This is a genomic window from Nostocoides sp. (assembly GCF_037045025.1).
In the GTDB taxonomy this organism is placed as follows: Bacteria; Actinomycetota; Actinomycetes; order Actinomycetales; family Dermatophilaceae; genus Nostocoides_A.
Window position 1 is genome coordinate 1 of record NZ_JBAOHM010000014.1, and the last position, 56,297, is coordinate 56,297.

The window sequence follows — 56,297 nt, forward strand, 5'->3', positions numbered from 1 at the left end:
CTGCTCGGGTGTGCACTCCACGACAACTCCTCTGAAGCAAGGGGAATACCTGACCGCGGCACGGTCAGGGACAACCCTTACGACGATGCCGCCTGCCCGGGCCAGGCGTCAGGGGCAACTCGTGTTGCCGCCCCGCCCCGGCCAGACCGGCGGCCACCCCGGCGCCAACAGCCGACCACCGGAACAGGCGACGGCGACCTGCCAGCCCGTCACCGGGCCGAGCACCCCATCCCGGCCGAACCGGCCCGTGACCGCCTCGCTCGCCGCGGCCAGGGCAGCCAACAGGTCCCGCCACCGACACCCCTGCGCTTGGGGCACCACCCAGTCCACCCCGGCCAGGGCCGCGACCTGCAGCAACCACGACCGGACCGGGTCAAGCCGGGAGCCCATCACCCGCAGCCAGCCTCGGACCGTCGCCCCCGGCACCCCCAACGCCTGCCCGATCGGCCGGTGTCCCAACCCCCTCGCGCGAGCGGTCAGCGCGGCACCGACCACCCCGGCCGCGTACCCCCGCCGCAACAACAGCGTCACCGGCAACAGCACGTGCGTCAGCAAACACCCCGGACAGCGAGCCCGCCGCGGACGCACCACCGCCTCGATGCCATGCACCCGCCGCGGCCGCGCCCACCCCCACGGGCGCAGCTCTCCAGAACACCCCGGACAACCGATCTGTCCGGACACCAACCGCGACTCGACCCGAGCCTGATCACCTTCTACTGTGAGCACCGATGCCTCCGCGCATCCGGCACGGCCCTCCCGCGACGTCTTCCACGACACCTCACGCGCGAGGGCCGTGAACGTCCAATACCCCACCCATCTTGCCCGAGCCCGGCACAGTGATGGCGCCGAGGACCACGAACACCACACTCAAACCAATGCGACCGCCCGTCGGCAACCTCGATGACAGATCACGGCCCCCACGTCGTCACCCAGAGCGACGGTCAACAGACGTCGAGGGTGGCACGATATGACAGCACGCGGGGTCCTGGGTCGAGACGGGGACTTTGTCGAAACCGACTCTGGCCCCATGGACCCCGCGTGGCACATCCGACACGCCATCACCCCAGGTCACACGCGTCACACCCAGCGGTCAACCCCGGCCTGGTGAGAAAACCTCAGTCTTGCTTCGCAACGCCTTCGTCACAGCGGAGTTGGAGCCGGGCGCAATTGGACGGCGCTATCGCGCATTGTTCACGCACCGGAGGAGCTGTCCCTCGAGGCCACTTTGGAGCGGTGCGAAACCGATCTTCCCCGTGGTTGGCTGACGGCTACGCGATCCAACCTTCCAGCGATCCGTGCGCGGACCGCACTGAGGTTCTCGACTGAATTGGACGGGCTCCACCAACAACTGCTAGACATTTCGCAGCGGGTCGATACTGACATCGCCGCGATTCTCCAGGAGCACCTCCCCGGGTGGATGCGCTCGATTCCGACGACGGCGGCCACGCTCGAGCGCTGCACCCCGTTCTACACGATCTTCGTTGCCGAACGCCTAGCGAAGAACGGTCACGCAGTGCCACCCGACAGAGTGCCTCGGCAGATCGTTCTCCATGACATCGTCGTTCATGAGCAAGGACGAGGTCTTGGGTCAGCACTGCTCCAGCACCTCTGTGCCTACGCGGACGCCACCGGTTGCGAGATCGTGGGAGTGCTGGAGCCCGGACCTGGGAAACCCAGTGAGGACGCGCCCTGATCACGCTGGCCGCCGGAGCCGAGCCGGACCCCACGCCCGAGGAGCTGGCCGCGCCCCTGCGGCCGTGGCGGACCATGCTCGAGGTGGCGGGCGGCGACGGCATCCGACTAACGGCTGCGGGCTGGATGGAACCGGCTGCGTGCGAGCGGCTTTGGCACGAAGGCGGCCTGGGGTGGGACTTCGGCAAGGGCAACCGCGAGCAGAACACTCCCGAGCTGACGATCCTGCGGGAGGAGTGCACCCGCGCAGGCCTGATCCGGCGCCACAAGGGCCGCCTGGTGCTCGCGCGGCCCGGCCGGCACGCGGCCACTAACCCGCACGCCCTCGCGCGCGCCGTTGCGTCGGGGCTGACCAAGGCCAAGGAGCCCGTCGACCAGGCCGTCCGCGTGCTGACGCTGCTTCTGGTGGCCGCCCGGTGGCGGCCCGGCACGCTGCATCCGGTCGCGGATAACCCGTTGCCCGACCGGTTCGCCCTGGGTGACGAGGTCGCGCGGCTGCTCGCCGGGGCCGGTTGGGAGGTGTCGGGCCCGGGCGAGCTTCGGTATGCCGTCGGCCACGCGGATACGGTGCTGACCCTGCTCGCGGCGGGCTACCCCGACCTGCATCGGGGCGCGTTGCCCGACGCCGGCGCCGTCCGCGCGCTCGCCCGGATGGCCATCTTCGGCACGTAGCTCGGCCGGGGTCCTACCTCACCACCGGTCAGGTGAGAGAAATCGACGCTATGACGTCGCTAGCTCTCACCTGACGGCCCTCCTTTGTCCCAAGGGCCGACGCCCTGTTCCACGCGCTGTCCGACCGGACTCGGCGCGACATCCTGCGCCGAGTCCTCGCCGGTGAGCACTCGGTCTCGACCCTGGCCGCAAAGTACGACATGAGTTTTGCGGCGGTGCAGAAGCACGTCGCCGTCCTTGAGCGGGCGGGCCTGCTGACCAAGCGCCGCCAGGGCCGAGAGCAGCTGGCCGCCGGAGATGTCGAGGCGGTCCGGTCGGTCGCGTCGATGCTCACCGACTTCGAATCGATCTGGCGTGGCCGAATCGATGCCATGGACGCGCTCCCCGCGCAGCCACCCACTACGGACATGGAGTAGTGCAATGCCCGTCACCAACGTCATCACCGATGTCGAGGCCCGAACCCTGACGATCGAAGCCCGCCTCGAGGCGAGCGTCGAGCGCGTGTGGCAGATCTACGCCGACCCCCGCCAGCTCGAGCGCATCTGGGGCCCGCCGGACTACCCCGCGACCTTCGTCGACCACTCTCTCACCAGCGGAGGCCGCGCCACCTTCTGCATGACCGGCGCCACGGGCGAGAAGTTCTGCGGGGTCTGGGAGATCACCGACGTCGACGAGCCGCACTCCTTCACCTTCGACGACTACTTCGCCGACGAAGCTTTCCGCAAGATGACGGACAAACCCGTCGGGCACAACACCATCACACTGATCCCCGATGGCAACGCCACCATCCTGCGGGCGATCGTCACCTACGACACGGCCGAAGCCCTGCAGGAGGTTCTCGACATGGGCGTCGTCGAGGGTGGCACCGACGCCATGAACCAGATCGACGGGCTGCTGGCCGCCTGATCCGGCACGTCTGGGCCTCCGAAGCGTCTCGGCTCGTGCGGATTCTGGTCAGGTGAGAGAAATCGACGCTATGACGTCGCTAGCTCTCACTTGACGGCCCCCCTTTGTCCCTAGGGTGGCGATGTGAGCGAGCCGAGCATGCCGCGCTATCGCAGCGCCCCGGCGAAGGTGCGCGACCATACCGCCTGGCATCGCGCCATCGGCCCGTTGCTGGACACAGCGTTCTTCGCCGTCTCCTGGGTATGCATCGTCCTGCTCGCGATCATCTTGCTGCGCCAGGGGTTTGCCTGGTCCTGGCGCCTGGTCTACCTGGTCGTGTTCTGGCTGGTGCTGACCTATCTCGCACTGCCGCGCTTCCACCGGCTGATGACGGCGCTCTACGTCCCGGACTACTTCATCGGGCGCACCCGCACCGGCGACGGGCTCCTCGGCGACCCGGTCAACCTGGCGATGACCGGTCCGGAGGAGCGGGTGCACGCGGCGATGGAGCGGGCCGGCTGGACGCGCGCCGATCCGGTGGACCTGACCAGCTCGTGGCGGATCGTCGTCTCCTCGGTCACCCGCCGCAGCTATCCGGAAGCGCCGGTCAGCCCGCTGTTCCTGTTTGGGCGGATGCAGGCCTTCGCCTACCAGCAGGAGGTCGAGGGCAACCCGGCGCAGCGCCACCACGTGCGCTTCTGGCCGACGCCCGCCGGCTGGCTGCTGCCCGGCGGGCACCGCGTCGACTGGCTGGCCGCCGGGACATATGACCGCGCCGTCGGGCTGTCGGCCTTCACCTGGCAGATCACCCACAAGATCGATCGCGATATCGACATCGAGCGCGACTACATCATCGACACGATTCGGTATGCCGATCCGGCCGTCGCCGTCGAGCGGATCGTCGACTTCTCCACCGGCTATCACACCCGCAACGGCGGCGGGGACACGATCGAGACCGACGGCGACCTGCCCGTCCTCGCGCTGGCGGGCAGCCACTCGGCGGAGCGCAGCGACTCGGCGGCGCGCCGCGAGTCGGTGAGGCGCAGCGAGTCGGTGGGGCGCAGCGAGTCGGTGGGGCGCAGCGAGTCGGTGGCCGCGCGGCATACGACACCCGCCGCGGCGGCCCCCGAAGCCGGCTCCGGGGTGGAGGTTCCGACCGACGCCGCCCGCGTTCGGCCGCCGTCCGTGGGCATCGGCATACTGCTGATCCTTGTCTCGTTCGTCGTCGACTTCGCGTTCTATCTGCCGTGGCTTTTCGGCAGCGGCGTCTCACACGTGGGGTGGCGGATCGTCGCCAAGCTGCTGGTCTATGTGTGTCTGGGCCTGCTCGCGTGGTGGACGTATGCCGGGCGGTCCGGCGCGCGGCTCGGCCTGCTGGCGCTGCTCACCCTCACCGTCTTCGGCCAGCTCGTGGGCTGGCTGCCCGACGAGCGGGACGCGGTCTCCTTCGGCGCCCTGCTCGTCATCAGCCTGAACGCCCTGGCCATCTTCATCCTCTCCGGCCCGGCCGTGCGCCACTGGACGGCCCGGGGAAAGCACTAGCCCGCGACCGGACGGGTGAGGGAGCATCGGGGGTGCAAATCGGCAGGGGTGATGAGGGAGAGACGACGTGGACCCGACCAGTGAGCCGACGTGGACCTGACCATTGCGCCGGGACCGGGCGTCCGCGACGGGCTGGTCATCGCCCAGGACGAGCTGGTCGAGCGGTTCTCGCGTTCCTCCGGCCCGGGCGGGCAGGGCGTCAACACGGCCGACAGCCGGGTCGAGCTGGAGTTCGACGTGCTCGCCAGCCCCTCGCTGACGCCGATCCAGCGGGAGCGCATCATTGCCGCGCTTGGCGGGCGGTTGGTCTCCGGACGGCTGATCATCGCGGCCTCGGAATTCCGTTCCCAGCGCCGCAATCGCGTCGCCGCCCGCGAGCGGATGGCCGTGCTGCTGCGCGCCGCGATGGCCCCGCCCGCGCCGCCGCGGCGACGAACGAAGCCCACCCGGGCAGCTCAGCAGCGTCGGCTCGACGCCAAGCAGCGCCGCGGCCGGATCAAAGCGAATCGCTCACGGCCGCAAGCGGAATAGACGCGATGCGGCTTGCCGATCCGCAGCACCGACAGCCGTGGCCGGCCCCTGCCGTGGTCCGCTGCCGTGGGTCATCGCCGATCGGTATGCCGCAGCTCAGCCGGGCGGCTCGCGCCACCACGGGACGGCAGCGCGCTCCGGTGCCGGCGGCGCGTCCGCCTGGGCCGCCGTGGCAAGGAGGCGCTCGAGCAACTGGGTCAGATCGCTGACGTCTTTGGCGCTCCAGTCGGCCAGTTGCCGGCGCAAGGAGAGCGCGACCTGATCGGCGGCGACCGCCACGTCCGCCCGGCCGGAGGCGGTCGGCTCCACGGTGTAGGTCCGGGCGTCCCGCTGGTCGGGCACGATGGCGATCTGTCCCGCGCGCCTTAGGGCCTGGATTCGCCGGGTGACCGCGGCCGGGGAGACCGCCAAGTGTTCCGCCAAAGCGGTTGGCCGCAGCGGCCCGATTTCGGCGAGCAGGGTGAGCGTGCGCGCGGCGAGCGGATCGGGCATCCGGCTGGCGATCCGCGTCGATACCAGATGCGCCGTCGCGGACAGGGCCTCGGCGAGACGCCAGTACATCTCTCGCTCGGCCCCCGTTGGTTTACTCACGAAAGTATATTATAACGGTCGTCATGATCTTCGGACTCATCTTCCGGTTCGTTCGTGACCTGCTCCGCAACCGCGGCGTGCCCGTGCCGGACGTCGGCATGCGGCGCCAGATGCCCGTCATGCAGCTGACCGGGCGGCTCACTGATGACCTGGCCGCGCGGGCCAGTGCGCATGTCGACCGCCGCACGACTGGGGCCGCGAATCCGTAACATCGGCCGGAGACCGTCCGGGAGTGGCAGGTTCCGCTAGGCACGGGCATACGCAACCGAATGGCGAACTGGCCAGTTCGAGACGCGAGCTTGCTAGGTTGACGCATGCCGCTGACCAACCCCTGGCTTGCTGACGGGAACCCCAACGTCGACCTGCCTCGCGACCACCTCGAGGATCGCATCCTCAACCTGCTCAGCAGCCAGAACGTGGCCGTCGTCGCGACCGTCAACCGTGACGGCAGCCCTTCGGCGACACCGGTGCGCCATTCGAGTGTCGGCTTCGAGATCTGCTATTCGAGCTGGAACGCCTCGGTGAAGTCGCGAAACCTCCGCCGTGACCCGCGGGTCTCAGCCGGCGTGGTCGCCCCGCTCGTGGGACCGGCCAGCAGTCGCGGAGCCCAGCTCTTTGGCACCGCCCGCACCCTCGAGCCCGACGACCCCCGCGCCCAGGCATACTGGCAAGTTTTCCGCTGGCAATCGGACCACGTCGAGCAGGGGCGATCCCTCGACGACCCGCCCGCCGACCCGCTCACCGTCATCACGCCGACCCGAATCCTCTACACCGAGCACTGGCTGCGACGATCGGGCTACCGGGCCCGGCAGACGTGGACGCCAGCCGACCTCACGTGAGCTCGGCCGGTGCCTGAGGAACCTGGGAGTGTCGTATGACGCAGCGCTCGTTCGTAGTGAAGATGAGCGGCCGCCATGCCGCGACCGCCGGGCCCGATGATGGGCTCGCCCCGAAAGGAGACCCCGCATGCCGCAGTACCTAATCGCATTCAACGACGAGTGGGTGCCACCGCACACGCCGGAGCAACTGCACGCCAAGGCCATCGCCAGCTACGCGGTGATCGATGAGATGCGCGCGGCCGGCGTCTTCGTCTATGGCAACGGCGCCCTCGACGCCACCACCGTCGTGTGCAGCGTCGAATCCCGCGACGGGAAGCCGATTTTCACCGATGGCCCGTATGCCGAGACCAAGGAGCATCTCGGCGGGTTCGCCGTCGTGGACGTGGCGGATGACGAGGCCGCGCGCTACTGGGCCGGCCGCCTCACCGTGGCCCTGGACTGGCCACAGGAGGTCCACCGGTTTCCCCCCGGCGAGCGTCCCCAACCCGAGGCCTCGACGACCTGACCACAGGAGGCCGCGGGGGTGACCTGCAGAGGGTGCGCTATACCTCACCCTTTGCAGGTCGGGTCACCCGGCCTGACCACAAGAGGCGGAGGGGTGACCTGCAGGAGGTGCGCTATACCTCACCCTTTGCAGGTCGGGTCACCCGGCGGGCGGCGAGTTCACCCTTTCCGTTGGCGGACTCGTCGCCGCCCGGCCTGTGGATAACTCGCTTCTCCGGTGGCGAGATGGGCGCCCGTGATCCACGCTGGATGGCAACACGGTGGAGACCTCGACGCAGGGCGGGAGTTCGCATGGCTGTTTTGTCCGTATGCCGCCACCCCCGGCGCGCCCCGCTCGCCGCCGCCGCGGTCATCGTCGGCTTGCTGGCCGGGTGCATCGGGGGCGACGATCCTGCACCGACCAGCGCAACCTCGTCCGCGCCGTCCGCCAGCACATCGGCGTCGCCACCTCCCAGAAATTCGACCACAACGAGCACGGCTGACTACGTCCCGACTAAGCCTGATTTCCCAGCAGCAGCCAAGAAGCACACCGACGCCGGCGCAGTGGCCTTCGTCAGGTACTACCTCAATGTCCTCGACTACGCGTGGAGCGCTCCCAATCCGGACATCTTGGATGGCCTTGCCACCCAGGACTGCGAACTCTGCGCAAAACTGGTTCAGACCGCGACGGATTCAACAAAAGGGGGAGAGAAGTCAACTGGGCCGGTCCTTTCCGTGGGGAAGGTGTTTGTCGTGAGCAGCACGCCCGACCTCACCCATCTGGCCTGCGATCTAAACCTCCATCCCGTGAGCTACCTAGATCGAGCGGGAAAGGTCGTTTATAAAGAGACAGCCAAGACTCTCAGATGGGCAGCACAGGTCGTCTGGCAGGATGGATGGAAGGTTCGGGCAATTGGCGAACGTTAACCGCTGGCCCTTCGTTGCCGTTCTTTCGGTTGCCGGTACGCTGGCTTTTCCATGCGCCGCACAAGCGGGTTGTGGTCCGAAGGACCTCGAGTGTCAGGGGAATCAGGCTGGCATTATCCTCACGGCCACCAGCATGGTGCAACTACCACTGAGCGCCGGTCCGGGAGGTTCTGGCGGCGCCGCCTACGAGTACGATTCCTCGACCATGTGTGGAGGCGTGAACGTTTCCGATCCCGGCCACGATGAACTATGCACGCTTTCCTTGACCTACTGCCCGAACCCAAAGGACGCGTACGGCGACGGACCTGCTGTCTACGTGTTTCGACGGCAAGCCAATCCGGTGACGGATTGGCAAGTCGTCGGACACACGTGCTGGCCCGAACTGATTCCCGGCCCCAGGACGCCGACGATGGCGATGGTCGAGAACGCCTTCCACCGCACGCCGTTCGCCCAGCCAGGAGTGCACATCCAGCCCGAGGGCAACCGCACGCTGGTGACCCTGCCGACCTACTTCGCGCTCGAATGGAGCGAGCAGGGCTACCAACCCGAGGAGATCGACACGCTCAACCCGGCGCAGTGGTACGGCCTGACCGTCCGGGTCAAACCGATCTTCCGGAGCGTGACCTACGACTTCGGCGACGGCACCAGCCACGGACCTACCACCGACCTCGGCGGCCCTTACCCGACCGGAAATGTCACCAAGACCTACGAAAGCGGCGGGGTCTACGACATCGTCATCCGGGCCGTGCTCACCGGCCAGGTCTCGCTCAACGGTTCGGAGTGGATCGACATCCCCGGGCAGGCCGATCTGACCGGCCCGGTCACCCCACTGACCGTACTGACCGCCACCAACCGGCTCTACGCCACCCCGAACGGGTAGACCGCCCCCACCCGGACGCTCCTCTGATAACCCGGTGGAGGCGGGCGCCTTTAACAGCGACTGACCCTGTCAGACGTAGCTGACGTCCAGCCGGGCGAAGCGCAGGAAGAGGGTGGGGAGCACCGAGCAGGCATGCACCTCGACCGTGCGGCCAGCGAGGGCCTCAATGACTTCGCCGACGACGAGGGTGGCCACACGGGCGCCGAGGCAATAGTGGGCGCCGACACCGAAGTAGGGCAGGCGCGCGGTCTCGCCACGCTCGATTTTGGCCAACGACGCCGCGCCGAGGTGCAGCACCAGCCGCTCGCCGGAGCGCACGCGCACCCCGTCGACGACCATCTCCTCCGCGGCAAACCGGGAGGTGAACCGGAACGGGCTGGCCAGGCCAAGGGTCGTCGCTACCTGGGCGTTCGTGGTCTCGACCTCGTCCAGCGCACCGGCGGCCAACACAAGCGGCACGGCGGCCACTGCGGCGATCAACGGGTCAAGAAGTCCGGTGATCACCTGGGCAAAGGAGCCGAGCACGACGTCCGGCGGGAGGGTCCCGGCACGCAGGGCGGCGGCATAGGGCCCGACCAGGCCGGCTTCCGTCGACGCAGCAAACCCGCCGCCGGCCGATTCGGCCAGAGGCGGGGTCGAAGCGGGTGCCCCAGCCGCAGCCGGCACAGCCACATCCGACACCCCCGACCCAGCCGCAGCTGGCCCACCCGCAGGCGACCCACCCGGACCACCCTCGACCGCGACGCCGAGCAACAGCGCGGCGACTTCGTCTCGTGCGGCGAGCAACCGCCGTCGGCGCGAGCGGGTGCTGCCGACGACCGCTAGCTCGTCCAGCACCACATGCGCAAACCCCTCCAACCCGGTCAGCTGCGCGCCATCGACCCCGGCCCACCGCGCCAGGACCAGACGCACGATCGCCCGGGCCTCGCCCCCGGCCCAGTCGTGGACCGAGGCCCCCGGCCGCAACGCCGACGCGACGATCGACGCCACCTCCGGACGGGACAGCCGCGCCAACGCGGCATCGACCGCCGACTTCGCCAGCGTCCGGCCCGCGGCGTGAACGGCGTCGTCGCTGAACATCGGCCAAGCAGCATAGAACGCCGCCGCCTCCCGCTCCTGCCGGCCGGCCCACCACCGTGGGCCCGGGCGGGCCGCATGCAACCGCCGGTCGGTGAGCAGCGAGTCGACCAGAGCGGGGTCGGTGACGAGGACGGTGCCGTCGATGCGGCATACGGGCGAGAGGTCGGGCCCGAAGCGGGAGGGGCCGGTCAGCTCGGCCACGCCCGACACCGCGGCAGTCGGGGCCGGGCAGAGCGCGGTCACGCCGCCTCCCCTTCGACGACGCCGCCGTCGACAACCGGGACCAGCCGGCTCAGGCGGGGCGCTTCCAACAGCGCGCGGGCGGCGAGCATGAACAGCCCCGACAACGCCGAGGCCCCCACCACCAGTCCGTATGCCGCCCGCGGCCCTACTCGTTCGGCCACCGACGCGGCGGTCACCACGCTCGCCGGGCCGATGAACGTCTCGAGGAACTGGATCGCGGTCATCGACTTGCCAAGATGCTCCTTGGGCACCTGGGTGTGCATCGTCGTCGTCCGCCCGACCGTCCAATAGACGCCGCCGGCGCAGACGACATAGATCCCCGCGGCGACCGCGCCCCAATGCGGGACGAAGAACAGCAGCGCGCCGAGGGTCATCACCGCCGAGCCGCGCAGCATGATCGTCCGCGGCGCGGTCGTGGCCTGCCGGTGCGCGACCAGCGAGCCGGTGAACAGCCCGAACGCCGCCGCCGAACTCACCAGCCCGACGACGGTCGAACTCGCGTGATAGACCGTGGAGACCGTATAGAGCGACAGCGTGCCCAGCGGCGCATACACACAGCCGACGCACACCACGGTCGCGACGAACCAGCCGAACCCCTGCATCCGCAGCAGATAGCCGTAGCCCGCGCGCAGCGACGCAGCCAGCGAACTCGCCCCCGCCCGCGCCGGGGCCGACCGCGGCACGGGGAGGCGGGTGACGACATACGCCATGACAAGGAAGGACGCCGCGTCCACGGTCAACAACAGCTCGGGCGGGATCGTCGTTGCCAGCACGCCGCCGACCGCCGGGCCGATAATCGCCGCCGACGTCCACGCGGTCGACAGGGCCGCGTTGAAGGCGGGGGTGTCCTCGCCATACATCTCGGGGATCGCGACAAACGTCGCCGTCCGGGCAAACATGTCGAGCGAGCCGCGGACATAGGCAACCGCGACCAACAACACCAGGCTGTGTATGCCGAGCAGCATCGCCACCGGGATCACGGCCACCACCAGCGCCTGCCCGAGATAGCCGAGCAGCATCATCCGCCGCGGCGGCTGCCGGTCGACGATGCCACCGACAACAAGTCCCGGGAGAGCCTTGGGCACCTGCTGGGCGATCGCGATCGTCGCCATCTGGGCCAGCGAACCGGTCGAGAGCAGCACGATCAGCGGCAGCGCGATGTCAAAGACACCGCCGCCGAGACAGTTGGCCCACACCCCGGTCAGATGGGTACGCGCGACCCGGTTGTGCCGCAAGGGAGTCGGCCGCGAGGGCACATGTCGCAGCGGCGTGGGCTGCGAGGGCGTGGGTTGCACGGGCGGGGGTTGCGAGGGCGTGGGCCGCGCTGGCGAACTCATCCGCGCCTCCTTCTCAGCTCGGTCAGCAGGATCTGGGCATCGCTCGGGCCGTCGGTCTCGGCCAGCGCGGCGATGCTGGCAAAGAGCGGCCAGAACGGGATGTCCAGGGCCCACCACACGGTGGTGTGGAACAAGATCGCCAACCCGGCGGCAATCGGGCGGGTCTTGGCCGGGAGAATCAGCGCGGCCGGCAGCGCGGCGAGTTCGGCGAGCGGGACCAGGCGAGTGACCGCGGTCAACGCCCGCGTGTTGCCGCCGGCTGGGCGCGCCGCCGGGCGGCCGAGATGACCGAGGAAGGCGTGCAGCGCATCGCCGCGGATCAGCCAGGCCCGGCGGCCGTGGATCAGTTTCGAGGCACCCGCTTGGCTGTATGCCGCGAACAGCAGCGTGCGGCATACGGCACCGACGAGTTGGGTCTGGTGGGCGCCCTCGCGCCGGTCGGCGGCGGTCAGCCAGACCAGCGGTTCGAGGAAGGTGTCGTATTGCCAGCGCCCGGGCAGCCCCTTGGCGCCGATGAACCGGCTCGCGGTGAACAAGGCCGGGCCGAACGCCCAGCCGCGCCCAAGGGCGCGCCGCGGCATCGCCCGCGCGAGCAGGCCGGCGCTCGCGGCCAGGTCGAGCGCCCGGAGTGCGGCGTTGATCCGCCGGGGAGTGGCCGGCCGCCACCCGTCACCGACCACCGCCGCCCACGCGTCGGTATAGGCATCGGGGCGCGGCTTGGTCAGCAGCGCGGCGATCGCGACGCCCGCAACCCGCAGGCCTCGCGATCTCGACCGGCGCCGATTGACGCCGGGCGGGTCAGCCGGGGCATCCGGGCGAGCAGGTGTGTTCGAACGCAAACGTTTCACGGCTTCCTCCCGTGGCTCGGTGCTCGCGGACCCGCACCCGGATACCCCGCACCGGCCGTGCGGTCGCGGCCGGGGCCCGGATCTCATCGAACGCGCGCCAGCGCCGGTGGTTGAGCCGGTCGATGACCCGGTGGGCGAAGCGGACCTGCTCCTCGGGTTCGCCGGCGACGACGAGATGGGCAAAGACCTGATTGGCCCGAAAGAACGGCACCGGGTATGCCGCCGCCGCCGGATGCCCCGCGTCCCACCCCTGCGGGGTGAGCAGGTCGACGAGCAGTTGGTCGCCATTGCGCTCCAAGGCGTCGTTGAACATGTTGTAGGAGCACACCGGCCACAGGTTGCGATTGGCCACGGTCGCGATCGCCCCCGCGATGAGCTGGGCGCCTGCGGCGGCGAGCGCGAGGCTCAGGCCGCGGGCGCGGCTCACCCGAGGTCCGGGGCTCAGGCCGCGCGCGGGGCGCATGCGAGGCAATCGGGGGCGGCGGCATACGACTCGAAGGAGGACTCGAAGGTGAGCGAGTCGAGGACCAGACGGCGCCCGGCGGTGCGCGGGCGCAGCCCCATCAGCAGGCGCAGCACATCCGAGACCGCCGCCGAGGCGACCATCGCGTTGAGCGGGCCGAAGCTGGGCGCCTGATAGGCGGCGTTGAGGTTGACGATGTCGGCGATGCGGCCGTCGACGCGGGCCTGGGCGGCGCCGACGCCGTCGGAGGCGGCAGCGCAGGCGAGGCAGGGACCGTCGCCGGGCAGGATCATCGGGCCGACGAGGCCGCGGGTGTCCTGATAGCCGGCGCAGGTGAACGGTGTCATCGTGCGCAGGCTGGCCTGGTTGGCCCAGTCGGCGATCAGCTGCGGAGTATCCGCCGAGACGATCACGACGTCGACATCGGCAAACAGCCGCATCAGGCTCTCGACGCCGTCCGCGCGGCCGGTGTCGGCGACAACCTGGGCGGCGGAGTTCTTCGCGAGCAGGTGTTCGCGGGCGGCCTCGACCTTGAGGCGGCCGAAGTCGGCCTCGTCGAAGAGGAACTGCCGGGTCATATTGCTCGGCTCGACGATGTCGCCGTCGAACAGGCGCAGATAGCCGACGCCGGCGGCGATCAGCTGGGTGGCGACATTGGTGCCGATCCCGCCGACCCCGACCAGGCCGACCCGGCTGGTGGCCAGCACGTCGCTGCGGCTGGCGCTGCCCTCGTGAGCGAGCGCGTAGTAGAGGTCGTGGCGGCTGTAGCGCGCGCTCCGGTCGACCCGCTCGGTGGTTAGGATCGCGCTCCCGATCAGTTCGGCCACGAGGTCCTGGGCGTCCTCGGCGGATAGGCCCAGGTCGCGGGCGTGGGCCTGTAGCTCGGCCGGCGTGCGCAGCTCGCTGGCATGGGCGAGCAGCGGGGCGAGATAGCCGGGGGCGTCCTCGATGAGGATCCCGTAGGGCGGGGTCAGGCCGACGTAGATGTCTGGGCCGTCGGCGATGACCGGCAGGCCCTGGCGCAGGCAGTAGCGATCCACGAGGACTTCCTGTCGAAGGAGGGGACAAACCTGGGCTGCCGGCGGGAAGGCCCGAGGTGGGTCCTCCCCGCCGGCACGGGCGCGAGTGGTGAGCGCCCGTTCGGCAGCTGCATGGCCGGCGTCAGTTGAACATGACGTTGACCTTGGAGCGGCTGGAGATGAGCTTCTTGAGCTTCAGCATGATGGCCTCCTCTCGGGGGTCTCGTGCGGGCAACAACGTGGGAGAAGACCCTCTGCCCGACACCGTCGAGACCCCCTATGTCCCCCTGGCAGCCCCCTCGCAGGACCGGTCCGCGCCGAGGTGTTGACCCTCCGGCTACCGGAGGGTGCACGCTGACTGCAAGGAGGTTGTCCAGTGAGCACCTACGTCGGGATCGGCGAGTTCGCCAAGCTGACGCACCTGAGCGTCAAGACCCTGCACCACTACCACGCGGTCGGCCTGCTCGAGCCGAGCGCGGTGGACTCGCACACGGCATACCGGCGCTATGGCCTCGACCAGGTCGGCGCGGCGCACCTCATCCGCCGGCTGCGCGACCTGGAGATGCCGATCCCCGAGGTCGCGGCCGTGCTCGCCGCCGACGCCGCCGAGCGCGACGACCTGCTGCGGGCCCACCTCGGCCGCCTCCAGCAGCGGCTCGAACGCACCACCGCCGCGGTCGCCTCCCTGCGGGACATGCTCGGCGGCGGGCTCGCCCCCGAGGTCGGCTATCGCACGCTGGCGCGACAAGCCGTCCTCGCGATCCGCGCCACCGTGCGCCGGGAGGACATCGAGGGCTGGTGCGGCGAGAGCTTCGGCCGGTTGGGCGCCCTTGCCGCCGGTATGCCGCGGCCCACCACGATCACGCACCAAGGCCCAGGGTCGCAGCCAGCCACGAGCGCGCAGCCAGAGACGAGCGCCCTCGGCGCCACCTACGCCGAGGAGTTCTTCACTGCCGGCGCGGGCGAGGTGCTCGCCTTCCTGCCGGTCGCCGAGTCCGCGCGCGCGGTCCCCGGGTTCGAGCGGTGCGAGCTGGACGGTGGGCGCTTCGCTATCGCCTGCCACGCGGGCGCGTTCGAGAACATCGACCGCACCTATGGCCGGCTCGGCTCCCACGTGGCCGAGCACGACGAGGGCCGCGCCGGCCCGATCCGGGAGATCTATCGCGTCGGCCCCGGCGACGCCGACGACCCCGCGCTCTTCCGCACCGACATCTGTTGGCCGGTGCGCCCACCCACCGGCTCGTAGCCCCAGACCGCCCGCCGCACGACCTCCCGCCCCACGCCAGCCCACCTCGAGAAGGAGAACACCATGCCCCTCACCATCGGCGCCATCGCCGTCGACTGCAACGACGCCGCCGCGCTCGCCGGCTTCTATTCCCACCTGCTCGAGGTCCCCGTCGACGACGGCGCGAGCCGCTTCTTCGCTTCGATCGGCCGCAGCAACGAAGCCGAGCCGCGGCACGGCACGATCCTCTTCCTCGCCGTCCCCGACAAGACGCCGGGCAAGAACGCCCTCCACCTCGACCTGATCACCTCCGGGCCGCGTGAGGAGCAGGTCGCCCGGGCGGTCGAGTTGGGCGCCGAGAAGGTCCGCGACGTCGAGAAATGGGGGTTCGCCTGGACCACCTTGCGCGACCCCGAAGGCAACCTCTTCGACATCGCCGCGCACGAGTGACCCGCGCACGGGGTGACCCACGCACCAGTGACCGCCGGGCGACTCCCCGCCCGGAGGTGACCGCAGGGACGGGCACCCGGACCTGGCAGGGTGAACCACCATGCGGGTTTGGTATGTCGCCTACGGCTCCAACCTGCTGCGCGAGCGCTTCCTGCTCTACGTGGCCGGCGGCATACCGGCTGGGGCGCGACGGGCGATGCCCGGCTGCCGCGACACCGCGCCCCCGCAGGGCGACCAGCCGCTCCAGGTGCGCGGCCAGATCCGGTTCGCGTGGGAGTCGCCCACCTGGGGCGGGGGCATCGCCTTCCTCGACCCTGGGACGGACGGCCACGCGCTCGCCCGCGCCTATCTGGTGACTGCCGACCAGTTCGTCGACATCGCCACCCAGGAGATGCACCGCCAGCCCGGCGAGGACGACATCGACCTGCGCCCCGTGCTGCAAAAGGGCCGGCACGCCTACGGGCCGGGACGATACGAGACCCTCCATCTGCTCGGCCGCCTCGACGGGGCGCCGCTGCTCACCTTCTCCGCCGACGAGCCGCGCGAGCTGCCGCTCAACGCCCCCGGCCCGGCCTATCTGCGCATCCTCGCCGCCGGGCTGCACGAGGCCCACGGCCTGACGCCACGCGAGGTCGCCGCATACCTGCTCACCCGACCCAGCGTCAGCGCGGGCTGGACCAAACCCGCGCTGATCGACCTGATCGCCGAACCAGGGCCGCGATCAGCGGTGGTGGCCGCGTGCGGACCAGCCGGCCACCCGCCACTACCCTGACGGGATGCTGGATCTCGCCCGGCTGAGCGCCGCCCTCCCCTCCGGCGCGGTGCTCACCGACCCGGCCTCGACGGTGGCTTACGCGCACGACGAGGCCGAGTGGGCGGCATACGGGCTGCCGGCGCCGGCACCGGCCTGTCCGGCGCCGCCAACGCGAGTGCCGGCTGCATCGTGCTCACCTTCGAGCGAATGACCCGGATCGTCGAGGTCGCGCCGGCCGAGAAGTGGGTGCGCGTCCAGCCCGGCGTCGTCGGCGACGACCTGCGGGCGGTGCTGGCCGAGCAGGGGCTGTGGTATCCGCCCGATCCGGCATCCTCGCCGTGGCCGACGATCGGCGGCAACATCGCGACCAACGCCGGCGGCATGTGCTGCGTGAAATACGGCGTGACCGGCGACTATGTCCGGGAGTTGGAGGTGGTGACCGGCACCGGTGAGATCGTCCGGGTCGGTCGGCGGACGGCCAAGGGCGTGGCGGGATATGACCTCGCCTCGCTGATCGTCGGCTCCGAGGGCACGCTCGCCGTCGTCACCGAGGCCGTGCTGCGGCTGCGGCCGCTGCCCCACCCGCCGCTGACGATCGCCGGCCACTTCGACTCGCTCATCGACGCCGGCCGGGCGGTGACCGCAGTCGCCGAGTCGGGGGTCATCCCCTCGGTCTTGGAGCTCGTTGACGAACACTGCCTGCGCGCCGTCGATGACTGGAAGCACCTGGGCCTCTCGCTGGAGGCTCGCGCGATCCTCATCGGCCGCACCGACGCGCCGGGCGAACTCGGTGCACACGAGGCGCGGGTGCTGTCGGAGTGCTTCGCGGCGGGTGGGGCGAGCTTTGTCGCGGTGAGCAGCGATGCGCTGGAGTCCGAGGCGCTGTATGCCGCTCGCCGCCTCGCCTATCCCGCGCTGGAGCGCCTCGGCCCGGTGCTCACCGAGGATGTGTGTGTGCCGCTGCTCGTCGTGCCGGACGTGCTGGCGCTGATCGGCGACATCGGGCGCCGCCACGACGTGCTGATCGCCAACGTCGCGCACGCCGGCGACGGCAACCTGCACCCCTTGATCATCACCCCGCCCGGCGACGATGCCGCGCGGGTCCGGGCGCAGCGGGCCTTCGACGACATCATCGCCGCAGCGCTTGCTGCCGGTGGCACCGTGACCGGCGAACACGGCGTGGGGCTGCTCAAGCTCCCCGGGCTCGCGGCGGAGCTGTCCCCCGCCGTGGTCGACCTGCACCACGCGGTCAAGGACGCCCTCGACCCGCACGGCATACTCAACCCGGGCAAGGCGATCCCGCCGCGCGGGTGAGCGCTAGCCACCCACAACCGACAGCTGCAGACCGGACGCGCCCTAGACTCGGCCCTCGGTGAGCAACCCATCAAGGGCCCGATAGCCCTCGTCGACGCCGGTCTCCATCCCCGACGCGAGCCAGCCGTCTCGGGCCTCGAAGGAGTCGCACAGCGACTTCGCGTGCAGCCGGGTGAGGCCGTCGCCGAGGTCCTCGAAGGTCATCGTCTCCAGGGCGACACCCTCCGGCATACCCTCGAAGGTGAAGGTCTGCACGATGCGCTCGTCGCTGATCTCGTGGAAGCAGCCGTGGAAGCCGAGCTCGACGTCGTCGGTGGTGTCGACATAGCGCCAGCTGCCGCCGGAGCGGGCGTCCCAGTAGTCGACTGCCATCGTCCGCTTGGCCGGCCCCATCCACAGCGGGACGATCTCGGGGTCGGTGTGGGCCCGGATCAGCTGCGCGGGCGTTGCCCGGAAGTCGCGGGTGATGTGGATCGCCGGCACGGTCGGGTCGGCCGCGATCGTGGCCGCGCGGGGGTCGGTGTTGAGCTGGGTCATGACGTCTCCTTCAGGTCGGTCGTCGCGGGCGGCAGCAGGTTGCCGTCCGCGTCCATCTGGGCCAGCACGGCATCGAGGCGCTGATAGCGCTCCTCCGCCTGGCGCTGGTATCTCTCGATCCACTTGGTCATCAGGTCGAACACCCCGTCCTCGAGATGCACCGAACGTCGTTGGGCATCGGGCCGTTTGCTGACCACGCCGGCGTTCTCCAGCACCTTCAGGTGCTTCGAGACCGCCTGGGTGCTCATCTGGTATGGCGCAGCCAGCTCCCCAACCGTCGCATCCCCGACCGCGAGCCGGGCCACGAGATCGCGCCGGGTCGGGTCGGCGAGCGCGCCGAAGATCAGGGTCAGCCGGTCGGTCATTCGCTCCTCCTCAACCAAGTGGTTGATCAGTAGTCAAGCAGACATCACCATGGTTGTCAACTAGTTGGTTGAGAAAGCTGCCGGTCGGGTGGGAAACGCGCTTGACCCCACGCCTTAGCGCACGTTGGTCAAGCTCCCCATAGGCAGCAAGCTGCGGCCCATCGAGCAAGTTCTGCTAGACCCTATGGGGGTTGGCGAGTGTTCCGGGTGTTCGGTCTCGGCAAGGTTCCATTCGCCGGCGCGGGTGATTGTCTGCCATCGCTTGTCGGTGTCAACGTCGTTCATGCTCGCTGCGCTGCGCGTGCTCCACGTTGACTCCTCTGGCGCGTTGGCAGGTTTGGCCCGGGTCCGGTGAGTGGATGATCTTGTGGGGGTTGTGGCCGGAGCCTCGCGTATGCCACAACTCGGGGATCACCTGGCCAGAAGGGCTGGCTGGTGGCCGATGGATAGGAGGCTCCGGTGTTTACTGAGCGTACAAGTCTTGGGTTGGATGTCCACGCCCGGTCGGTGCGGGCGGCCGCGATCGACACGAGGACCGGTGAGGTGATCGAGCGGGTGGTCTCGCCGCGGACCGTGGATGTGGTCGGGTTCGTCACGGATCTGACGCGGCAGCATGGTCCGGTGCTGGTGACCTATGAGGCGGGCCCGACCGGGTATGGCCTGGCGCGGGGGTTGCTAGCCGCTGGTCACCGCACGCAGGTGGCGGCTCCGTCGAAGTTGTTGCGTCCGAGCGGGGAGCGGGTTAAGACCGACCGGCGGGATGCGATGTTGTTGGCGCGGTTGGCCCGCAATGACGACATCGTCGCGGTGACCATCCCGACGCCGGCGCAGGAATCGGCCCGGGATCTGGTCCGGGCCCGCGAGGATGTCCGGGCGGCGTTGATGAGCGCCCGCCACCAGCTGTCGAAGTTGTTGCTGCGGCACGGCTATGTCTACCTGCAGGGCAAGGCCTGGACCGGTGGCCATGACCGGTGGCTGCGCCGGATCGGCACGCACGAGCTGGGGGCTGACGGCGTGGGGACACGGGCCGCGTTCGATGATGGCTACACCGCGGTCACCCAGCTCCTGGCCCGCCGCGACCGGCTCGATGAGCAGATCCTGGCGTTGGCCGCGGACAGCGAGTACACCGCGATCACCCGACGGTTGGGGTGCCTGGGGGGATCTCGACACTGACGGGGTTCGCGTTAGCGGTGGAGATCGGGGACTGGCACCGGTTGACCGGGTCCTCGATCGGGTCCTACCTCGGGCTGGTGCCGTCCGAGTCGTCCTCCGGCGCCAGCCGGGTCCAAGGAGGGATCACCAAGACCGGCAACAGCCACGCCCGGCGGCTGCTGATCGAGGCCGCCTGGCACCACAAGAAGGCCTACACCCCCGGGAAAACCATGCAGCAACGGTGGGCGCTGGCACCGGCCGTGGCCGCTGAACGCGGTGACGCCGGCAACCGGCGGCTGCACCGGTCCTGGCAGCGGATGACCGCACACAAGAAACGGCACACCGTCGCCAACACCGCCATCGCCCGCGAACTGGCCGGCTGGTGCTGGTCTTTGGCCACCATGGACACCTAACCACACACCACGCCTCGTTCACGGAACACCCCTGGTGTCCGGGCAGCAGCGCGAGGAGAGAACCAGCGAACCTGCTATGAGTAACCCCGGAGCCTTGCCGGGGCGACGCTCGACCCTAGACCAGCCGAGACTCTCCAGCCGAAACCAGGGCCCTGCGGTAACCAACCCGCGTATATCAGACTGACCGCGCGTCGATTGACACGCTGTCTCCCGGCCACCACTTTCCGATGAACGACGAAGCGGGGTCCCCTCCGACCAGAGAGGACCCCGCTTCACCCTGCCACTTGACAAAAGGGCCCTACATATCAGGAGAGAACCAGCGAACCTGCTATGAGTAACCCCGAGCCTTGCCGGGGCGACGCTCGACCCTAGACCAGCCGAGACTCTCCAGCCGAAACCAGGGCCCTGCGGTAACCAACCCGCGTATATCAGACTGACCGCGCGTCGATTGACACGCTGTCTCCCGGCCACCACTTTCCGATGAACGACGAAGCGGGGTCCCCTCCGACCAGAGAGGACCCCGCTTCACCCTGCCACTTGACAAACGGGCCCTACATATCAGCAGACGTTCCTCGCTCTTAGCAGAAGTTCCTCGCCGCGCTTCCCGGCGCGCGTGCGGCGCTCCGTCAGGGGTCGGGGAGGTCGTCGCCGGGCTCCAGGCCGGCCATCGAGCAGACGAACAGCGCCATCGCCAACGCGGTGCGCTGGATCTCGCCGGGGTCGACGCTCTCGTTCGGAGCATGGATGCGGCACAGCGGCTCCTCGACGCCCAGCAGCATGATCTCGGCCCGCGAGTGCAGCTCCTGCAGCGCCACGGCGAGCGGGATCGAGCCGCCCTGGCCGGTGGTCACCGGCTCACGCCCAAACGCCGCCCGCATCGCTCGCCGCATCGAGTCGTATGCCGGTCCGTCGGTTCGCGCGGCAAAGCCCCGGCCCAGCGAGAGCGAGCGGATCTCGGTCCGGCCATAGGGGGTATGCCGCTCCAGGTGCTCCCCGAGCAGCCGCTGCGCCTCGACGACGTCCATGTGTGGTGGCACCCGGAGGTTGACGATCGCCCGGGCCCTGCCCTGGACGGCGGCGGTGACCTGGGCCAACGGCGGGGCGTCGATGGCGAGCACGGTCGCCGCCGGACGGGCCCACAACAGGTCGGCGATCGCGCCGTCGTGGGGGTCGCCCGGGCCGGCCAGTGGGGCGACGCCGTCGAGCAGGGCCGCGTCCTGCGCAAAGAGGTCCGCGGCATACGGGGCGCCGGGCCAGACCCCGTCGGCCTCCAGCCCGTCGATCGTCGTCGACCCGTCGGACGCCCGCAGGCTCGCCAACGCGGTCACCAAGGCCTGCAGGGCATCGGGTGCCGCGCCGCCATACTTGCCCGAGTGCGCGGGAGCGGCCATCGTCTCGACCGTGAACCGCACCGACCCGGTGCCGCGCAGCGAGGTCGTGAACGTCGGCTGCCCGAGCGCGACATTGCCGGTGTCGGCGATGACGATCGCGTCGGCGCGCACCAGCTTGGGCCGCTCCCGGGCAAGCGCCTCCATCCCGCCGCTGCTCTGCTCCTCCGAGCCCTCCACGACGACGCCCACCTCCGTCGGCAGGCGACCGAGGACCTCCCGGACGGCCCGCAGTGCCGTCAGGATCGCGACGATATTGCCCTTGCAGTCGGCGGCGCCGCGGCCATACCACCGCCCGTCCCGCTCGGTGAGCACCCACGGGTTGCCGTCCCAGTCGCTCAGCGCGCCGGCGGGCACGACGTCGTGGTGGGTATAGAACAGGATCCGCGGCCGCCCCTTCATCCGGTGGCGGGCGATAACGGCCAGCGACCCGTCGGGAGTGCGCATCGTCGAGGTCGCCAAGCCGGTCTCGGAGAACAGCGACTCGGTCAAGGATGCGGCGGCGACGCATTGGCTGACCGGCTCGATCGCCCGGTCGAAGACCGACCGGCACGCCACCAAATGGGCCAGGTCGGAGCGGGCTCGGGGCAGCAGGTCGTCCACGGCCTGCGCAAGCAGGTCATGCAGCGTCATCGCTTCCCCTACTCGTAGACGTACTTCTGCGGGCCCGGGAAGACCCACGATAGGCCGTCATGGAGGCGGTCGCGCCAATCGTCCCAGTTATGCCCGTCACGTGCCTCGACATAGCGGACGGTGATCCCGGCCTCCCGGAAGACCGAGACCATCGACCGGTTGGGGGTGATCAGCGGCTCATACACGCCGCAACTCATGAAGATCCGCTCGACCGGGCGGGTGGGCCGGGCCCGGTACTTGTTGACGAACTTGACGACCGGGTCGAAGTAGGGCCCGCCGCCGTGGTCCTGACCAATGTCGGTGAACACCAGCGAGGCCGACTGGATGAGCAGTGACCCGAAGACCCCCGGGTAGCGCACCGCCGTCGAGACCGAGGCCACCCCGCCGAAGCTCGAGCCCATCAGGCAGCGCCCCGACGGGTCCTCGACGAGCGGGAGCCGCTCACCGAGCAGCGGCACCAACTCGCGGGCGATGAACCGGGCGTGCGGCGCGTGGTTGGGGTATTCCTTGAGGCGATCCTTCGGCGGGACGAACACGGCGACGAGCGGGGGGATGTCCAGGCGGTGGATGAGATTGTCCAGCACGGTCTTCATCGCCGCGAACTGCAGATAGTCGCCGCCGTCGTGGACGATCAGCAGCGGATAGCGCGCCAGCCGGCTAAAGCGGGCCGGCAGATAGACCCAGGTCTCCTGCTCGCGGCGCAGCGCCTTGGACCGCATCGTTTCCGGCACGATCTCGCCCGGCCGCGCCTCCGGATCGGGCAGCGCCCAGCTCGGGATCTCGTATCCCGTTGCCGCACAAACGGAACTGGACCCCATCGGCGAGTGCGCGACGAAGTCGTTGAGCGGGTCGTTGAACCGCTCGTAGCTCTCCCCCCGCCGGGTCTCCAGCTGGTACTCGACGCGGGAACCGGCCGGCAGGTCGGTGGTCGCCGCCCACAGGTCGGTGCGCGGCAGCCGCTTCATCGGCAGCGGATCGGGCAGCCCGACGACCCGGTGGCGCACCCATACCTCCTCGGCCTCGCCGCGGAAGAGGAAGGTCGCTCGCTCTGCCTCGATGATCGGGGAGCCGTGCCTGGCGACGAAGTCATCGATGATCTCGCCGGTCAGCGGCGCCTTGTCCCGCAGCCGGTTGATCGCCAGCCGCTGCCTCATCCGGCCACCTCCTCGGTATGGACGAGCCCGTCAGTCCCGAGAATGCGCGCGTCCGCGGGCAGCGCCCCGTCGGCCCCGAACTCCACCCACGCCCCGTCGTCCAGCAGCAGGCAGCGCGCCGGGTCGAACCGCAGCGCGAGCGCGCTGCTGCGCTCTCGGTCATCAAGGCGCAGCCGGCGTCGCGGGTGGGGGAAGGCGACTACCCCACGCACGCGCCCAACTCCTCGAGACAGCAACTCGGCCTCGCGCGAGCCCGCCGGCCCGAAGTCGTGGAAGAGCGCGATCCGCTCGGTCAGCGCCATCGCGCCGGCCGACCAGGCGAGGACCGGCAACTCCTGGGGTATGACGATCGCGAACAACCGCAAGACCCGCACCAGCGTGTTGACATTGCCCCCCGGGATGACCAGGGCGCTGCAGCGGGCCAGGTCGCTCTTGAGTTCCTCCCGGTGCCAACCGATCACCCCGCTTCGTTCGATCCCACCGGCGTCGGCGAGTTCGGCCTCAAGGACGGCCATCTGGCCCAAGAACCAGTCATCGATCCGGCGCACGCCCGCGACCGCGTCGTGGAAGGCCGCCAGCGCCAACGAGCGGCGCGCTCTCGCGGGGTGGGCCGGGATGCGGCGCTGCACGGCATACACCCCGTCGAGCGTGTGTTCCAGCCGCAGCCGATAGAGCGCGGTCAGCTCGTCCTGCCGGTCGCGGTGGCGCACTGCTGCCGCCGCGAACGTCTCATCCTTGGCGAGAACGTCGTTCAGGCGGTGATACAGCCGGAAATGGATCGAGCGGTGGTCGAGCGCCTCGTCGAGTTCGCCGGTGGCGTCCTCGCGTTCCTCCCAGCCGGCCGTGACGACGCCGACCGGCCCCTCGGTCCCCAATGACCGGAGGGCGCTCGTTGCCCGGATCGTGAACCGTTGCGGCCCAAGGAGAATCGTGCGCACAGCCGGATGCCGCAGCCGTCACCCGCCGTAGACATGCACGGTGGCGCCGACATCGTCGAGCATCCCGCGCAGGTGGTCGAAGTCGGGGTGACGCATCCGCACCCACGCGTTGGCCATGTAGCCGGCCTCGACGCCCTGGGTGGGCTGCCCGACCGGCGGGAAGTGACTGTCGAGGACCCAATTCCCATGTCGCGCAAAGACATCCTCGATGCCGCTATATCCGGTGATGCGCCCGTCGCCGTCGGGGCGCAGCGCGATCAGGCCGGCGGCATACGGACGGGTCATCGGGTGCTCCGGCCGGCCGTGGGCAAGCACGTGGGCCCACTCTCGATAGACGTCAACGTCATTGGCAGCGCAATAGAGGTCCCAGGCGCCGACACCCGGCGGCCGGGCGCCGATCTCGGAGAAGCGCAGGCCCTTGGGGCCATAGAACCATTCCATGTGCGTCGCCGAGGTCCCGATGTCCAAGGCCTCGATGACCCGGCCGCCGAGTTCGGCGACCTCACCATAAAAGGCGTTGTCCGCCAACCGGTTTGTCGTCACGAACTGCGGTGAGATCCAGCGGGTGCGCATCGCTTCCAAGACGTTGGGGTAGTAGTGCGTCACCCAGTCGTGGACGACCTGGTTGTCCTGGCAGATCGTGTCATAGAAGCCTTCATGGCCCTCAACGAATTCCTCGACCGCGATCGACTCGGCGGCGCCATGGGCGCTCAACGCGGCGGCGAGCTCGGTGTCGTTGTCCACGCGCATCGTTCCCGCGGCGCCCGCGCCGGCGCGGGGCTTGAGGATCAGCGGGTAGCCGGTGTGCCGGGCGAACGCCCATACCTGCTCGGCCGTGTGGGCCGCCGTGGACGCGGCCGTGGGAACGCCCGCCTGCCGCAGGGCATCCTTCATCGACGGCTTGTCGCGGCACAGCCAGGTCGCCCGCACCGACGTCCCCGGTATGCCGGTCGCCTCCCGCACCTGCGCCGCCGCCATCGTGTGCGCCTCGACGGTCGCCTCCAACCGGTCGACCCACATCTGCGACTGCGCCCAGCGGACGGCCTCGGTGAGTTGGGCGACATCGGTGACGTTGTCGACCCGGTAATAGCCGGCCAGCGCGCCGCGCACCTCGTCGTCGAGCAGCCACTCCTCGCTCTCCCCGACCCCGATGATCCGGGCACCGACGCCCGCCAGCGCGAGTACGAAGCGCCGCTGATTGGTCGGGAAGTGCGGCTCGACGAACACGATGTTCATGGCCGAGAGCCTATCCACCGGACGGTTGAGGCGGACGTGGCGCGACCCGTGGCACGATGCCGACTATGGCCAACGTCATCGAGACGCGCGGGCTGGTCAAGAGGTATGGGGACCTCACCGCAGTCGACAACGTCAATATCACTGTGCCGGAAGGCACTTTTTTTGGTCTGCTCGGGCCCAACGGTGCCGGCAAGACCACGACCTTGGAGATGATCGAGGGCATCCGGCAGCCGGACTCCGGTGAGGCCCTCGTCCTCGGCCAGAAGGTGTGGCCGCGCAACCGTGCCTTGCTGCCCAACATCGGTGTGCAGTTGCAAGCCTCCTCGTTCTTTGAGCGGCTCTCCGTCGAGGAGCAACTGCGCTGCTTCGCCGACCTGTATGCCGTCGACCACTCCCGCATCGACGCCATGATCGAGATGGTCGGCCTGCAGGAAAAGCGCAAGACCCGGACCGAGGATCTGTCCGGCGGCCAAGCGCAGCGGTTGTCGATCGCCTGTTCGCTCATCCACGACCCCCAGGTCGTCTTCCTCGACGAGCCGACGGCGGCTCTAGACCCCCAAGCCCGGCGCAACCTGTGGGATGTGTTGCGGCGAATCAACGACGAGGGCCGCACGGTCGTCCTGACCACGCACTATATGGACGAGGCCGAGATCCTCTGCGACGAGATCGCGATCATCGACCACGGCAAGATCCTGACCACCGACACCCCGCGCAATCTCATCACGGGACTGGGCGCGGCCTACCGCATCCTTGTCACGGAAGGCGCGTTGAGCGCGGAGGAGGCGCGCGGCATACCGACCGTCGAGAGTGCCCAGGCGACGGACGGAACGCTCGCGATCACGACCCACGACCCGAGTCCGGTGCTCACGGCGCTCGCCGAACGTGACGCGCTGCAAGGACTTCAGGTGACCGGCGCGACCCTCGAGGACGTCTTCCTCACGCTGACCGGACGGGAGTACCGCGCATGACCAGGTTCTGGGCGTTGGCCCGCGCGCAATGGCTCGGCTTCATCCGGGACAAGCAGAACTGGTTTTGGATCATGGCCTTCCCGCTGATGTTCCTCGTCCTGTTCGGCTTCCTCTTCCGCGACGCCGGCGCCTCGAAGAACACCATCGCCGAGGTCGGCCCGGTTGCGATCATCGACCAGTTGCCGGCCGAGGCGAAGGCGCAATTCGACAAGCTCTTCACCGTGACGAAGTACACCGACGCGAACGCGGCGATCCAGGAGGTCAAGAAGGGCGACATCGACGCAGCGATCTCGCAGCAGGGCAACACGATCGTCGTCGACTATTCCCAGGCGGACGCCGTGACCGCGGCGCGCGTCCAGGGGACCTTGTCGAGCTTCGTCGACGGGGCGAATCTGGCCATCGCCGGAGTCAAACCGACGTTCGAGATGAAGCCGCAGGCGGTCGAGGACAAGTCGCTGAAGTCGATCCAGTTCATCGCGCCCGGGCTGCTCGGCTGGGCCGTGGCCATGGGGGCGACCTTCAACGCGGCGATGCCCTTCGTCACGTGGCGGACCAACAAGCTGCTGCGCCGTATCCGGCTGGCGCCGATGCGCACCGAGGAACTGGTCTCCTCGCGGCTGCTGGTCTCGCTGATCGTCGCGTTTGTCCAGATGGCGGTGTTCCTGGCCGTCGGGGTGGGGCTGTTCGGGTTGAAGCTGACCGGCAGCTGGTGGATGGCGATCCCGCTGATCGTCTGCGCCACGCTGGCGTTCATGGCGATCGGGCTGATCGCCGGGGCGATCTCCAAGACGGCCGAGGCGGCCTCCGGGATCGCCAACGTGATCATCTTGCCGATGGCCTTCCTGTCCGGCTCCTTCATCCCGTTGGACCAGGCGCCCGGGTGGATGCAGACCGTGGCCAAGGTGCTGCCCCTGGGGCAGCTGAACCAGGGGATGCTCGACGTCATGGTCCGCGGGCAGGGCCCGAGTGCCGCGCTCGTGCCGATGGGCGTGCTGCTCGGCTTCGCCCTGGTGTTCGGCCTGATCGCCGCCCGCCTTTTCCGCTGGGAAGACTAAATCACCCCCCCCCGAAGTGTCCTCGCTGCGCTGCGGTACTTCGCGGGACCCCGAGCCGACTAAACCCGGACCCACGTAGCCTGGTGAAACAGGTCGGGCGCGTGGTGGCATGAACGGGTTGTGAACCGAGACCACTCACCTCCGCAGGTCAGCGACGCGGCCGCGATCAGCGCGACGGGAGCGCCGCGCCGTGGCTGTTCGGCATCGCCCGCCACGTCCTGGCCCGCGCGGCGAGGGAGCATCGCCTTCGACTTGAGGCGATAAGCGCGCTCGGGGTCGCACAGCGCAGTTCGGGGGTGGTGCCCGGCCCCGAGGACCTGCTTGTCGGTATGGACGCCGGCCGATCACCGATTACGCCGGCTACGTCCTCCCCTTCACAGTCGCCGACACGATCGCCGGCGGTTGCCGCGGCCAGGACAGCGCCGGCCCGCGCTGGATCTGCTATGCCGGCGAGCGGGCCGTCGCCGAGCAGGTCATCGGCCCCGACTTCCTCGGCGAGCACGTCCCACCGGGCACGCGCGGGCAAGGCTAAGGAGGCACCGACTCATCGGCGCGTCGGTGGGGTCCTCGAACGGGGGTGATCGGTACCGGTCAGATCGAGAGGAGCTTTGCCAGATCGAGAGGACCTTTCCGGTACGCCGGAGAGCGAAAACCGTGCCGATGGAGTCCTTTCGACGGCGGGCTGGGGTGGTCACCATCCTCTGCCAAGGGCCCTGACCGCCCACCGGGATCTGCCCATCGACGGTCACGAGCGGTGCCCGCGGCGTTGCGGTCGCACGGGTGCGGAACCCGCCACGCTTGGGCTTCCGTCCGTCAGACTCCTGCGCGGGGTCGAGGCTGGTGCAGGCATGCCAGCTACCATCGACTCGACGTGAAGGAGGTGACCGGTGGGCCGGTTGCAGCGCATCGAGCAACGCCTCGAGCGGGCGATCAATGGCGCCTTCGCCAAGGCGTTCCGCGCCGAAGTGCAACCGGTTGAGATCGCCAGCGCGGTGCGCCGGGCCATGGACGAGCGCGCGCAGTCGATGACCAAGGGCCGCACATTCGTGCCCGCCGACTACACAATCGAGCTGTCGCCCACCGACTATGAGCGCCTGAATGCCTACGCGGACGACGTGTGCGACGAGCTGCTGGCCGCCGCCGAGGAGCACGCGGACAGCCAGCGCTACCTGACCCGAGCGCCGTTCACGATGTCGTTCGTGCCGGGCAAAGACCTGGAGACCGGGGTCTTCCGGATCCACCCCGGCGACGGCCAACCCGGCCGCGGCGCCGCCCCCCGGCGGGCCGATCCCGGTCGCGAACGGCACGACGGCGCGCAGGCCGAGCCCGGCCGACAGGACGATGAGCAGAAGGAGGCTGGCGTCGTTGCGGCCCCAGCGCCCGCCGCCTACGCCGCCCACCTCGCCGGATCATCCGCCCAACCAGGGCGGGACCGGCCGGTATTCGACGTCGACCGCCCCGACCCGAACGGCCGCGCTGCCGAACACCCGGCGCCTGGACACCCCGCACCCGCAGGCCCGGCTGCCCCAACCCAGGACCCCGAGGACCGGCTGGCTGGGGAAAGAGACGGGACCTATGAGCCCGAGCCGATGTCGAGGCGGCGCGATGCGACCTTCGACAGCGACGCCGATCGCACCTCCCGGCGTCCCTCCGGGGCCGGCGCGACAGCGGCAAGCGCCGCGGCTCCACCGCACGGATCAGCACACGGATCCGCGCACGGATCAGCGCAGACGCGGAGGGGCGATGCGGCATACGACCAAGAAGCGCTGGCCGCCCACGAGCCGGCGCCGCCCTCGCTCAGCTCGGCCACCCGCCGCGACGCGCGGCCGCCGGCGCGGCCCGGACGCGCCTCGGACCGGCCCTGGCTGGAGATCGACGGTGACCGCTATCCGCTGCTCGGCCCGCTGACCGTGCTCGGTCGCGACACGATCGCCAGCATTGTCGTCGAGGACGCCAACGTCAGCCGGCGCCACTGCGAGGTGCGGGTGACCAGCGACGGCCCGCACCTGGTGACCAACGTCCGCGACCTCGGCTCGACCAACGGGACCTGGGTCAACGGGCAGCGGGTGACCTCCACGCGGCTGCACGATCGCGACCAGGTGACGATCGGGCGCACGTCGATGACCTTCCACGCCGGACGGTGAGCGGCCGCCCATGAGTGAACTGACGCTCACGATCTTGCGTCTCGGGCTCCTCGTGCTGCTCTGGCTGTTCGTCTTCAGCCTCGCCGGAGTCCTGCGCGGAGACCTATATGGCACCCGCGTCGTCAATCGGATCACCACCCGCACCCCGGGCCCCTCCGGCAGGCCGGCACCCGCTCCCGCGGCCACCAGCCCCGACTGGCGCGACCGGTCAGCCGGAGGCGCCCGCAACCTGATCGTCACTTCGGGCCCCCTGGCCGGGACCCGCATCCCCCTCGCCGACACCGACGTGCTCATCGGCCGCAACCCGGAATGCCTGCTGGTCCTGGACGACGACTTCGCCTCCGGCCGCCACGCCGCGCTGGTGCGGACGGCCGACGGCTGGGCCGTCGAAGACCTCGGCTCAACCAATGGCACCTTCGTCGACGACATCCGCATCGACGAACTCGTCGGTATCGCCCCGGGCAACGAGATCCGGATCGGCCGCACTACCCTCGAGCTGCAGAAGTAACCCGTGCCGATCGCCTTCCGCTACGCCGCTCGCTCCGATGTCGGGCTCGTCCGTTCCGAGAACCAGGACTCCGGGTATGCCGGTCCCCACCTGCTCGTCGTCGCCGACGGCATGGGGGGGCACGCCGGTGGCGATATCGCCAGCTCGACGGTGATCGGCCACCTGGTCCAGCTCGATGACGACGCCCCCGGCGGCAACGAGTCCGGCGACGACCTCGCCCACGCCCTCGCCACCGCGAACCGCGAACTCGGCCGGATCGCCCGGGAGCGTCCCGAACTCAACGGCATGGGCACGACGGTCACCGCCGTGCTGCGAGCCCGCAACAAGTTGCTGATCGCGCACATCGGCGACTCTCGCGGCTACCTCCTGCGGGACGGGCAGCTGGCGCAGATGACGACCGACCACTCGTTCGTGCAGACGCTCATCGACCAGGGGCGGATCACCCCCGAGCAGGCGAGCACCCACCCGCAGCGCTCCCTCGTCACCCGGGTGCTCACCGGCGCTCCCCGCGACCAGCCCGACCTCGGCGCCCGCGAAGCCCTCACCGGCGACCGCTACCTGCTGTGCTCCGACGGCCTGTCCGGTTTCGTCGCCGACGACACGATCGCCGAGATCCTCGGTTCCGGCGGGCCCGACGAGGCCGCCGACACCCTCGTCGAACTCGCGCTGCGCGCGGGCGCCCCCGACAACGTCACGGTCATCGTCGCCGACGTCGTCGACCTGACCCGCGGCGACCTGCCCCCGGTGACCCCGCAGATCGTCGGCGCCGCACGGCTGAGCCCGGCCGGCAATCGCGCCCTGCGCGACACGCCCGCCGCGAAGGCAGCCGCGCTCAGCCGGGCCCTCGGCCTGGACGAGGAGCGCGAGGCCGTCGAGAAGCTCGCGCTCGCCGAGGAGGCGCCGAGCGGCCGGGTCCTGCGGCTGGTCAAGATCCTCGCCGCGTTGTTCGTCGTGGCCGTCGTTCTGGCCGGGGGCAGCTACGGCTTCTACGCCTGGTCCCAGGAGCAGTACTTCATTGGCGTCTCGGGCGAACATGTCGCGGTCTTCCGCGGCATGTCGCAAAAGATCGGGCCGATTGAGCTGTCCACGGCGGTCGAAATCACCGACATCCCCCTCGAGGACCTGCCGGACTACTACCGCACGAGCGTCGAGAACCGCGTCGACGTCGACGGTCTGCCGGCCGCCGAGTCGCGGATCGCCGAACTGCGCACCCAGGCCCAGGCCTGCCGGGACGCCCGGGCCAAGAACCAGCCGTGTGGCGCCGCGGCCACCGGCTCGAGCAGGTCCAGTTCCTCGACCACATCGAGGGGGACGTCCGCCACGAGCAGCTCGACCGCACCACCGGCGAGCAGCAGCACGGGGACAGGCACTCGGCCTACCGGCTCGACGTCCGCGACGGGAACCAGCCGATGAGCGCGGTCACGTCGTTGCGGCCACGGCGTGGACGCAATGTCGAGCTGCTCTTGTTGGTCTTTGCCGTCGGCATCGTCACCCTCGCCTACGCCGGCGTCGAGGCAGCCGTGACCGGGGCCTTCCCCCCGCGGCTGCTCGCCGAGGCCGGCGGGCTGCTCGGCATCGCCATCGCCTTCCACCTCGTGCTGCGCCTGACCGCCTCGTATGCCGACCCGCTCCTCCTGCCGATCGCCACCCTCCTGAACGGCCTCGGGCTGGTCATGATCCACCGGCTCGACCTCGCCGCCGGCAAATCCCTGTCGTCGGGGATGGCGTTGCGGCAGCTGACGTGGAGCGCCTTGGCGGTGGTGATCGCCATCGGGGTGCTGCTCTGGCTGCGGGATCACCGGTTGTTGCGCCGCTACACCTATCTGACCGGGGCGCTGGGCCTGGTGTTGCTGCTGTTGCCCCGGCTGCCGCTGATCGGGCAGGAGATCAACGGCGCGCAGATCTGGATCAGCATCGGGCCGTTCTCCTTCCAGCCCGGCGAGATCGCCAAGATCACCTTGGCCGTCTTTTTCGCCGGCTATCTGGTCCAAACCCGCGACGTCCTTTCGATCGCCGGCCGGCGCGTCCTCGGGTTGACCCTGCCCCGCGGACGCGACCTCGGCCCGATCCTGCTGATGTGGGGCGCCAGCTTGGCCGTGCTCGCCTCGCAGAAGGACCTTGGCTCGGCGTTGCTGTTCTTCGGCCTGTTTGTCGCCATGCTCTATCTCGCGACCGAACGGATCTCCTGGATCGCGATCGGCCTGCTGCTCGCCGGCCTCGGCGCGTATGCCGCCTATCAGGTCTTCGGCCACGTCCAAGACCGCGTGCTGCTGTGGCTGCACGCCTTCTCGCCCGAGGCGGCCAAGGTGTCCTCCCAGCTGGCCACCGGGTTGATGGGTATGGCCGCCGGCGGGTTGCTCGGCACCGGTTTGGGCGAGGGCCGCCCCGACTTGACGCCGTGGGCCTCCTCCGACTTCATCGTCGCCGCCTTCGGGGAGGAACTCGGGCTCGTCGGCCTGGTCGCGATCGTCTTTCTTTACATCCTGCTCGTCGAGCGTGGCTTCCGGACCGCGATCGGGGTCCGCGACGGCTTCGGCAAGTTGCTCGCCGCCGGCCTGTCCTTCTCCATGGCCTTGCAATGCTTCGTCGTCGTCGGCGGCATCACCCGGGTCATCCCGCTGACCGGGCTGACGATGCCATTCCTGTCCCAGGGCGGCTCGAGCCTGCTCGCGAACTGGACGCTGGTCGCCATCCTGCTGCGGATCAGCGACCAGGCCCGGGCGCCGGTCGCCGACGACGACCCCACGCCGGTCTCCCTTCCGGTGGTGACCCGGTGAACGCCCCGATCCGCCGGCTGTCGCTGCTCGTCGCGATGCTCTTTGCGCTGCTGCTGCTCTCCTCGACGTGGATTCAGTATGTCGACGCCAAGAACATCAACGCGCTGCCGAGCAACAAACGCACCGAACTGGCCAACTTCACCCGCGAGCGCGGCGCGATCCTCGTCGCTGGCGACCCGATCGCTTCCTCCACCCCGGCTAAGGACGAGCTGAAGTGGACCCGGGTCTATGCGCAGCCGACCCGCTATGCGCACGTCACCGGCTACTACTCGTTCGTCTATGGCCCCGGCGGCGGGATCGAGGGCGCCGAGAACTCGCTGCTGTCCGGGCAGAGCGACAAATTGTTTTATCGCCGGGTCACCGACTTGCTGACCGGCAAGGAGCCGGTGGGGGCCACGATCGAGCTGACGATCAACCCCAAGGCACAGGAGGCCGCCGACACCGCCCTGGGCAATCAGCGGGGGGCGGTCGTCGCGCTCGACCCCGCGACCGGGGCGATCCTGGCGATGGTCAGCCATCCGGCATACGACCCGAGCACGCTGACCAAACACAACCGCGGCGCCGTCGAGGCCGCCTGGGAACGGCTGCTGGCGGCCCCCGGCGACCCGCTGTTCAACCGGGCGATCGCCGGCAACCTCTATCCGCCGGGGTCGACCTTCAAGCTGATCACCGCCGCCGCGGCGCTCGAATCGGGCAGCTACACCCCGGACTCCGAGGTCCCGGGACCGGCCGAGCTGGCGCTGCCCGGCGTCACCGAGCCGCTCGCCAATCACGACCATGCACCGTGCGGGCCGGGCGACAAGACCACCTTGCTGCATGCCCTGGAGATCTCCTGCAACACGACCTTCGCCTCGCTCGGCATGACGCTCGGCGCCGCCGCGCTGCGGGAGCAGGCGGCGAAGTTCGGCTTCGGTGACCAGCTGACCGTGCCGATGCGGGTGACGCCGAGCACCGTGCCGGCCAAGCTGGACGAGCCGCAGCTGGCCCAGTCCGCGATCGGGCAGTTCGAGGTCAAGGCGACCCCCCTGCAGATGGCGATGGTGGCGGCGGCGATCGGCAACGAGGGCGTGGTGATGCACCCGCATCTCGTCGACAAGGTGCTGACCAGCGAGCTGAAGACGATCGACACCGCCGGGGCGGAGCAGAGTTCCGAGGCGATCTCGCCGGAGGTCGCCGAGCAGCTCACCCGGATGATGGTGACCGTGGTCGCGTCCGGAACCGGAACCCCGGCGCAGATCCCCGGTGTCGAGGTGGCCGGCAAGACCGGGACGGCCCAGCACGGCGCCGGCGCGGCACCGCACGCCTGGTTCACCGGGTTCGCGCCGGCGCGCAACCCGAAGGTCGCCGTCGCCGTCGTGGTCGAGGACGGCGGCCGCGCCGGCAGCGAAGCCGCCGGCGGGTCGGTCGCCGGCCCCATCGCCAAGGCCGTCATGGAAGCGGTGTTGAATTCATGAAGCCCGAATCGGTGAACCCGGCCCCCGGGAGGCGGGCCCTCGTCAAGCCAGGGGAGGTAGCGGCGTGAGCGCGGACGTGCCGCAGTTGCTGGGCGGACGTTACGAGGTCGGCGAGCTGATCGGCCGCGGCGGTATGGCCGAGGTCCATCTCGGCTACGACACCCGCCTCGGGCGTGATGTGGCGATCAAGATCCTGCGCAGCGACCACCTGCGCGACCCGAGCTTCCTGGCCCGCTTCCGCCGGGAAACTCAGCTCGTCGCCGGGTTGAACCATCCGGCGATCGTCGCCGTCTATGACACCGGCGAGGAGCTCGCGACCGAATCCGGCGGCGCCGAGGTCTCCATTCCCTACATCGTCATGGAGTACATCGACGGCTCAACGGTGCGTGAACTGCTGCGCGACCGCGGCACCCTCACCCCCCACGAGGCCGCCCGGATCACCGAGGGCATCCTCACCGCGCTCGACTACAGCCACCGGATGGGTATGGTCCACCGCGACATCAAACCCGCCAACATCATGATCACCCGCGAGGGGGCGGTCAAGGTCATGGACTTCGGGATCGCCCGGGCGATGGCCGACGGCCAGGCGACGATGACCCAGACGTCCTCGGTGTTGGGCACCGCGCAATACATCTCCCCAGAGCAGGCCGAGGGGCAGGCGGTCGACTCCCGCTCCGATCTCTATTCCACCGGTTGCCTGCTGTTTGAGCTGCTCACCGGGCGCACCCCCTTCGTCGGCGAGCCGGTCGCGCTGACCTATCAGCACGTCACCAAGGACCCGCCGCTGCCCTCGGAGCTGAACGCGGCGGTTCCGGACAGCCTCGATGCGATCGTGTTGCACGCCCTGGTCAAGAACCGCGACCTGCGCTACCAGGACGCGGAATCCTTCCGCGCCGACCTGCACGCGGCCCGGATGGGCCTGCCGATCAGCGACGCGGCCACCCATACGCTGCAACGGGCGCTCGCCGGGCCGGCCCCGGCTCCCGAGCCCGAACCGGTCGCCGCGCCATCGGCCCACGACGGCAACACCGCCACCGTCACGATCTCGCATTCGTATGCCGAGCCGTCGCGCCGCTCTCGTGGCGGCGCGATCGCGATGGTGTTGACGCTGATCGCCGCGCTGGCCGTCCTCGGCGTCGCCGGCAAGGCCTACCTCGACTCGCGGCCCAAGCAGGTGACGGTCCCGGCCGTCGTCTCCATCCCGTTTGAAACGGCCAAGGCCAAGCTGGAACTGGCCGGCTTCGACGTCGCCCGCTCCGACGCCTCCAGCCGGACCGTCCAAGCCGGCCTCGTGGTCAAGCAGGAGCCCGACGGCAACACCAGCCGCCGGGAGGGCAGCCTGGTCACGCTGACGGTCTCGAGCGGGCCCAAGGTGGTCAGCGTCCCCAACGTCATCGGTAAGTCGCGCACGACGGCGGCCAAAATGCTGGCCGACGCCGGCCTGGAAATTGGGACACTGACCCGCACCGACTCCCAGGAGCAAAAGACCGGGCGCGTCGTGCTCACCGAGCCCGCGGCATACACCCAGGTCCACGAGGGCGACACGGTGAACGTGACGATCGCCAGCGGCCGGATCGACCTGCCCGACCTGCGCGGCAAGACCGAGGACGAGGCCCGGCGGATCCTGCGTGACCTCGATCTCGACGTCACGGCGCTGACGGAGATCAGCAGTCAGGCCGAGGGCACGGTGATCCGCCAAGACCCCGCCGCCGGCCAGGTGCCGGTCCAGTCGACGGTGACGATCGTCATCGCCAAGGCCGCCCCGGTCACCCAGACGATGACCGTGACCGCGCCACCGCCGGCCTCCTCATCGTCGGAGGGCACCTCGACCGGCACCTCGACGGACACGGGGACCTTGACCTCCCCGCCCGGGGGCCCGCCGGCAGCCGCCTCACCTCGGCTCGCCCCGCGGACTGGCGGCCCCGGCCAGCCGGAGACGCTGACCGGGCTGATCGTCCTGGGCCCGGTGCTCGCCGGACCCGTGCTCGCGCTCGGCCTGCACCGCGCCAACCGCCGCCGCCGCGGGCGCCCCAGCCGCCGGCACTGACACCAATCGGCGCCACTGGGCCCGGCCGCAACGGCATACGATCGGCGGGTGGTGCGCATCCTGGTCGTTGACAACTACGACAGCTTCGTGTTCACGATTGTCGGCTATCTGCAGCAACTCGGCGCGAGCACCGAGGTGGCCCGCAATGACGCGGTCAGCCCGGCGGATGCCGCGGACTTCGACGGTGTCTTGGTCTCACCCGGGCCGGGCACGCCCGAGGAGGCGGGGGTGTCGATGGCGATGATCGCCGCGTGCGCCGAGCGGGCCCAGCCGATGCTGGGCGTGTGCCTTGGCCACCAGGCGCTCGGTGTCGTGTGCGGCGCCACGGTAGGGCGCGCCCCCGAGTTGCTGCACGGCAAGACCTCCCGGGTCCACCATGACGGCTCCGGCGTGCTGGCCGGGCTGGCCGACCCGTTCACCGCCACGCGCTACCACTCGTTGACGATCGACCCGCCCACCCTGCCCGAGACCCTGATCGCCAACGGCCACACCGGCACCGGGATCATCATGGCCGTCCGGCACCGGGAGCTGCCCCTGCACGGCGTGCAATTCCACCCCGAGAGCGTGCTCACCGAGGGCGGGCACCGGCTGCTCGCCAACTGGCTGGCCCTGTGCGGCGACGACGCCGCCGTGGCCGCCTCGGCCGGCCTAAGCCCGCTGGTCCGCGACGCCGACGGTGTGGCCAGGATGGTCGCCGCCGGATAGCCGCAAAACGCCAGCTCAGCCGGGTCACGACCGGCCTGACGGGTCGGCTTGACCAAGTGACTCGCCGGAACGGGCACTCACCTGACAGACTCCCGCCTGTGCTGCTACTTCTCACCGGCTCGGTGTGCTCGGGCAAGACCACGATTGCCCACCGGTGCGCCACCGTGGAGCGCCTCGTGGTGCACGATTTCGACGAGGTCGGCGTCCCCGAGGATGCCGACGCTTCCTGGCGGCAGCGGACGCTGGAGTTGTGGGCCGAGCGGGCGATCGCCTATGAGGACGCCGGAAGGGATCTCCTGCTGAGCGGCCAGTCGCCGTTGGGGGAGGCGCTGGCCGTCCCGACCGCGCCGCTGATGGGCCGGATCTCGGCGTGTCTGCTTGACGTCAGTGACACCGAGCGGCTGCGGCGACTCGACGAGCGGGACCCCGGCAAGTGGACGACGGCCGACAAACAGGACTTCCTGGCGTGGGCGGCCTGGCACCGCGGTCACGCCGCGGACCCGACCTATCGACCCGAGGTCATCACCGCCGATGGCTGGCCGCACATGCTGTGGGACCGGTGGAGCGACTGGCAGGCCGGCGACCCGCGCTGGCAGGTGGAGATCATCGACACCACCGACAAGAGCCTCGATGAGTGCGTGGCTGCGGTGCGCGCCTGGATCGACGCCGCGCGCCACCCCAATCGGGAGGGGTGACGATGGCGCACGCGCACGGGCCGCCCGGCAGGCTGGCCTTGCTGACCAGCACGCCGACGATGTGGAGCGCCTTGGTGCCGCTCATCGCGCTCCTGGCCGGGGTGCTGTTTGCCGCCTCCAATCAGGCCGCCCGCGGCACCAACCTGCGCGCCGAAGCGGCCGGCGTCCCCGACCTCATCCGCCAGCGCAGCCTGGCCAACCTCCAGGCGGGCGCGCAGGTCGAGCGGCTGCGCACCGAGGTCGAGGAGCTGACTCGACGCGATGCCCCGGTGGATGCCTCCTTGCGGGCCGCCACCGCGGCGGTCGACCGGCTCGCCATCGTCGCTGGGGAGACGCCGGTGCGGGGCCCGGCGGTCGCGGTCAGCCTTGATGACTCGCCGCTGACCAGCGACCAGCTCCCTGACTGGGCCAATGTCAACGACATCGTCGTCCATCAGCAGGATGTCCAGGCGGTCGTCAACGCCCTGTGGCGAGGTGGCGCCGACGCGCTGATGGTCATGGATCAACGGATCATCTCCACCAGCGCCGTCCGCTGTGTCGGCAATACGCTCATCCTCCAGGGACGCGTTTATGCGCCGCCGTTCACGATCACCGCGATCGGCGACCCCGACGACCTGGTCGCCGCCCTGGACGCCGATCCGCAGATCCGCACCTACAAGCAGTATGTCGCCGAACTCGGGCTCGGCTATTCGGTGCAGCGGCGGGCCGAGGTGACCCTGCCCGGCTTCGTCGGCGGCGCCCCGCTGACCTCGGCCCGGGTGTTGCGCTGACAAAGCCTGAGGGTGTGCTCGTGTCCGGCAACTGCGCCAGCGCGGGCGCCGAGCCGGGCCCGCGTTAGGCTTGGTCGAGAACGCCCAGCCCCAGAGCCGCGTCGTGTTCGCGCGACCGGGGCGCGACGCAAGGAGCCCAAAGGTGCCCGAATCCAGGAACCGCGACAAGTCGGCATACACCCCGCCGCCGTCGCGCAAGCCCGCGCAGGTCGCGGGCAGCAACGCGCCGTGGTTCGTGCCCGTGATGCTCGCGCTGATGATCGTCGGGCTGTTGTGGGTCGTTGTCTTCTATGTCTCCCGGCAGCAATATCCGCTGCCCAGCCTCGGCCGGTGGAATCTCGGCGTCGGCTTCGCCCTCATGCTGGCGGGCTTCATGATGACCACTCGCTGGCGCTAACACCGGCCGAATCACATCGTTGTCATTTATCCCCAGCTGTGGATAGAGCTGGGGATAACCTGCGTGCGGCGTTGTCAAACCAGCAGGTAGCGGGCCGCGGATGCGGCGATCAGCGCGAGCCCGACGGCGGTCACGCCGCCCCAGGCCAGCGGTGAGCGGCCCTGGCGACGGGTCATCAGCCAGGCGAGTAACAGCCCTGTCAGGAAGCCACCGATATGGGCCTGCCACGCGATCGCTGGATACAGGAACGGCAATACCGCGTTGATCGCCAGGTTGAGCCAAATCCCGTGTGTCGTGCGGCCCAACGACGAGTTGAGGGCGATCAGCGACCCGAACAGCCCAAAGACCGCCCCCGATGCCCCAACCAAGCCGACGCGGCTGGTGACCGGGGTCATCCACAGGTAGGCGACGGTGCCGCCCAGGGCGCTGAGCAGGTAGAGCGCGAGGAAGCGCGCGCGCCCGAGCAACTGCTCGACATACGGCCCGAGCATCCACAACGCGAACATGTTGAAAAGAATGTGGATAAGTGGTCCGTGGAGGAAGGCGGCCGTGACGAACCGCCACGGTTGCTGGTCGCCGATGGCCGGGGCGAATGCCAACTCCTGATAAACCCGCAGCGAGGCCTGCTGCAGCAGCCAGAGCACGACACAGATCCCGATGAGGGTCATCGTCACGATCGGACCGCCGTCTGCGGACCGGCCACCGAGGACGGTGCGGGTGCGGGGCGCCACCTTGGCCGCCGCGTTGACGCAACCGACACATTGGATGCCGACCGCGGCGGGGCGTTGGCACTCCGGGCAGGTCGGCTGGCCGCATCGCTGGCAGCGAACGTAGGCCACGCGATCGTGGTGGCGCGGACAAACCGGCGGCGGGCCCGGCGAACCCACGGGATAGGGTGCGGGCTCGCTCACCGGCGCATGCCTCCTTCAGCTAACGCGATAGTTCGCGGCCTTAGTCGATCGTGACGGAGGTGATAACGACCGGCTCGCGCGGAGCGTCCCCGGGCCCGGTCGGGACCGCGGCGATCTCGTCCACGACCTTCCGGGAGGCCTCGTCGGCGACCTCCCCAAAGATCGTGTGCTTGCCCTGCAACCAGGGGGTCGGCTCGACCGTGATGAAGAACTGGGAGCCGTTGGTGCCCTTGCCCAAGCGCTTGCCGGCGTTGGCCATGGCCAGCAGGTAGGGCTTGGTGAACGTCAGCTCGGGGTGGATCTCGTCATCGAAGGCGTATCCCGGGCCACCGGTGCCCCGCCCGAGCGGACAACCGCCCTGGATCATGAACCCGGGAATGATGCGGTGGAAGCCGAGGCCGTCGAAGAACGGGGTGGGGCTGGTGCGGCCGGCGTCGTCCTGGTATTCCTTCTCGCCGGTCGCCAAACCGGTGAAGTTGGCGACGGTCTTGGGGGCCTGAGCCTCGAACAGGACGATGGCGATGTCACCGTGGTTGGTGTGCAGGGTTGCCTTCATGCCGGTCATTCAAACATGTTTGTCGCCACGCTCTTGGCGCCTCCCGCGTCAAAACGGGGCAGGATGTGGGGGTAAATGACCGCAAGGAGGATGTGCATGTTCTGCGACCCACCCAAGTCCAAGGCAGCCAAGGCCAAGGATGCCGTCTCGGATCAGCTAGGCACGGCTGCCGACAAGGCGGCGAGCGCTCGCGCCGGCCTTGCCGACCAGGCCTCGAGCGCACGCGAGAGCGTCGCGTCGGCTGCCGAATCCGCGGGCGAGCGCACCGCTCACGTCCGGGAAAGCCTCGGGGAGCAGGCGCGCGCCGGTTTCGCCATGCTCGATGAAAAGACCGCCGATGCCCGTCAGGTGGCCAAGGAAGTCGCCCGGGAACGGGCGGCGCAGGCGCGCGATGTCGCCCAGCATGGCGTCGACCGGGCCGCCCCGGCCGTCGAGAGCGCGCGCTCGACGATCGTCGATGAGGTGCTGCCCAAGGTTGCCGGGGCGATCGCCACGGTGGCCGCCGGCGCCCTCGCCGCCAAGGATCAGGCCTCCGAGGCCGCGCACCGGGCCCCGGACGCCTACGCCGTGCTGCGCGGAGATGCCGAGGTCAAGTCCTCGAAGCCGCGCTCGTTCGCCAAGACGCTCCTCCTGCTGGGGATCATCGGCGCGGCCGCGGCATACGTGTTCAACCGGTCCAAGCAGCAGCAGAGCGACCCGTGGGCCGTCCCCACCGGCGACCCGTATGCCGCTCCCTCCGGCGCCGCCTTCGGTGAAAGCAGCGTCGGAGCCGGCGACTCGCTCAAGGACAAGGCGAGCGCCGCCGCTGCCGCAGTCAAGGACAAGGCCGCCGACGTCAAGGACACCGTCGCCGAGAAGGCCGGGGACGCCAAGGACGCCGCGGCGGAGAAGCTCGGCGCGGCCAAGGACGCCGTCGCCGAGAAGGCCGGGGACGCCAAGGACGCCGTGAGCGACAAGGCCGACGAGGCCAAGGACGCCGTCGCCGACAAGGCGGCGGACGCCAAGGACGCCGTCGCCGACAAGGCCGACGAGGCCAAGGACGCCGTTTCCGACGCCACCGGCGACGCCGAGGGCCAAGTCTCCGACGCCACCCACGCCGCGGGTGACGCCATCGAAGACGCCGCCGACAACGCCGGCGAAGCGATCGAGAACGCCGGCGACGAAGCCAAGGACCGACTGAACTGACCCCGCTCGGATCCGGCGAGACGATGCCGACGCGAGGTCCGACGCGAGGAAGTTCTGCTAGCAGCAGTTAGTGGGCCTCCCCATAGGTTGCTACCTATGGGGAGGCCCACTAACGTGCGCTAAGGGCGCCACGCGGAGCCCTGCCGACGGCCGCGCCGGCGGCGCAATCCGGCGGGCGAGGGGTCGGCCCCCGAGCGGATCAGGGTCACTCAGGGGTCCGGTCAGGGGGTTAACCAAGTGCGCTCGAGGACCGCGGCGCGGCATCGTTGAAGCATGACAACGACGACCAGCCACAGCCCCTACACCACCTCGACCCCCTCGGGTCTGGACCGCTTCTTCGGCAAGCTGCACGCCAGCCCGTTCACCCGCTCCGACAACCATGTGATCGGCGGCGTCTGTGGCGCGGTCGCCGAGCGGCTCGGCCTGGCGCCCAAGGTGGTCCGGATCGCCGCCGTGGTGCTGGCGTTCTTCGGCCCGGTCGCCACCGTCTATCTCGTCGCCTGGCTGCTCCTGCCCGACCGGCGCGGCCGAGTCCACGTCGAACAGGCGCTGCGCGGCGGCGAAGGCAAGTCGATCGCCCTGCTCGTCCTCACCGGGCTCGTGCTCTTTAGCGACGGCTTCGCGCACATCAACTTCGGCTGGGTCGCGCTCGCCGCGGTTGCCGTTGCCGTCGTCTTCCTCGTTTCCGGTCGCCGCGGTGCCGCAGGGGGGCACCACAGCACCGGAACCCCGGCCGCGCCGACGACCCCGCCCGCGGCCTACCCCCAGGACGCCCCGCGCTGGTAGTTACCCCGACACCAGTCGCGACGGCGGCCACCGCAGAGCCGGCCACCCCATGTGGGTGGCCGGCTCGTTTGCGTGAGTCGGTGCCGGGGCCGTCAGACGTTGCGCCGGTACTGGCCGCCAACCTCGAAGAAGGCCTGGCTGATCTGGCCGAGGCTGGCGACCCGGACCGTATTCATCAGCTCGGCGAAGACGTTGCCGCCACTGGTGGTGACCTCCTTCAGCCGCTCCAGCGCGGCCGGCGCCTCGTCGCGGTGGGCGTCATGGAAGGCCTTGAGCCGGGTCAACTGCGACTGCTTCTCCAACTCGGTGCCGCGGGCCAGCTCGATCTCGGTGGCGTCGTGGCTCTTGTCCTCGGACACGAACGTGTTGACCCCGACAATCGGCAGCGTCCCGTCGTGCTTGCGGTGCTCGTAGAGCATCGACTCGTCCTGGATCTTGCCGCGCTGGTAGCCGGTCTCCATCGCGCCGAGCACTCCGCCACGGTCGGCGATCCGCTCGAACTCCTTAAGGACCGCTTCCTCGACAAGATCGGTCAACTCGTCGATGATGAAGCTCCCTTGCAGCGGGTTCTCGTTCATCGACAGGCCCCACTCCTGGTCGATGATCAGCTGGATGGCGAGCGCCCGCCGCACGCTGTGCGCCGTCGGCGTCGTGATCGCCTCGTCGAAAGCGTTGGTATGCAACGAGTTCGCATTGTCGTAGAGCGCGCACAGCGCCTGCAGCGTGGTGCGGATGTCGTTGAAGTCCATCTCCTGGGCGTGCAGGGACCGGCCCGAGGTCTGGACGTGGTACTTCAGCTTCTGGGCGCGCTCGTCCGCGCCATACAGATCACGCATGGCGATCGCCCAGATGCGCCGGGCGACCCGGCCGATCACGCTGTATTCCGCGTCCATGCCGTTGGAGAAGAAGAACGACAAGTTGGGCGCAAAGTCGTCGATCTTCATCCCGCGAGCGAGGTAGGCCTCGACGTAGGTGAACCCGTTGGCGAGCGTGAACGCGAGCTGGCTGATCGGGTTGGCCCCGGCCTCGGCGATGTGGTAGCCGCTGATCGAGACCGAGTAGAAGTTGCGGACGTGGTGATCGATGAAGTACTGCTGGATGTCGGCCATCGCCCGCAGCGAGAACTCGGTCGAGAAGATGCAGGTGTTCTGGCCCTGGTCCTCCTTGAGGATGTCGGCCTGGACCGTGCCCCGCACGGTCGCGAGCGCCCGGGCGCGGATCTGCTCGTTCTCTTCGGCACGCGGTTCCCGGCTGTGCTCGTCGCGGAAGTCCTCCAGCTGCTCGTCGATGGCGGCGTTGAGGAACATCGCCAGGATGCTCGGGGCGGGCCCGTTGATCGTCATCGAGACACTCGTCCTCGGTGAACATAGGTCGAAGCCGCGGTAGAGAACCTTGATGTCATCGAGCGTCGCGATACTGACGCCCGAGGTGCCGACCTTGCCGTAGATGTCCGGTCGCAGGTCGGGGTCGCGGCCATACAGCGTCACCGAGTCGAACGCCGTGGAGAGGCGAGTGGCCGGTCGCCCTTGGGAGAGCAAGTGGAAACGCCGGTTGGTCCGCGCCGGATCGCCCTCACCGGCAAACATCCGGGCCGGTGCCTCGCCGACGCGCTTGAACGGGAACACGCCGGCGGTGAACGGGAAATAGCCGGGCAGGTTTTCGCGGCGCAGGAAGCTCAGCAGCTCGCCATCGTCGGTGTAGCGTGGCAGTGCCACTCGCTTAACCTGGTTGCCGGAGAGCGTGGTTCGGGTCAGCGGGGTGCGGATCTCTTTGCCGCGCACCACATAAACCTGCTCGGTGCCTTCGTATGACGCAGCGAGCGCCGGCCATTCGCCCAGCAGGGCGAGCGTCCCGGGGTTGAGTTTTGCCCTGGCGTCAATGAGCAGCTTGTCCACCGCATTGGTGGTGTTATCACTTGATTTCGCCTGCACGAGAAGCTCTTTGGTGGCAGCGATTTGCTGCACTCGACGAGCCGCCTCGGCCTGGTTGCGGGTGTCCTGGTGGTAGTTGCGGACCGTGACGGCGATATCGGCGAGATAGCTCTCCCGGCCTCTGGGCAGCACCGAGGTCAGGCCGGAGGAGGTCTTGGTGTCGGGCGTCGGCAGGCTGCCCTCGAAGTCCTTAAGGCCCTTGTCGCGAAGCAGGGCCTTGAGATGCTGATAGAGCGCGGTGACGCCGTCGTCGTCGAAACGGGCTGCGCTCGTGCCGAAAACCGGCATACCCTCCCAAGGTGCACCGAAAGCCTGCCGGTTGCGGACCAGTTGGCGAGCGACGTCGCGACGGGCGTCCTCGGCGCCGCGGCGCTCATACTTGTTGATGGCGACAACATCGGCGAAGTCGAGCATGTCGATCTTTTCCAGCTGGCTGGCGGCGCCGAATTCGGGCGTCATGACATAGGTCGAGACGTCGACGTGGTCGCTGATCGCGGCGTCGCCCTGCCCGATGCCGGGGGTCTCGACGACGACGAGGTCGAATCCGGCCAGCTTGGTCGCGGCGATCATGTCATCCAGGGCCTCGGGGACGACCGCGCCGGCGGACCGCGTGGCCAGCGAGCGGAAGAAGACGACGCCGGGCTCGATCGAGTTCATCCGGATCCGGTCGCCGAGCAGGGCGCCGCCGCCCTTGCGGCGGGTCGGGTCGATGGCCAGGACGGCGACGCGGACCTTGTCCTGGGAGTCGCGGCGCAGCCGGCGGATCAGTTCGTCGGACAGTGAGGACTTGCCCGAGCCGCCGGTGCCGGTCAGACCGAGAACCGGGACGGTGAGCGAGACGGCAGCCTCGCGGATCCGCGCGCCCAGCTCGAGATCGCGCCCGGACTCCAGGACAGTGATCGTGCGGGCCAGTGCGCGCTCGTCACCGGCGAGGAGGGCGTCAAATGGCGCGGGGCGGGCGGACAGGTCGTCGTCACACTCCCGGACGAGCTCGTTGATCATCCCGGGTAGGCCGAGACGCTGGCCGTCCTGGGGGCTGAAGATATGCACGCCGACGGCGCCGAGCTGGGCGATCTCGGACGGGACGATGACCCCGCCGCCGCCGCCATAGACCTTGACGTGCTCGGCTCCCCGGACGGCGAGTTCCTTGGCGAGGTAACTGAAGTATTCGACGTGACCGCCCTGGTAGGAACTGATCGCGACGCCTTGGACGTCCTCCTGCAGGGCCGCGGTGACGACCTCGGCGACGCTGCGGTCATGGCCGAGGTGGATGACCTCGGCGCCCTGGCTCTGCAGCAGCCGGCGCATGATGTTGATCGCTGCGTCGTGGCCGTCGAACAGGCTCGCCGCGGTCACGAACCGGACCGGGTTGGTGGGGACGTGCAGGGCGGGCTGATCGCTCATCAAGGCTCCATCGGCGAGGGCATGCGCGGACCGCAACTCCATGTACGTCAAATACTAGGACGTCCATCTATTGTGCGCAAGTGCATGGACGTCCATGAATCACGGCGGTACCCTTGCGGTCATGACGCAGCCGCAGGGCGTGGACCCCATCGCCGAGGCGCGGCGATTGTGGAGCGACCACGGCTGGGGCGAGGCCGCGACCGGGATGGCCGCGGTGACCTCGTTGATGCGAGCCCAGGCGATCGTGCTGCGCCGGGTCGAGGGCGCGTTGCGGCCGCTGGGGATCAGCTTTGCCCGGTATGAGGTGCTCATGCTGTTGCAGTTCTCCTCGCACGGTTCGTTGCCGATGTCGCTGCTCGGGCAGCGGCTGCAGGTTCATCAGACGAGCGTGACGAATGCGGTCGACCGGCTGGAGCGCGCGGCCTACGTCCAACGGCAGCCGCACCCGAGCGATCGGCGGGCGACGATCATCGCGATCACCGCTGCCGGCCGGGAGGTCGCGGATAAGGCGACCGAGGTGCTCAACCGGGATGTGTTCCACGCTCCCGGGCTGAGTCCGCGGCGTGCGCAGGAGCTGATCGAGCTGCTCGGTGACCTGCGCCGGGACGCCGGGGATTTCTAATCTGCGCGCCCCCGGAGTTGTTGGCGTCGGATTGCCGGTCGTCGGCTGCCGGTTGTCGGCGCTCGCCGCTAGCGTCGACGGCATGATCAATGACGACGCCGAGCGGCTCAAGGCCACGCTGGTTGCCGCGCTGCAGCAGCTCAACGACGCCGTGCTGTGGAAGCTGGACGGGCTCGGCGACTACGACCTGCGCCGCCCGCTGACGCCGACCGGCTCCAATCTGCTCGGGATCGTCAAGCACCTGGCGAGTGTGCAAGCCGGCTACTTCGGCGACACCTTTGGGCACCCCTTTCCCGATCGCTTGCCCTGGTTCGACCCGGCCGCCGAGATCAACGCCGACATGTGGGCGACGCCGCAGGAATCACGTGAGTTCCTCATCGACCTGTTCCGGCGCAGCTGGGCGCACGCGCAGCAGACCTTCGCGGTCACTGCGCTGGACGCCACGGGCGAGGTGCCCTGGTGGCCGCCGGAGCGACGCCACCCGACGCTGCACACGATGCTCGTGCACATGACCGTCGAGGCGGCCCGCCACGCAGGGCACATCGACATTATCCGGGAACTCATCGACGGTCAGGCGGGCCGGTTCGGCGGCGACCGGAGCATGCCCGGGCCCGACGAGGTCGACTGGCCGGCCTATGTCGAGCGGGTGGCGGCGGCCGCCCGCGAGGCCGCTCGCGGATAGCCCGGAATCCTTCTCTCGCAACCAGATCAGTCGGGTGATGCCTGCGCGCTAGCATGCAGTATGCCGATCTACGCACTCGGAGACCTCGTGCCGACGCTCCACCCCAGCGCCTTCATCCACCCCGACGCCGTCGTGATCGGCGATGTCCGGATGGCCGCGGAGTCCTCGGCCTGGCCGACCGCGGTGTTGCGGGCGGACTTCGGGTCGATCACCGTCGGCGCGCGCACGTCAATCCAGGACGGCACCGTGGTGCACACGACCGCCGAGTGGCCAACATCGTTCGGCGCCGACTGCGTCGTCGGCCACAACGCGCACGTGGAGGGGTGCACGATCGAGGATCGTTGCCTGATCGGCTCCGGCTCGGTCGTCCTGAATCGCTGTGTGATCGGCCGCGGGGCCATCGTCGCCGCCGGCGCGCTCGTCTCGGAGGGGCTGCGCCTTCCCGCTGGCGCGCTGGCGGTCGGCGTCCCGGCGCGGGTGATCCAGCCGACCGACCGGGCCGAGCGAGACGCGTGGATCGACTACGGCGTGGGTGAATACCTCGGCCTGTGTCACCGCTATCCGACCGAGCTGCGCCGCATCGAGCGGGATGAGGCGTCCACCGGCTAGGGCGCGGCCGGCGACTGCTGGGGGCCTGGCCGGTCAGGCACTCTCGCCGGGCGGATCCGGGTTCACACCACGAACCAGGGAGTCGTGACGTCAACGGCGCCGAAGGTGGCGACGGCGCGCAGGGTGCCGGCGGGGACCTCGGTGAGGCATTCTCCGAACCGGCCCGGCATGAGTTCCCGGGCGGAGCCATCCGGGAACTGGATGGTGATCCGCGGCGGACTCGCCCCGCCGGCTTCATCGTGCGCGACGAGAACGAGGCGCCGCCGCCGATAGCCGGCCGGCTCGACCTCGGCACGCACCCGCAGCGCCCCGGCGGCAAAGGTGAGCGTCACGCCGTCGCTGCGGGTCAGCACGGGCTCGGCGACCAGCTCGGCGAGGTGGGCGTCGATACCGACCCAATCATGCAGCGCCTTGGCTGCCGTCACGACCGTGTCCGGCGTCTGCTCCATGACGGCAACGAGTTCGGCGACCTCGGCGAGCAGGTCGCGCTCTTGCGGGGTCAAGGTGGGATCGTCAGCGGGCATCGGCGGCCTCCTCCAGGTGGCGGCGCAGGCTGGCCAGACAGCGGATCCGGGTCGGCCCGATCGAACCGACGGGCATCTCCATTTCGGCGGAGATCTGCTGATAATTCTGCGACTCGACGACGAGCCTTCGGAGCAATTCGCGACATCGCTCGGTCAGGAGCGCAAACGCCGTCGCCACCTCGGTGATCGTCTCGCTCCGGCTGACCTGGTCGGCGGGCCCGTCCCGCTCGTCGACGACATCGATCACCTGGACGTCCACCGGCTCGTATCGGGCCCGCGCCTTGATCAGCGCCAGGCTTTCCCGTTTGGTCGTCGTGACCAGCCACGCACCGACCCGGGACGGGTCGTTGATCCGGTGGAGATTTTCGGCCAGGCGCAACCACGCGGTCTGGGACACGTCGGCAGCATCGGCGGGCGTGAGCCGGCAGCGCACCGCCACGGCATACACCAGGCGAGCGAACCGGTCAACGAGTTCACGCCAGGCCTCCGGGTCCCCATCCCGGGCGGCGAGGACCAGATGGCTGACTTCGTCATCGACCGGACGGTTGGACCTGGGCTGCGGTCCGTCCGACATCTGGGGCGCTCCCGGGCTGAACGATTGCGGTCGCTCGCACTCTACGGCCCAGCTACTGCGGTGTGCCATTGGGAGACCTCCGGTGCTCCGGCGCGCCCTAGCCGGCGCCAACCATGTCCGCCAGGTCGAGCAGGTAGCCGAAGTCCGGACTCGGCTGCGGGCACACCGAAGTCGCCCGCAGGTCGGCCACCGCCTCCTCGACGTCCATGCCCCGGCCAAGCCGCACCGCCAGCTCGCCCGCGACCAGCGGCGCCGCGAACGACGTCCCCGCCCACACCGCCCAGCAGGTGTTGTTGTCATCGGTCATCGGCCCGCTGGGATCGGCAACGTAGGTGCTGGTGACCGGGATGGCGCGGGCCGAGAAGTCGACCCACGGGCCACGGTTTGACCAGCAGACGGGCACCAGATCGGCATCGAGGCCGCCCACCCCGACCGCGCGCTTGTGCGCGGCCGGGAGCATGGGCAAGGTTGTCCCGGCGTTGCCGGCGGCGGCGACCACGATGACATCGCCCGGCAGATGATGCAGCACGGCCGACAGCGCCGGATTCCCCAGCAGGTCCGCGTCGGTGAACCCCAGGGAGAGGTTGATCACCCGGCAGCCGTCGTCGCGTGCCTGCAGGATGCGGTTCTTCAGCTGCCAGGAACTGCCGAAACCATGGGAGTCGGTCGCCCGGTATTGCCGGATCTCGGCGTCGGGAGCGCGGCGCAGCACCAGGCCGGTGACGAACGTTCCATGGCCGGCGCCGGGATGGAGCGTTCCGGTCGTGCCGACATCCAAGGCCGGCCGACCGTCTGCGGGGGGCGTGACCGTGTCATCCCATCCGTCGGTGCGCCTCGGCCGGGGGCTGCCGTCGGGCCAGGTCTCCGACGCGAAGCCGCCGTCGATGACGGCAACCCGGACGCCGGCGCCGAGGCCGGTCCCGGTCGGCCGGGTCGCGACGAACTTGACCCGTTGTGCCGCGCCCGAGGATCCCGGCAGCTCGACCGACTTCAGCATGATGGGGCCGGGGACGTCCGGGCCGTTCTGGCAGGTGACGTCGTCCAGGCTCATGGCCAGGGGTTCCTGACCGGAGGTGGCGTCGCGAACGGCCAGCTTAATCTCGTCATACAGGCGGGTCGCATCGAAGTCGATCACCCGCAGGCGCGTGACGCCGAGTTCGGCGTCGACCTCGTCGGCGTCGTCGTCGATCGCTCCACCCGCCGCCTCGATCACCGCACGAGCGCGCTCGCGCTGGCTGGTCTGGGTGATGACGTGCCCGGATACCACCGCGCGTGGGACATCCTCGAGGATGTCGATCAGGCCGCCCGGTCCGGACGGGTCGAGACGCTTGCTGTTCCGCAGCTGATAGTCCCGGTAGTTCCACAGCATCCGCATACTGGCCCCGGGGTCGCGCAGCGCCCCCTCGCGGGCCGCTCGCAACCCGCGGGTGAACAGCTCGACCTCCTCCGCGGATGAGGACGGGCGGGTTTCGCCCGGATCGTCCTGCGCCATGATTTTCTCCTACTCGTGCATCGTCGGTCGGTGGAAGGGAGGGGTGTCATGCCCAATGAGGCGGCCGAGGAGATCCTGATACGTGCGCGGGAGATCCGCGACGCAATTGTCGATCACCCGGCGACCCCGGCACCAGAGGCGATTGCGCTGCTCCAGCAGGCGATGGCCGCGGCCGCGCCGGAAGCGGTCGCCGTCATTCTCAGTGCCCAAGCACACGCCTATCGAGAACGCCTCGACCATGCCCGAGCCGCGGTCTTGGCCAACGAGGCGATTGCGGCCGCCGAACAGGCCGGCGCGCCCGCGGAGCTGGCACGGTGTCTGATCACTCGGGCGTTGATCGAACTTGAGCTGGGCGACGCCGCCGCGGCCCGGGCCGATCTCGACCGGGCGCGCGCCCTCGGGCCCCTCGTGCCGGATCTGGCGCTGGCGACGGCGACGGTCGCCGGGCATGGCGGCCACATCGCGCTGGCCCGGCAGCTGTTCACGGCGCTGGTTGACGATCCGCAGGTGTGCGGCCCGGTCCGGCTCAAGAGTCTCAACAATCTGGCGCACCTGCTATTGGAGAGCCACCCCCAGGAGGCGCTCTCCTTGTTGCGGCAGGCGAGGGAGCTGGTCGCCTCTCCCCAGTCCATGGCCGGCCCGGTCATCCAGTTCAACATCGGCCTCGCCTTGGCGCACGCCGGTCGCATCCCCGAGGCCATGGCCGCCTTCGAGTTGGCCCTGCAGGCACAAGACGTGCTCGGCGGGGCGCTCGCCGCGGAGTTCCACCTCGGGATGGCGACCGTCTTCGGCCAATTGCGCCTGCTCGCCGAGGCGCGCACGGCGGCCGATCGCGCCCTGGCCGCTCTCGCCGGCGAGGGTGGCGCGATGATCCGCGCGGACGCCCTGGTCTCGGCGGCCCGCCTGGCGGTGGCCGACGGCGCCCCCGCCGCCGCCCGGCGACTCTTGGCCGAGGCGCACACTCTCTACAGAGCGCAGGAGCGCCCCGCCGGGACCGCGATCTCGGCGCTCGAGCTGCTCGCCCTCGACGCTGACCCGCGGCCGGAGCGGATCGCTGCCCACGCTGCGCGGCTGAGCGAACTCGGCCTGGTCCGCGAGGCCGGCCGCGGCTGGCTGCAGGCCGCCGACGCTGCGGCGGCCGCAGGCGCCGGCGAACTCGCGGAGCACCTCTGGCACATCGCGGCAGAGTCCTCCGCCACAGACACCCTGGCTCGGCACGTAGCGCTGGCGCGAGCTGCGGCAGCCCGAGGCGAGCGCGAGACCCTGACCAGCGCGAGCTGGGCCGCCCTCGAGATGATCGACACGCGTGCTGCGTTGGCCAGTGCCCCCGACCTGCGTCACCGCATCGCCGCCGAGCGGGCGGGGTTCGAGCAGCTGCTGCGCCGCGCCGGCAGCACCGACTCGCCGTCCGCCCAGCTGGATGCACTGTTGCGCGCGCGTCCACCGGCCGCGTTGCGATCCGTCGGTGACTCGGGGGACGCCGGGCCGGCGGCGCCGAGCCGGGACCGTCAACCGGGCGGCGATGTCGACCCCGAGGAGTTGCGCCTGCAGTGGCGCGAACTCGCCCGCCGCGTCGAGTCTGCCGAGGAGGATCCGGCGACGCTGATCTGCCTCGGCGCTCAATTGGCCGACACCGAGCGCCGGCTGCGCGCCGGCGCGTGGGCCGAGGGCGGGTCGGGGGTGGGCCGCGCGGCATCCGGGCTGGATGATCTCGTCGATGCGGTCGGTATGCCGCTGCTCGTGCTCGCGCGGATCGGCCCGGACGTCGTCGGGTTCCACCACGACTTCGGCGGTGTCACCACGGCTGTGCTTGGCCGGTGGGCGTCGCTCACGACCGACCTAGCCCACCTCGAGCGCGCGCTCGCCCGGGTGGCCAGCGGTGGCGAGCCCGCGGCATACGAGAAAAGCCGTGTCCTGGCGGGAGAATTGGACGATCTCCTCGGGCCGCTGGTGGCCCCATCGAACGATTCGTTGCTCGTCCTGCTCGACCGCGGCCTCGACGCCGGCGCGCTCACCGCGCTTCCACGGCTGTGGCCGCGGGCGGTGTGCTTCGCATCGCTGGCGATGACGGCACCGACGACCAACCGGCCGAAGGCCGGCCCGCCCGGCGTGCTCGTGGCCGTGGGGCCGCGGCTGCTCCATGCCGAGTCGGAGAGCGCGAGCGTCGCGACGACGTGGAACGCTGCCGCCCCGGTGGCCACGTGCGCGGCGGTCCGGGCCGGAGTGCCGGGAGCCGGAATCATCCACCTCGCCGCACACGCGAGCCTGCGATGGGACAACCCGTTGCAGTCGGTCATCCACTTCGACGACGGCCCGTTGGCGCTGACCGAGCTGTGCGAGCTTTCCCACGGACCCGAAACCACCCGCCTGCTGTATCTGTCGGCGTGTTCGCTCGGTGCAGGGTCATCCGACGCGGCGCTCGTCGGTGCGGTTCCGATGCTCGCCGAGCGGGTAGCCCGGGAGGTTGTGGCCGCGTCGATCCCGCTCCCGGACGAGCACGCGCCCGCGATCGCCGCTGCGGTCCATCGGTCGGTGGCCGCCGGTGGTGACGCCGCCTGCGGGCTGGCTGCCGTCCGGCGACGCGTCGACCCCGATGACCCGCAGTTGGCCGGCCTGTGGGCCGCACTCGGTTGCCTGAGTGCGGTGATGATCGCGCCCTAAGCCCGGCCCTGGCCAGCCGGGGAGGGCTCTGCACCCCTGCCACAGGCTGCCCGGACCCTTGCGCCCGCGGCCGTTCCGGGTGAGCATGGAGCATGCCGAGCTACGACGTGGAGATCCGAGACCTGCACGGGCAGATCCTGGCGGCCCGCTATCGGCTGCCGGCGCACAACGAGCGCGTCGCCGTTGCCTCCGCCCGGGACTACCTGCCACGGCTGGAGGCGGATGCCGTCGTCACCTGCTTCCGGCGTCGCCGGCTGCGCGGCCGCCGCCTCGCGCTGACCGAATATCTCGCCGGGGGCGACGGCGACGGTTTGGCCGGCGTGCGCGAGCCGCGCCGCCCGCTGCCCGGACCCGGTCACCTGTATGCCGCGGCCGACCTCCCGCGACCAAATCCACGCTGAGGTCTTCACCTTTCGCCGAGGTCTGATGATTTGGAGTACGACCTCAGCGAGAAACGCAGACTTCAGCGGAAGTTGGCCAGGACCGCTCGGACGACGGCGCCGGGGTCGGGCGAGGCCATGAGTGCCCGGACCAGCGCGACGCCCGCGATGCCGGTGGCGGCTAGCGCGGGAACGTCCACCGGGGTGATGTCGCCGATCGCCACGACCGGCAGCGAGCTGACCGCCACGATCGGGCGATAGCCGTCCACGCCGAGCGGCGGGCGGCCGGAGTCCTTGGTCGGGGTCTTCCGATAGGGCCCGGCCCCGATGTAGTCCACGACACTGGCAAGCGCCAGTGCTTGCTCGACGAGCGCCAACGTCCCCGTTGTCAGCCCGATGATCGCATCGGGCCCGAGCAGCTCGCGGGCCGGGCGCACCGGCAGGTCGTCCTGGCCGAGGTGCACGCCGTGGACGGCAGCGCCGGCGAGGCAAGCGGCATACGCGATGTCGGTGCGGTCGTCGACGAGCACGCGCGTCGCCGGGTTGGCCTGGGCCACGGCGTCAGCCACGGCGATCGTGAGGGCGAGCAGCTCGGCCGCGCTCGCTTCCTTGGCGCGCACCTGGACCACCCCAGCCCCGGCGTGCGCGGCTGCCGCGGCCACCTCGACGGTATGCCGCTCGGTCCCGGACGTCACCAGATAGCACCGGTAGTCGGGGGTCATCTCGGCGGAGGTCACGTCAGCTCCGGCGTCACGTCAGCTCCAGGCGGGCGGCGATCTCGGCGGCGGTGAGCGCGTCGAGTTCATCGAGGAGGGCAACGCGGAAGCTACCCGGGCCAGGTGCGGCAGCGGCGGCCTGCTCGCCGGCGAGCGCGAGCCACGCGGCCGCGGCGATCGCTCCGTGCCACGGGTCGGCGACGGCGACGCAGGCGGCGGTGAGCGCCCCGAGGAGACAGCCGGTCCCGGTCACTCGGGTCAGCAGCGGAGTCCCACCGTTGACGTGCACCTCGCGCGCGCCATCGGTCACCAGGTCGGCCGGTCCCGACACCGCGACGACGCCGCCGGAGCGGCTGGCGAGGTCACGCGCGGCCTCGCGGGCCTGGGCGGGAGTGTCGACGGAGTCGGCCCCCCGGCCGCCGCGGCCGCGGCCGGCGAGGGCGAGGATCTCGGAGGCGTTGCCCCGGATGACGTCCGGTCGGTGGCCGAGCAGTTCCTGCGCGAGCGCGCCGCGGACGGGGCCGGCGCCGACGGCTGCGGGATCGAGAACCCACGGGTGACCCGCGGCGGTCGAGCGCGCCACGGTCGGCGAAATCCCTTGGGCACCATCGGTGCTCAGGGTGCCCAGGTTGACGAGCAGGGCATCGGCGAGGCCGGTCATCGCCGGTGCCTCGGCCGCGGTCTCGGTCATCATCGGTCGCGCGCCGGCGGCGAGCAAGCCGTCGGCGACCAGGGCCATCGACACGGTTGCGGTGATGCAGTGCACGAGCGGGGCACGCTCCCGGACGGCGGCAATCACCGCGGGGATCGCGACGAGACCGGGCTCGGGCAGGTCCGGTTCACGCATGGACGGGCTGGTGGCGGGAGGCGACGACCTCCACATCGGCGTCCAGGTCGGCCGGGCTCAGCCGCGGCCCGAGGGCACCACACGCGGCGACGAGCAGGCCGCCGAGCACGAGCAGTCCGACAACCGCGCCGTCGCGGCCGAGCCAGTCCTGCAGGGTCGGCAGATAGAACGGATGCAACGCCGGGATGACGATCGACAGGCTGTATGCCGTGCCATAGCCGGTCGCGCGCACCACGGTCGGGAAGCGCTCGGACAGATAGGCCCCGATCGGCCCGTATGCCGTCACGGTCAGCACCTGCAGCACGCTCGCTCCCAGCGCGGCGGGGCCGAGCGCGCCACGGCCTACCGTCCACTGCCAGGCGAGCGGTCCCGCGATCGTGGCGACCACCCCGGCGGCGACGAAAAAGGCGCGCCGGCCGGTGCGCGTCGAGAGGTGCCCGGTCAGGCTCATGCCGAGGGCCTGGGCGACGGCGGCGGCGCCCATGGCGATCGACAGCTGGGTCGGGGTCAGCGCGACGTCCGTCTTGAGCCGGGCCGGCAGGGCGATGACCGTCATCTGGGTGAGGAACCACAGCCCGGTCATCAGGCCGAACATCTGCCAGAACGCGCGCCGCCAGCGTCCGGTGAGCAGCGCCCACAGGCCGGGGGGAGTCGTGGGCGCGGCGGTGGCCACGCTGGCCCTGGTCGTGGTGGGAGTCCTCGCTGGTGGTGTGGTCGCCAGTTCGCCGGCCGTCACGGCGGGGACCCCGTGCCGCCGGAAGAGCGGCGCGTCGGCGACGTGGCGGCGGTAGTAGGCCAACATGACCAGCGAGGCGAGGGCGCCGGTGAGGAAGGACAGCCGCCAGCCGTAGGCGGCATACGCGTCGGGGCCGAGGGCGAGCAGCAACCCGAGAGTGGCGAACGCGATGCTCGCCTGCGCCCACGGGGCCATCGCCATGATCAGCCCGGAGAACAGGCCGCGGTGGCGGGCGCGGGACCATTCCATCGCGAGCGGGATGGCGGCGCTGTATTCGCCGGCGATAAAGACACCGCCGAGGAAGCGCAGGACCAGCACGATCACGATGGCGGCCGGGCCGATGACGTCGTGCGTGGGCGTCAGCGCGATCCCGAGGCTGCAGGTCGCAGTTCCGGCGATCGCCAATCGGGTTGTGCGAGTGCGGCCGAGGCGGTCGGCGATGCGGCCGAAGACCATGCCGCCGACCGGCCGGCCGAGCAGCATGGCCATGACGACGATCGCGCCGGTCGAGGCGCCGGCATGGGGTCCGGCGAGCGTCGTCAGCGCAGGTGCGAGCGCGACGAGGGGCAG

Annotated in this window: 58 protein-coding genes (1 of these 58 running past the window's edge); 36 read left to right on the forward strand and 22 right to left on the reverse strand. The window is 70.1% G+C overall.

The genetic code is table 11. The features are described 5' to 3' along the window. Positions 1–108 precede the first annotated feature (108 nt). Positions 109–543, reverse strand: coding sequence for a hypothetical protein (locus V9G19_RS18700; protein WP_462283544.1), 435 nt, complete (start codon positions 541–543; stop codon positions 109–111). Positions 544–1,417: 874 nt separating this feature from the next. On the opposite strand from V9G19_RS18700, the gene V9G19_RS18705 reads away from it, so the two are divergent. From V9G19_RS18705 to arfB, 6 genes are all read left to right on the forward strand, one after another. Continuing rightward, positions 1,418–1,693 carry an N-acetyltransferase family protein gene (locus tag V9G19_RS18705; protein ID WP_462286992.1) on the forward strand — a complete coding sequence of 92 codons (276 nt, stop codon included), beginning with the start codon at positions 1,418–1,420 and terminating at the stop codon, positions 1,691–1,693. An 83-nt stretch (positions 1,694–1,776) separates the two neighbouring features. Further along, a complete protein-coding gene (locus V9G19_RS18710) occupies positions 1,777–2,364 on the forward strand; it encodes a hypothetical protein (RefSeq protein WP_462286927.1) in 588 nt (195 codons plus the stop codon). Positions 2,365–2,468: 104 nt separating this feature from the next. Further along, positions 2,469–2,780 (forward strand): ArsR/SmtB family transcription factor, encoded by a 312-nt coding sequence (locus tag V9G19_RS18715; RefSeq protein WP_462286993.1) that lies wholly within the window; start codon positions 2,469–2,471, stop codon positions 2,778–2,780. 4 nt (positions 2,781–2,784) lie between these two features. After that, positions 2,785–3,270, forward strand: coding sequence for an SRPBCC family protein (locus V9G19_RS18720; protein WP_462286928.1), 486 nt, complete (start codon positions 2,785–2,787; stop codon positions 3,268–3,270). A gap of 123 nt (positions 3,271–3,393) precedes the next feature. Beyond that, positions 3,394–4,791, forward strand: a complete 1,398-nt coding sequence (locus V9G19_RS18725) for an LssY C-terminal domain-containing protein (protein ID WP_462286929.1) — start codon at positions 3,394–3,396, stop codon at positions 4,789–4,791. A 90-nt stretch (positions 4,792–4,881) separates the two neighbouring features. Then, the gene (gene arfB, locus V9G19_RS18730) at positions 4,882–5,322 is read left to right on the forward strand and encodes an alternative ribosome rescue aminoacyl-tRNA hydrolase ArfB (protein WP_462286930.1); all 441 of its coding nucleotides are present in this window, start codon (positions 4,882–4,884) and stop codon (positions 5,320–5,322) included. A gap of 96 nt (positions 5,323–5,418) precedes the next feature. On the opposite strand, the gene V9G19_RS18735 is transcribed toward arfB, so the two are convergent. Next, the gene (locus V9G19_RS18735) at positions 5,419–5,913 is read right to left on the reverse strand and encodes a MarR family winged helix-turn-helix transcriptional regulator (protein ID WP_462286931.1); all 495 of its coding nucleotides are present in this window, start codon (positions 5,911–5,913) and stop codon (positions 5,419–5,421) included. A gap of 23 nt (positions 5,914–5,936) precedes the next feature. Between V9G19_RS18735 and V9G19_RS18740 the strand changes: the two genes are divergently transcribed. From V9G19_RS18740 to V9G19_RS18760, 5 genes are all read left to right on the forward strand, one after another. Beyond that, a complete protein-coding gene (locus V9G19_RS18740; RefSeq protein WP_462286932.1) occupies positions 5,937–6,122 on the forward strand; it encodes a hypothetical protein in 186 nt (61 codons plus the stop codon). 105 nt (positions 6,123–6,227) lie between these two features. Further along, positions 6,228–6,752 carry a pyridoxamine 5'-phosphate oxidase family protein gene (locus tag V9G19_RS18745; RefSeq protein WP_462286933.1) on the forward strand — a complete coding sequence of 175 codons (525 nt, stop codon included), beginning with the start codon at positions 6,228–6,230 and terminating at the stop codon, positions 6,750–6,752. 127 nt (positions 6,753–6,879) lie between these two features. Continuing rightward, positions 6,880–7,257 carry a YciI family protein gene (locus tag V9G19_RS18750; RefSeq protein ID WP_462286934.1) on the forward strand — a complete coding sequence of 126 codons (378 nt, stop codon included), beginning with the start codon at positions 6,880–6,882 and terminating at the stop codon, positions 7,255–7,257. Between the two features lie 290 nt (positions 7,258–7,547). Next, the gene (locus V9G19_RS18755) at positions 7,548–8,162 is read left to right on the forward strand and encodes a DUF6318 family protein (RefSeq protein ID WP_462286935.1); all 615 of its coding nucleotides are present in this window, start codon (positions 7,548–7,550) and stop codon (positions 8,160–8,162) included. 409 nt (positions 8,163–8,571) lie between these two features. Further along, positions 8,572–9,042, forward strand: a complete 471-nt coding sequence (locus V9G19_RS18760) for a hypothetical protein (protein WP_462286936.1) — start codon at positions 8,572–8,574, stop codon at positions 9,040–9,042. Between the two features lie 69 nt (positions 9,043–9,111). On the opposite strand, the gene V9G19_RS18765 is transcribed toward V9G19_RS18760, so the two are convergent. From V9G19_RS18765 to V9G19_RS18785, 5 genes are read right to left on the reverse strand one after another with little or no spacing between them, the layout of a single operon-like run. Further along, positions 9,112–10,365, reverse strand: a complete 1,254-nt coding sequence (locus V9G19_RS18765; protein WP_462286937.1) for a cytochrome P450 family protein — start codon at positions 10,363–10,365, stop codon at positions 9,112–9,114. Then, a complete protein-coding gene (locus tag V9G19_RS18770; RefSeq protein WP_462286938.1) occupies positions 10,362–11,702 on the reverse strand; it encodes an MFS transporter in 1,341 nt (446 codons plus the stop codon). Before V9G19_RS18770 ends, V9G19_RS18765 begins: the two co-directional genes overlap by 4 nt. Next, positions 11,699–12,550 carry a hypothetical protein gene (locus V9G19_RS18775; protein ID WP_462286939.1) on the reverse strand — a complete coding sequence of 284 codons (852 nt, stop codon included), beginning with the start codon at positions 12,548–12,550 and terminating at the stop codon, positions 11,699–11,701. Before V9G19_RS18775 ends, V9G19_RS18770 begins: the two co-directional genes overlap by 4 nt. Further along, on the reverse strand, positions 12,501–12,977 hold the full coding sequence (locus V9G19_RS18780) for a hypothetical protein (RefSeq protein ID WP_462286940.1): 477 nt from the start codon (positions 12,975–12,977) through the stop codon (positions 12,501–12,503). Before V9G19_RS18780 ends, V9G19_RS18775 begins: the two co-directional genes overlap by 50 nt. A gap of 14 nt (positions 12,978–12,991) precedes the next feature. After that, positions 12,992–14,053: a HesA/MoeB/ThiF family protein gene (locus tag V9G19_RS18785; protein WP_462286941.1), complete on the reverse strand. Its 1,062-nt coding sequence runs from the start codon at positions 14,051–14,053 to the stop codon at positions 12,992–12,994. A 355-nt stretch (positions 14,054–14,408) separates the two neighbouring features. Here V9G19_RS18785 and V9G19_RS18790 point away from each other — a divergent pair, with 355 nt between their 5' ends. From V9G19_RS18790 to V9G19_RS18805, 4 genes are all read left to right on the forward strand, one after another. Then, complete coding sequence (locus tag V9G19_RS18790; protein WP_462286942.1) at positions 14,409–15,278, forward strand: MerR family transcriptional regulator; 870 nt, start codon at positions 14,409–14,411, stop codon at positions 15,276–15,278. A gap of 63 nt (positions 15,279–15,341) precedes the next feature. Continuing rightward, positions 15,342–15,707: a VOC family protein gene (locus tag V9G19_RS18795; protein WP_462286943.1), complete on the forward strand. Its 366-nt coding sequence runs from the start codon at positions 15,342–15,344 to the stop codon at positions 15,705–15,707. A 100-nt stretch (positions 15,708–15,807) separates the two neighbouring features. Continuing rightward, positions 15,808–16,479 carry a histone deacetylase gene (locus V9G19_RS18800; protein WP_462286944.1) on the forward strand — a complete coding sequence of 224 codons (672 nt, stop codon included), beginning with the start codon at positions 15,808–15,810 and terminating at the stop codon, positions 16,477–16,479. Positions 16,480–16,578: 99 nt separating this feature from the next. Continuing rightward, entirely contained in the window at positions 16,579–17,775 is a 1,197-nt protein-coding gene (locus tag V9G19_RS18805) for an FAD-binding oxidoreductase (protein WP_462286945.1), read from the forward strand. Between the two features lie 42 nt (positions 17,776–17,817). Here the strand turns inward: V9G19_RS18805 and V9G19_RS18810 are convergent, their stop codons facing one another. Continuing rightward, on the reverse strand, positions 17,818–18,312 hold the full coding sequence (locus tag V9G19_RS18810) for an SRPBCC family protein (RefSeq protein WP_462286946.1): 495 nt from the start codon (positions 18,310–18,312) through the stop codon (positions 17,818–17,820). Beyond that, the gene (locus V9G19_RS18815; protein WP_462286947.1) at positions 18,309–18,677 is read right to left on the reverse strand and encodes an ArsR/SmtB family transcription factor; all 369 of its coding nucleotides are present in this window, start codon (positions 18,675–18,677) and stop codon (positions 18,309–18,311) included. Before V9G19_RS18815 ends, V9G19_RS18810 begins: the two co-directional genes overlap by 4 nt. A 459-nt stretch (positions 18,678–19,136) precedes the next feature. Here V9G19_RS18815 and V9G19_RS18820 point away from each other — a divergent pair, with 459 nt between their 5' ends. Next, positions 19,137–19,850, forward strand: coding sequence for an IS110 family transposase (locus tag V9G19_RS18820; protein ID WP_462286948.1), 714 nt, complete (start codon positions 19,137–19,139; stop codon positions 19,848–19,850). Between the two features lie 17 nt (positions 19,851–19,867). Then, a complete protein-coding gene (locus tag V9G19_RS18825) occupies positions 19,868–20,242 on the forward strand; it encodes a transposase (protein ID WP_462286949.1) in 375 nt (124 codons plus the stop codon). Positions 20,243–20,868: 626 nt separating this feature from the next. On the opposite strand, the gene V9G19_RS18830 is transcribed toward V9G19_RS18825, so the two are convergent. Genes V9G19_RS18830 through V9G19_RS18845 form a run of 4 tightly spaced genes read right to left on the reverse strand, consistent with a single transcriptional unit; the run spans position 20,869 to position 25,591 of the window. Beyond that, positions 20,869–22,263, reverse strand: coding sequence for a M20/M25/M40 family metallo-hydrolase (locus V9G19_RS18830; RefSeq protein WP_462286950.1), 1,395 nt, complete (start codon positions 22,261–22,263; stop codon positions 20,869–20,871). 8 nt (positions 22,264–22,271) lie between these two features. Beyond that, positions 22,272–23,417: an alpha/beta hydrolase-fold protein gene (locus tag V9G19_RS18835; protein ID WP_462286951.1), complete on the reverse strand. Its 1,146-nt coding sequence runs from the start codon at positions 23,415–23,417 to the stop codon at positions 22,272–22,274. Beyond that, positions 23,414–24,355, reverse strand: a complete 942-nt coding sequence (locus tag V9G19_RS18840; RefSeq protein ID WP_462286952.1) for a type 1 glutamine amidotransferase family protein — start codon at positions 24,353–24,355, stop codon at positions 23,414–23,416. Before V9G19_RS18840 ends, V9G19_RS18835 begins: the two co-directional genes overlap by 4 nt. 18 nt (positions 24,356–24,373) lie before the next feature. Further along, entirely contained in the window at positions 24,374–25,591 is a 1,218-nt protein-coding gene (locus tag V9G19_RS18845; protein ID WP_462286953.1) for an ATP-grasp domain-containing protein, read from the reverse strand. Between the two features lie 65 nt (positions 25,592–25,656). Between V9G19_RS18845 and V9G19_RS18850 the strand changes: the two genes are divergently transcribed. From V9G19_RS18850 to V9G19_RS18905, 12 genes are all read left to right on the forward strand, one after another. Then, a complete protein-coding gene (locus V9G19_RS18850; RefSeq protein ID WP_462286954.1) occupies positions 25,657–26,559 on the forward strand; it encodes an ABC transporter ATP-binding protein in 903 nt (300 codons plus the stop codon). Continuing rightward, on the forward strand, positions 26,556–27,614 hold the full coding sequence (locus V9G19_RS18855; protein WP_462286955.1) for an ABC transporter permease: 1,059 nt from the start codon (positions 26,556–26,558) through the stop codon (positions 27,612–27,614). Before V9G19_RS18850 ends, V9G19_RS18855 begins: the two co-directional genes overlap by 4 nt. Before the next feature lie 887 nt (positions 27,615–28,501). Further along, the gene (locus V9G19_RS18860; RefSeq protein ID WP_462286956.1) at positions 28,502–29,758 is read left to right on the forward strand and encodes an FhaA domain-containing protein; all 1,257 of its coding nucleotides are present in this window, start codon (positions 28,502–28,504) and stop codon (positions 29,756–29,758) included. 10 nt (positions 29,759–29,768) lie between these two features. Further along, positions 29,769–30,266, forward strand: a complete 498-nt coding sequence (locus V9G19_RS18865; RefSeq protein ID WP_462286957.1) for an FHA domain-containing protein FhaB/FipA — start codon at positions 29,769–29,771, stop codon at positions 30,264–30,266. 3 nt (positions 30,267–30,269) lie between these two features. Then, positions 30,270–31,679, forward strand: coding sequence for a PP2C family protein-serine/threonine phosphatase (locus V9G19_RS18870; protein WP_462286958.1), 1,410 nt, complete (start codon positions 30,270–30,272; stop codon positions 31,677–31,679). Next, positions 31,676–33,043 carry an FtsW/RodA/SpoVE family cell cycle protein gene (locus tag V9G19_RS18875; RefSeq protein WP_462286994.1) on the forward strand — a complete coding sequence of 456 codons (1,368 nt, stop codon included), beginning with the start codon at positions 31,676–31,678 and terminating at the stop codon, positions 33,041–33,043. Before V9G19_RS18870 ends, V9G19_RS18875 begins: the two co-directional genes overlap by 4 nt. Next, positions 33,040–34,497 (forward strand): peptidoglycan D,D-transpeptidase FtsI family protein, encoded by a 1,458-nt coding sequence (locus V9G19_RS18880; RefSeq protein WP_462286959.1) that lies wholly within the window; start codon positions 33,040–33,042, stop codon positions 34,495–34,497. Before V9G19_RS18875 ends, V9G19_RS18880 begins: the two co-directional genes overlap by 4 nt. Before the next feature lie 64 nt (positions 34,498–34,561). After that, on the forward strand, positions 34,562–36,544 hold the full coding sequence (gene pknB / locus V9G19_RS18885; RefSeq protein ID WP_462286960.1) for a Stk1 family PASTA domain-containing Ser/Thr kinase: 1,983 nt from the start codon (positions 34,562–34,564) through the stop codon (positions 36,542–36,544). A 48-nt stretch (positions 36,545–36,592) separates the two neighbouring features. After that, positions 36,593–37,249 (forward strand): aminodeoxychorismate/anthranilate synthase component II, encoded by a 657-nt coding sequence (locus V9G19_RS18890; RefSeq protein WP_462286961.1) that lies wholly within the window; start codon positions 36,593–36,595, stop codon positions 37,247–37,249. A gap of 98 nt (positions 37,250–37,347) precedes the next feature. Next, entirely contained in the window at positions 37,348–37,944 is a 597-nt protein-coding gene (locus V9G19_RS18895) for a hypothetical protein (protein ID WP_462286962.1), read from the forward strand. Positions 37,945–37,946: 2 nt separating this feature from the next. Continuing rightward, entirely contained in the window at positions 37,947–38,714 is a 768-nt protein-coding gene (locus V9G19_RS18900; RefSeq protein ID WP_462286963.1) for a DUF881 domain-containing protein, read from the forward strand. Positions 38,715–38,856: 142 nt separating this feature from the next. After that, positions 38,857–39,111, forward strand: coding sequence for a cell division protein CrgA (locus tag V9G19_RS18905; RefSeq protein ID WP_462286964.1), 255 nt, complete (start codon positions 38,857–38,859; stop codon positions 39,109–39,111). Positions 39,112–39,185: 74 nt separating this feature from the next. Here V9G19_RS18905 and V9G19_RS18910 read toward each other — a convergent pair whose 3' ends face one another. Then, positions 39,186–40,022 carry a rhomboid family intramembrane serine protease gene (locus V9G19_RS18910; protein WP_462286965.1) on the reverse strand — a complete coding sequence of 279 codons (837 nt, stop codon included), beginning with the start codon at positions 40,020–40,022 and terminating at the stop codon, positions 39,186–39,188. A gap of 40 nt (positions 40,023–40,062) precedes the next feature. Next, positions 40,063–40,578, reverse strand: a complete 516-nt coding sequence (locus V9G19_RS18915) for a peptidylprolyl isomerase (protein ID WP_462286995.1) — start codon at positions 40,576–40,578, stop codon at positions 40,063–40,065. Between the two features lie 96 nt (positions 40,579–40,674). Here V9G19_RS18915 and V9G19_RS18920 point away from each other — a divergent pair, with 96 nt between their 5' ends. Then, positions 40,675–41,763, forward strand: a complete 1,089-nt coding sequence (locus V9G19_RS18920) for a hypothetical protein (protein WP_462286966.1) — start codon at positions 40,675–40,677, stop codon at positions 41,761–41,763. A gap of 273 nt (positions 41,764–42,036) precedes the next feature. Further along, on the forward strand, positions 42,037–42,549 hold the full coding sequence (locus V9G19_RS18925; protein WP_462286967.1) for a PspC domain-containing protein: 513 nt from the start codon (positions 42,037–42,039) through the stop codon (positions 42,547–42,549). Positions 42,550–42,641: 92 nt separating this feature from the next. Here V9G19_RS18925 and icmF read toward each other — a convergent pair whose 3' ends face one another. Further along, entirely contained in the window at positions 42,642–45,884 is a 3,243-nt protein-coding gene (icmF, locus tag V9G19_RS18930) for a fused isobutyryl-CoA mutase/GTPase IcmF (RefSeq protein ID WP_462286968.1), read from the reverse strand. Between the two features lie 121 nt (positions 45,885–46,005). On the opposite strand from icmF, the gene V9G19_RS18935 reads away from it, so the two are divergent. The 3 genes from V9G19_RS18935 to V9G19_RS18945 are packed head-to-tail and all read left to right on the forward strand — an operon-like array spanning position 46,006 to position 47,797. Next, positions 46,006–46,506 (forward strand): MarR family winged helix-turn-helix transcriptional regulator, encoded by a 501-nt coding sequence (locus V9G19_RS18935; RefSeq protein WP_462286969.1) that lies wholly within the window; start codon positions 46,006–46,008, stop codon positions 46,504–46,506. Then, positions 46,475–47,188: a DinB family protein gene (locus V9G19_RS18940; RefSeq protein WP_462286970.1), complete on the forward strand. Its 714-nt coding sequence runs from the start codon at positions 46,475–46,477 to the stop codon at positions 47,186–47,188. Before V9G19_RS18935 ends, V9G19_RS18940 begins: the two co-directional genes overlap by 32 nt. A 60-nt stretch (positions 47,189–47,248) precedes the next feature. Continuing rightward, the gene (locus tag V9G19_RS18945; RefSeq protein ID WP_462286971.1) at positions 47,249–47,797 is read left to right on the forward strand and encodes a gamma carbonic anhydrase family protein; all 549 of its coding nucleotides are present in this window, start codon (positions 47,249–47,251) and stop codon (positions 47,795–47,797) included. Between the two features lie 62 nt (positions 47,798–47,859). Here V9G19_RS18945 and V9G19_RS18950 read toward each other — a convergent pair whose 3' ends face one another. From V9G19_RS18950 to V9G19_RS18960, 3 genes are all read right to left on the reverse strand, one after another. Beyond that, complete coding sequence (locus tag V9G19_RS18950) at positions 47,860–48,321, reverse strand: hypothetical protein (protein ID WP_462286972.1); 462 nt, start codon at positions 48,319–48,321, stop codon at positions 47,860–47,862. Beyond that, entirely contained in the window at positions 48,311–48,895 is a 585-nt protein-coding gene (locus tag V9G19_RS18955; RefSeq protein ID WP_462286973.1) for an RNA polymerase sigma factor, read from the reverse strand. The genes V9G19_RS18950 and V9G19_RS18955 overlap by 11 nt, the downstream gene beginning before the upstream one ends. Positions 48,896–48,992: 97 nt before the next feature. Then, positions 48,993–50,387, reverse strand: coding sequence for a S8 family peptidase (locus tag V9G19_RS18960; RefSeq protein ID WP_462286974.1), 1,395 nt, complete (start codon positions 50,385–50,387; stop codon positions 48,993–48,995). Positions 50,388–50,435: 48 nt separating this feature from the next. Between V9G19_RS18960 and V9G19_RS18965 the strand changes: the two genes are divergently transcribed. Next, positions 50,436–53,048, forward strand: a complete 2,613-nt coding sequence (locus V9G19_RS18965) for a hypothetical protein (RefSeq protein WP_462286975.1) — start codon at positions 50,436–50,438, stop codon at positions 53,046–53,048. A 92-nt stretch (positions 53,049–53,140) separates the two neighbouring features. After that, positions 53,141–53,449 (forward strand): hypothetical protein, encoded by a 309-nt coding sequence (locus tag V9G19_RS18970; RefSeq protein WP_462286976.1) that lies wholly within the window; start codon positions 53,141–53,143, stop codon positions 53,447–53,449. Positions 53,450–53,511: 62 nt separating this feature from the next. Here the strand turns inward: V9G19_RS18970 and V9G19_RS18975 are convergent, their stop codons facing one another. The 3 genes in view from V9G19_RS18975 to V9G19_RS18985 are tightly spaced (at most 13 nt apart) and all read right to left on the reverse strand, a layout consistent with a single transcriptional unit that may run on beyond the window. Beyond that, on the reverse strand, positions 53,512–54,165 hold the full coding sequence (locus tag V9G19_RS18975) for a thiamine phosphate synthase (protein ID WP_462286977.1): 654 nt from the start codon (positions 54,163–54,165) through the stop codon (positions 53,512–53,514). A gap of 13 nt (positions 54,166–54,178) precedes the next feature. Beyond that, positions 54,179–54,991 (reverse strand): hydroxyethylthiazole kinase, encoded by an 813-nt coding sequence (gene thiM, locus V9G19_RS18980; protein WP_462286978.1) that lies wholly within the window; start codon positions 54,989–54,991, stop codon positions 54,179–54,181. Beyond that, on the reverse strand, positions 54,984–56,297 hold the 3' portion of the coding sequence (locus V9G19_RS18985; RefSeq protein WP_462286979.1) for an MFS transporter. It continues 114 nt past the right edge of the window; the window shows 1,314 of its 1,428 coding nt (coding positions 115–1,428); its start codon lies beyond the right edge, outside the window; its stop codon occupies positions 54,984–54,986. The genes thiM and V9G19_RS18985 overlap by 8 nt, the downstream gene beginning before the upstream one ends.

Coding starts and splice junctions, on each gene's coding strand:
- V9G19_RS18800 (WP_462286944.1), top strand. CDS start 15,808: ATGCGGGTTTGGTATGTCGCCTACGGCTCCAACCTGCTGCGCGAGCGC.
- V9G19_RS18900 (WP_462286963.1), top strand. CDS start 37,947: ATGGCGCACGCGCACGGGCCGCCCGGCAGGCTGGCCTTGCTGACCAGC.
- V9G19_RS18855 (WP_462286955.1), top strand. CDS start 26,556: ATGACCAGGTTCTGGGCGTTGGCCCGCGCGCAATGGCTCGGCTTCATC.
- V9G19_RS18750 (WP_462286934.1), top strand. CDS start 6,880: ATGCCGCAGTACCTAATCGCATTCAACGACGAGTGGGTGCCACCGCAC.
- V9G19_RS18920 (WP_462286966.1), top strand. CDS start 40,675: ATGTTCTGCGACCCACCCAAGTCCAAGGCAGCCAAGGCCAAGGATGCC.
- V9G19_RS18740 (WP_462286932.1), top strand. CDS start 5,937: ATGATCTTCGGACTCATCTTCCGGTTCGTTCGTGACCTGCTCCGCAAC.
- V9G19_RS18970 (WP_462286976.1), top strand. CDS start 53,141: ATGCCGAGCTACGACGTGGAGATCCGAGACCTGCACGGGCAGATCCTG.
- V9G19_RS18830 (WP_462286950.1), bottom strand. CDS start 22,263: ATGACGCTGCATGACCTGCTTGCGCAGGCCGTGGACGACCTGCTGCCC.
- V9G19_RS18810 (WP_462286946.1), bottom strand. CDS start 18,312: ATGACCCAGCTCAACACCGACCCCCGCGCGGCCACGATCGCGGCCGAC.
- V9G19_RS18865 (WP_462286957.1), top strand. CDS start 29,769: ATGAGTGAACTGACGCTCACGATCTTGCGTCTCGGGCTCCTCGTGCTG.
- V9G19_RS18795 (WP_462286943.1), top strand. CDS start 15,342: ATGCCCCTCACCATCGGCGCCATCGCCGTCGACTGCAACGACGCCGCC.
- V9G19_RS18875 (WP_462286994.1), top strand. CDS start 31,676: ATGAGCGCGGTCACGTCGTTGCGGCCACGGCGTGGACGCAATGTCGAG.
- V9G19_RS18965 (WP_462286975.1), top strand. CDS start 50,436: ATGCCCAATGAGGCGGCCGAGGAGATCCTGATACGTGCGCGGGAGATC.
- V9G19_RS18945 (WP_462286971.1), top strand. CDS start 47,249: ATGCCGATCTACGCACTCGGAGACCTCGTGCCGACGCTCCACCCCAGC.
- V9G19_RS18935 (WP_462286969.1), top strand. CDS start 46,006: ATGACGCAGCCGCAGGGCGTGGACCCCATCGCCGAGGCGCGGCGATTG.
- V9G19_RS18760 (WP_462286936.1), top strand. CDS start 8,572: ATGGCGATGGTCGAGAACGCCTTCCACCGCACGCCGTTCGCCCAGCCA.
- V9G19_RS18720 (WP_462286928.1), top strand. CDS start 2,785: ATGCCCGTCACCAACGTCATCACCGATGTCGAGGCCCGAACCCTGACG.
- V9G19_RS18960 (WP_462286974.1), bottom strand. CDS start 50,387: ATGGCGCAGGACGATCCGGGCGAAACCCGCCCGTCCTCATCCGCGGAG.
- thiM (WP_462286978.1), bottom strand. CDS start 54,991: ATGCGTGAACCGGACCTGCCCGAGCCCGGTCTCGTCGCGATCCCCGCG.
- V9G19_RS18850 (WP_462286954.1), top strand. CDS start 25,657: ATGGCCAACGTCATCGAGACGCGCGGGCTGGTCAAGAGGTATGGGGAC.
- V9G19_RS18745 (WP_462286933.1), top strand. CDS start 6,228: ATGCCGCTGACCAACCCCTGGCTTGCTGACGGGAACCCCAACGTCGAC.
- V9G19_RS18950 (WP_462286972.1), bottom strand. CDS start 48,321: ATGCCCGCTGACGATCCCACCTTGACCCCGCAAGAGCGCGACCTGCTC.
- V9G19_RS18915 (WP_462286995.1), bottom strand. CDS start 40,578: ATGAAGGCAACCCTGCACACCAACCACGGTGACATCGCCATCGTCCTG.
- V9G19_RS18835 (WP_462286951.1), bottom strand. CDS start 23,417: ATGAGGCAGCGGCTGGCGATCAACCGGCTGCGGGACAAGGCGCCGCTG.
- V9G19_RS18845 (WP_462286953.1), bottom strand. CDS start 25,591: ATGAACATCGTGTTCGTCGAGCCGCACTTCCCGACCAATCAGCGGCGC.
- icmF (WP_462286968.1), bottom strand. CDS start 45,884: ATGAGCGATCAGCCCGCCCTGCACGTCCCCACCAACCCGGTCCGGTTC.
- V9G19_RS18925 (WP_462286967.1), top strand. CDS start 42,037: ATGACAACGACGACCAGCCACAGCCCCTACACCACCTCGACCCCCTCG.
- V9G19_RS18705 (WP_462286992.1), top strand. CDS start 1,418: ATGCGCTCGATTCCGACGACGGCGGCCACGCTCGAGCGCTGCACCCCG.
- V9G19_RS18955 (WP_462286973.1), bottom strand. CDS start 48,895: ATGTCGGACGGACCGCAGCCCAGGTCCAACCGTCCGGTCGATGACGAA.
- V9G19_RS18755 (WP_462286935.1), top strand. CDS start 7,548: ATGGCTGTTTTGTCCGTATGCCGCCACCCCCGGCGCGCCCCGCTCGCC.
- V9G19_RS18815 (WP_462286947.1), bottom strand. CDS start 18,677: ATGACCGACCGGCTGACCCTGATCTTCGGCGCGCTCGCCGACCCGACC.
- V9G19_RS18770 (WP_462286938.1), bottom strand. CDS start 11,702: ATGAGTTCGCCAGCGCGGCCCACGCCCTCGCAACCCCCGCCCGTGCAA.